The sequence below is a fragment of the Bradyrhizobium campsiandrae genome, assembly GCF_014529705.1.
Lineage (GTDB): Bacteria > Pseudomonadota > Alphaproteobacteria > Rhizobiales > Xanthobacteraceae > Bradyrhizobium > Bradyrhizobium campsiandrae.
In genome coordinates this window covers 1-56,817 of record NZ_JAANIH010000054.1, presented here as the reverse complement: position 1 = coordinate 56,817, position 56,817 = coordinate 1, and the positions used below count along the sequence as shown (strand labels likewise).

The 56,817-nt window shown below is 64.7% G+C and carries 54 protein-coding genes (1 of these 54 only partly in view); 28 read left to right on the top strand and 26 right to left on the bottom strand.

The window, feature by feature from the left end:
• The 8 genes from G8O24_RS31365 to G8O24_RS31330 all read left to right on the top strand — a co-directional run.
• Positions 1–79, top strand: partial view of a flagellar hook assembly protein FlgD gene (locus tag G8O24_RS31365; RefSeq protein WP_188106172.1) — the final stretch only. Its footprint begins 632 nt before the window's first position; 79 of the gene's 711 nt are visible here — the last part of the coding sequence; its start codon lies beyond the left edge, outside the window; its stop codon occupies positions 77–79.
• A gap of 368 nt (positions 80–447) precedes the next feature.
• Positions 448–723, top strand: coding sequence for a CtrA inhibitor SciP (gene sciP / locus G8O24_RS31360; RefSeq protein ID WP_002714638.1), 276 nt, complete (start codon positions 448–450; stop codon positions 721–723).
• 182 nt (positions 724–905) lie between these two features.
• On the top strand, positions 906–2,522 hold the full coding sequence (gene fliF, locus G8O24_RS31355; RefSeq protein ID WP_188106171.1) for a flagellar basal-body MS-ring/collar protein FliF: 1,617 nt from the start codon (positions 906–908) through the stop codon (positions 2,520–2,522).
• A gap of 31 nt (positions 2,523–2,553) precedes the next feature.
• Positions 2,554–3,648: a flagellar motor switch protein FliG gene (fliG, locus tag G8O24_RS31350; protein ID WP_188106170.1), complete on the top strand. Its 1,095-nt coding sequence runs from the start codon at positions 2,554–2,556 to the stop codon at positions 3,646–3,648.
• Complete coding sequence (locus G8O24_RS31345) at positions 3,648–4,268, top strand: FliH/SctL family protein (RefSeq protein ID WP_188106169.1); 621 nt, start codon at positions 3,648–3,650, stop codon at positions 4,266–4,268. Before fliG ends, G8O24_RS31345 begins: the two co-directional genes overlap by 1 nt.
• A 3-nt stretch (positions 4,269–4,271) precedes the next feature.
• Positions 4,272–4,622 (top strand): flagellar motor switch protein FliN, encoded by a 351-nt coding sequence (fliN, locus tag G8O24_RS31340; protein ID WP_188106168.1) that lies wholly within the window; start codon positions 4,272–4,274, stop codon positions 4,620–4,622.
• A gap of 54 nt (positions 4,623–4,676) precedes the next feature.
• A complete protein-coding gene (gene flbD, locus G8O24_RS31335; RefSeq protein WP_188106167.1) occupies positions 4,677–6,062 on the top strand; it encodes a sigma-54-dependent transcriptional regulator FlbD in 1,386 nt (461 codons plus the stop codon).
• Between the two features lie 256 nt (positions 6,063–6,318).
• Positions 6,319–7,467, top strand: coding sequence for a M20 family metallopeptidase (locus G8O24_RS31330; protein WP_188106165.1), 1,149 nt, complete (start codon positions 6,319–6,321; stop codon positions 7,465–7,467).
• Between the two features lie 55 nt (positions 7,468–7,522).
• Here G8O24_RS31330 and G8O24_RS31325 read toward each other — a convergent pair whose 3' ends face one another.
• The 10 genes from G8O24_RS31325 to G8O24_RS31280 form a co-directional block, all read right to left on the bottom strand.
• Positions 7,523–7,678, bottom strand: a complete 156-nt coding sequence (locus G8O24_RS31325) for a hypothetical protein (RefSeq protein WP_164938468.1) — start codon at positions 7,676–7,678, stop codon at positions 7,523–7,525.
• A gap of 103 nt (positions 7,679–7,781) precedes the next feature.
• Positions 7,782–8,363 (bottom strand): flavin reductase family protein, encoded by a 582-nt coding sequence (locus G8O24_RS31320; RefSeq protein WP_188106163.1) that lies wholly within the window; start codon positions 8,361–8,363, stop codon positions 7,782–7,784.
• 31 nt (positions 8,364–8,394) lie between these two features.
• The gene (locus G8O24_RS31315) at positions 8,395–9,231 is read right to left on the bottom strand and encodes an ATP-binding cassette domain-containing protein (protein WP_188106161.1); all 837 of its coding nucleotides are present in this window, start codon (positions 9,229–9,231) and stop codon (positions 8,395–8,397) included.
• A 20-nt stretch (positions 9,232–9,251) separates the two neighbouring features.
• Entirely contained in the window at positions 9,252–10,058 is an 807-nt protein-coding gene (gene ssuC / locus G8O24_RS31310; RefSeq protein WP_188106159.1) for an aliphatic sulfonate ABC transporter permease SsuC, read from the bottom strand.
• Positions 10,055–11,221 (bottom strand): FMNH2-dependent alkanesulfonate monooxygenase, encoded by a 1,167-nt coding sequence (gene ssuD / locus G8O24_RS31305; RefSeq protein WP_188106157.1) that lies wholly within the window; start codon positions 11,219–11,221, stop codon positions 10,055–10,057. The genes ssuC and ssuD overlap by 4 nt, the downstream gene beginning before the upstream one ends.
• Positions 11,218–12,171, bottom strand: coding sequence for a sulfonate ABC transporter substrate-binding protein (locus G8O24_RS31300; protein WP_188106155.1), 954 nt, complete (start codon positions 12,169–12,171; stop codon positions 11,218–11,220). The genes ssuD and G8O24_RS31300 overlap by 4 nt, the downstream gene beginning before the upstream one ends.
• Before the next feature lie 39 nt (positions 12,172–12,210).
• The gene (locus G8O24_RS31295; RefSeq protein ID WP_188106153.1) at positions 12,211–13,161 is read right to left on the bottom strand and encodes an aliphatic sulfonate ABC transporter substrate-binding protein; all 951 of its coding nucleotides are present in this window, start codon (positions 13,159–13,161) and stop codon (positions 12,211–12,213) included.
• Positions 13,162–13,681: 520 nt separating this feature from the next.
• A complete protein-coding gene (locus G8O24_RS31290) occupies positions 13,682–14,506 on the bottom strand; it encodes a fumarylacetoacetate hydrolase family protein (protein WP_188106151.1) in 825 nt (274 codons plus the stop codon).
• Between the two features lie 138 nt (positions 14,507–14,644).
• Positions 14,645–15,538, bottom strand: coding sequence for an AraC family transcriptional regulator (locus tag G8O24_RS31285; RefSeq protein ID WP_188106149.1), 894 nt, complete (start codon positions 15,536–15,538; stop codon positions 14,645–14,647).
• Between the two features lie 105 nt (positions 15,539–15,643).
• A complete protein-coding gene (locus G8O24_RS31280; protein ID WP_188106147.1) occupies positions 15,644–16,816 on the bottom strand; it encodes a cytochrome P450 in 1,173 nt (390 codons plus the stop codon).
• Positions 16,817–17,065: 249 nt separating this feature from the next.
• Between G8O24_RS31280 and G8O24_RS31275 the strand changes: the two genes are divergently transcribed.
• Together G8O24_RS31275 and G8O24_RS31270 are read left to right on the top strand one after the other, a co-directional pair.
• Positions 17,066–18,796, top strand: coding sequence for a serine hydrolase (locus G8O24_RS31275; protein ID WP_188106145.1), 1,731 nt, complete (start codon positions 17,066–17,068; stop codon positions 18,794–18,796).
• Positions 18,793–19,326 (top strand): P-loop nucleotide/nucleoside kinase family protein, encoded by a 534-nt coding sequence (locus G8O24_RS31270; RefSeq protein WP_188106144.1) that lies wholly within the window; start codon positions 18,793–18,795, stop codon positions 19,324–19,326. The genes G8O24_RS31275 and G8O24_RS31270 overlap by 4 nt, the downstream gene beginning before the upstream one ends.
• 82 nt (positions 19,327–19,408) lie before the next feature.
• Here the strand turns inward: G8O24_RS31270 and G8O24_RS31265 are convergent, their stop codons facing one another.
• Positions 19,409–22,288, bottom strand: coding sequence for an ATP-binding protein (locus G8O24_RS31265; RefSeq protein ID WP_188106141.1), 2,880 nt, complete (start codon positions 22,286–22,288; stop codon positions 19,409–19,411).
• Positions 22,289–22,558: 270 nt separating this feature from the next.
• Between G8O24_RS31265 and G8O24_RS31260 the strand changes: the two genes are divergently transcribed.
• Positions 22,559–23,392: a type 1 glutamine amidotransferase domain-containing protein gene (locus G8O24_RS31260; RefSeq protein WP_188106139.1), complete on the top strand. Its 834-nt coding sequence runs from the start codon at positions 22,559–22,561 to the stop codon at positions 23,390–23,392.
• A 105-nt stretch (positions 23,393–23,497) separates the two neighbouring features.
• On the top strand, positions 23,498–24,256 hold the full coding sequence (locus G8O24_RS31255) for an alpha/beta fold hydrolase (RefSeq protein ID WP_188106137.1): 759 nt from the start codon (positions 23,498–23,500) through the stop codon (positions 24,254–24,256).
• Positions 24,257–24,479: 223 nt separating this feature from the next.
• Here G8O24_RS31255 and G8O24_RS31250 read toward each other — a convergent pair whose 3' ends face one another.
• The 4 genes from G8O24_RS31250 to G8O24_RS31235 form a co-directional block, all read right to left on the bottom strand.
• Positions 24,480–25,475, bottom strand: coding sequence for a lysozyme family protein (locus tag G8O24_RS31250; protein ID WP_244646089.1), 996 nt, complete (start codon positions 25,473–25,475; stop codon positions 24,480–24,482).
• A 326-nt stretch (positions 25,476–25,801) separates the two neighbouring features.
• Positions 25,802–27,007, bottom strand: a complete 1,206-nt coding sequence (locus G8O24_RS31245; protein WP_188106133.1) for an LLM class flavin-dependent oxidoreductase — start codon at positions 27,005–27,007, stop codon at positions 25,802–25,804.
• A 58-nt stretch (positions 27,008–27,065) separates the two neighbouring features.
• Positions 27,066–28,301, bottom strand: coding sequence for an acyltransferase family protein (locus G8O24_RS31240; RefSeq protein WP_188106131.1), 1,236 nt, complete (start codon positions 28,299–28,301; stop codon positions 27,066–27,068).
• 86 nt (positions 28,302–28,387) lie between these two features.
• Positions 28,388–29,491, bottom strand: a complete 1,104-nt coding sequence (locus G8O24_RS31235; RefSeq protein WP_311972320.1) for an AraC family transcriptional regulator — start codon at positions 29,489–29,491, stop codon at positions 28,388–28,390.
• Between the two features lie 215 nt (positions 29,492–29,706).
• Here G8O24_RS31235 and napE point away from each other — a divergent pair, with 215 nt between their 5' ends.
• The 6 genes from napE to G8O24_RS31205 all read left to right on the top strand — a co-directional run bounded on the left by napE (position 29,707) and on the right by G8O24_RS31205 (position 35,116).
• A complete protein-coding gene (napE, locus tag G8O24_RS31230; protein WP_188106127.1) occupies positions 29,707–29,892 on the top strand; it encodes a periplasmic nitrate reductase, NapE protein in 186 nt (61 codons plus the stop codon).
• A 26-nt stretch (positions 29,893–29,918) separates the two neighbouring features.
• Positions 29,919–30,263 (top strand): chaperone NapD, encoded by a 345-nt coding sequence (locus G8O24_RS31225; RefSeq protein ID WP_188106125.1) that lies wholly within the window; start codon positions 29,919–29,921, stop codon positions 30,261–30,263.
• 17 nt (positions 30,264–30,280) lie between these two features.
• Positions 30,281–32,794 carry a nitrate reductase catalytic subunit NapA gene (gene napA / locus G8O24_RS31220; protein WP_188106123.1) on the top strand — a complete coding sequence of 838 codons (2,514 nt, stop codon included), beginning with the start codon at positions 30,281–30,283 and terminating at the stop codon, positions 32,792–32,794.
• Positions 32,791–33,261, top strand: a complete 471-nt coding sequence (locus G8O24_RS31215) for a nitrate reductase cytochrome c-type subunit (protein ID WP_188106121.1) — start codon at positions 32,791–32,793, stop codon at positions 33,259–33,261. The genes napA and G8O24_RS31215 overlap by 4 nt, the downstream gene beginning before the upstream one ends.
• On the top strand, positions 33,258–33,911 hold the full coding sequence (locus G8O24_RS31210; RefSeq protein ID WP_244646088.1) for a NapC/NirT family cytochrome c: 654 nt from the start codon (positions 33,258–33,260) through the stop codon (positions 33,909–33,911). The genes G8O24_RS31215 and G8O24_RS31210 overlap by 4 nt, the downstream gene beginning before the upstream one ends.
• A gap of 89 nt (positions 33,912–34,000) precedes the next feature.
• Positions 34,001–35,116, top strand: a complete 1,116-nt coding sequence (locus G8O24_RS31205) for an ATP-dependent DNA helicase (protein ID WP_188106120.1) — start codon at positions 34,001–34,003, stop codon at positions 35,114–35,116.
• A gap of 96 nt (positions 35,117–35,212) precedes the next feature.
• Here the strand turns inward: G8O24_RS31205 and G8O24_RS31200 are convergent, their stop codons facing one another.
• Entirely contained in the window at positions 35,213–36,901 is a 1,689-nt protein-coding gene (locus tag G8O24_RS31200) for a caspase family protein (RefSeq protein ID WP_188106118.1), read from the bottom strand.
• A gap of 248 nt (positions 36,902–37,149) precedes the next feature.
• Between G8O24_RS31200 and msrA the strand changes: the two genes are divergently transcribed.
• From msrA to G8O24_RS31180, 4 genes are all read left to right on the top strand, one after another.
• Positions 37,150–37,851 (top strand): peptide-methionine (S)-S-oxide reductase MsrA, encoded by a 702-nt coding sequence (gene msrA, locus G8O24_RS31195; RefSeq protein WP_188106116.1) that lies wholly within the window; start codon positions 37,150–37,152, stop codon positions 37,849–37,851.
• Positions 37,852–37,882: 31 nt separating this feature from the next.
• A complete protein-coding gene (gene msrB / locus G8O24_RS31190) occupies positions 37,883–38,314 on the top strand; it encodes a peptide-methionine (R)-S-oxide reductase MsrB (RefSeq protein WP_188106113.1) in 432 nt (143 codons plus the stop codon).
• A 119-nt stretch (positions 38,315–38,433) separates the two neighbouring features.
• Positions 38,434–38,598 carry a DUF3309 family protein gene (locus G8O24_RS31185; RefSeq protein WP_188106111.1) on the top strand — a complete coding sequence of 55 codons (165 nt, stop codon included), beginning with the start codon at positions 38,434–38,436 and terminating at the stop codon, positions 38,596–38,598.
• Positions 38,599–38,810: 212 nt separating this feature from the next.
• Positions 38,811–39,104: a hypothetical protein gene (locus tag G8O24_RS31180; RefSeq protein ID WP_027560969.1), complete on the top strand. Its 294-nt coding sequence runs from the start codon at positions 38,811–38,813 to the stop codon at positions 39,102–39,104.
• Between the two features lie 233 nt (positions 39,105–39,337).
• Here the strand turns inward: G8O24_RS31180 and G8O24_RS31175 are convergent, their stop codons facing one another.
• Together G8O24_RS31175 and G8O24_RS31170 are read right to left on the bottom strand one after the other, a co-directional pair.
• Positions 39,338–39,880, bottom strand: a complete 543-nt coding sequence (locus G8O24_RS31175; RefSeq protein WP_188106109.1) for a DUF4112 domain-containing protein — start codon at positions 39,878–39,880, stop codon at positions 39,338–39,340.
• A 60-nt stretch (positions 39,881–39,940) separates the two neighbouring features.
• The gene (locus G8O24_RS31170) at positions 39,941–40,366 is read right to left on the bottom strand and encodes a DUF5413 family protein (RefSeq protein ID WP_188106108.1); all 426 of its coding nucleotides are present in this window, start codon (positions 40,364–40,366) and stop codon (positions 39,941–39,943) included.
• 144 nt (positions 40,367–40,510) lie between these two features.
• On the opposite strand from G8O24_RS31170, the gene G8O24_RS31165 reads away from it, so the two are divergent.
• Positions 40,511–40,756, top strand: coding sequence for a hypothetical protein (locus tag G8O24_RS31165; RefSeq protein ID WP_188106106.1), 246 nt, complete (start codon positions 40,511–40,513; stop codon positions 40,754–40,756).
• Between the two features lie 178 nt (positions 40,757–40,934).
• Entirely contained in the window at positions 40,935–41,288 is a 354-nt protein-coding gene (locus G8O24_RS31160) for a hypothetical protein (protein WP_306666328.1), read from the top strand.
• A gap of 56 nt (positions 41,289–41,344) precedes the next feature.
• On the opposite strand, the gene G8O24_RS31155 is transcribed toward G8O24_RS31160, so the two are convergent.
• From G8O24_RS31155 to G8O24_RS31135, 5 genes are all read right to left on the bottom strand, one after another.
• Complete coding sequence (locus tag G8O24_RS31155) at positions 41,345–42,958, bottom strand: hypothetical protein (RefSeq protein WP_188106104.1); 1,614 nt, start codon at positions 42,956–42,958, stop codon at positions 41,345–41,347.
• Positions 42,959–42,995: 37 nt separating this feature from the next.
• A complete protein-coding gene (locus G8O24_RS31150; protein WP_188106102.1) occupies positions 42,996–44,288 on the bottom strand; it encodes an adenylosuccinate synthase in 1,293 nt (430 codons plus the stop codon).
• 198 nt (positions 44,289–44,486) lie between these two features.
• Complete coding sequence (locus G8O24_RS31145; protein WP_188106100.1) at positions 44,487–45,170, bottom strand: ABC transporter ATP-binding protein; 684 nt, start codon at positions 45,168–45,170, stop codon at positions 44,487–44,489.
• Positions 45,163–46,389, bottom strand: coding sequence for an ABC transporter permease (locus G8O24_RS31140; RefSeq protein WP_188106098.1), 1,227 nt, complete (start codon positions 46,387–46,389; stop codon positions 45,163–45,165). The genes G8O24_RS31145 and G8O24_RS31140 overlap by 8 nt, the downstream gene beginning before the upstream one ends.
• Positions 46,386–47,654, bottom strand: a complete 1,269-nt coding sequence (locus tag G8O24_RS31135) for an efflux RND transporter periplasmic adaptor subunit (RefSeq protein ID WP_188106096.1) — start codon at positions 47,652–47,654, stop codon at positions 46,386–46,388. The genes G8O24_RS31140 and G8O24_RS31135 overlap by 4 nt, the downstream gene beginning before the upstream one ends.
• A 176-nt stretch (positions 47,655–47,830) precedes the next feature.
• Here G8O24_RS31135 and mgtA point away from each other — a divergent pair, with 176 nt between their 5' ends.
• Both mgtA and G8O24_RS31125 read left to right on the top strand, forming a co-directional pair.
• Entirely contained in the window at positions 47,831–50,329 is a 2,499-nt protein-coding gene (mgtA, locus tag G8O24_RS31130; protein ID WP_188106094.1) for a magnesium-translocating P-type ATPase, read from the top strand.
• A 156-nt stretch (positions 50,330–50,485) separates the two neighbouring features.
• Complete coding sequence (locus G8O24_RS31125) at positions 50,486–51,418, top strand: DMT family transporter (protein WP_188106092.1); 933 nt, start codon at positions 50,486–50,488, stop codon at positions 51,416–51,418.
• 165 nt (positions 51,419–51,583) lie between these two features.
• Here the strand turns inward: G8O24_RS31125 and G8O24_RS31120 are convergent, their stop codons facing one another.
• Positions 51,584–51,973 (bottom strand): DUF1330 domain-containing protein, encoded by a 390-nt coding sequence (locus tag G8O24_RS31120; protein WP_188106180.1) that lies wholly within the window; start codon positions 51,971–51,973, stop codon positions 51,584–51,586.
• A 104-nt stretch (positions 51,974–52,077) separates the two neighbouring features.
• Here G8O24_RS31120 and G8O24_RS31115 point away from each other — a divergent pair, with 104 nt between their 5' ends.
• Positions 52,078–53,013 carry a DMT family transporter gene (locus tag G8O24_RS31115; RefSeq protein ID WP_188106090.1) on the top strand — a complete coding sequence of 312 codons (936 nt, stop codon included), beginning with the start codon at positions 52,078–52,080 and terminating at the stop codon, positions 53,011–53,013.
• Between the two features lie 97 nt (positions 53,014–53,110).
• The gene (locus tag G8O24_RS31110) at positions 53,111–54,088 is read left to right on the top strand and encodes a Bug family tripartite tricarboxylate transporter substrate binding protein (protein ID WP_188106088.1); all 978 of its coding nucleotides are present in this window, start codon (positions 53,111–53,113) and stop codon (positions 54,086–54,088) included.
• Between the two features lie 150 nt (positions 54,089–54,238).
• Here G8O24_RS31110 and G8O24_RS31105 read toward each other — a convergent pair whose 3' ends face one another.
• Together G8O24_RS31105 and G8O24_RS31100 are read right to left on the bottom strand one after the other, a co-directional pair.
• Positions 54,239–55,924 (bottom strand): methyl-accepting chemotaxis protein, encoded by a 1,686-nt coding sequence (locus G8O24_RS31105; protein ID WP_188106086.1) that lies wholly within the window; start codon positions 55,922–55,924, stop codon positions 54,239–54,241.
• Positions 55,925–56,005: 81 nt separating this feature from the next.
• On the bottom strand, positions 56,006–56,817 hold an 812-nt coding region (locus tag G8O24_RS31100), incomplete at its 5' end, for a methyl-accepting chemotaxis protein (protein ID WP_244646085.1).

The following is a 56,817-nucleotide window of genomic DNA, read 5'->3' as shown; positions in this document are numbered from 1 at the left end:
GCCGCCGCTGCTCTCGATCGACGGCACCAGCTACACGCTGAGCCAGGTGAAGAGCATCATCGCGACCAGCAGCAATTAAGGGCGCGCGCCCGCCACACAGACAGTGTCATCCCCGCGAAGGCGGGGATCCATAACCACCGAATGTCGGTTGAGGCGAAGACATCACGCCGAGTCGTTCGCCAAACTACTCCCAGGGTGATGGGTCCTGGCTTTCGCCGGGACCACGTTGAAGGGCCCTCGCGCCGCGCGCAGGCCTCGTTCGTTAGTAAAGTATTTACGCAGACCCCCGCTCGGCACGCTGAAATTGCGCTTTCAGCCGGCCGAGCCGACGGCGTTCCAGCCGGATTCAACGAGAATTGTATTGAAGCCTTAGGCTTAGCGGATTTTTAAGCCGCGGCGCGTAGGGTTACGGCGTGAGTTCAGTGGTTGAGAGTTTGTGAGTACGCCATGACAGAACCCCATCGCCCGAGGGTAAAATACGTCATCGGGCCGGACGGCAGTCCGCTGACGATTGCAGACCTGCCCGCACCCGGCACCAAACGCTGGGTCATCCGCCGCAAGGCCGAGGTCGTCGCCGCTGTCCGCGGTGGACTTCTTTCGCTCGAGGAGGCCTGCAGCCGTTATACCCTGACGGTCGACGAATTCCTCTCCTGGCAGTTTTCCATCGACCAGCATGGTCTGGCGGGTCTTCGCACCACCCGCATCCAGCAATATCGCCAGTAAGCAATCCGGAAATCTGCTGCTTTTGACGAAAATCGGCCTCGCTCTGCGAGGCCGATTTTTTTCATGTCGCTACTTTTGTCCAAGCTCTTAACCTTCGTTAACCATATCGAAACCATCACCTAGGCAATAATTGCCCACTCGGCCGCTCTTGGAATGCGGGTCGAATCTGTCGGGGCGGTTGCTTGCAAGGTCTTGCTGACTTCTTAAAGGGTATCGGCGCCGCCCGGTTCGGGGCGATGATCGCGGTCACCGCCGCGCTCATCGGCTTCTTTGCCTTCGTCATCATGCGGGTCACCACGCCGCAGATGACGACGCTGTTCACCGATCTCAGCGTCGAGGATTCCTCCAGTATTATCAAAGACCTGGAACGCCAGGGCATCCAGTTCGAGTTGCGCAATGAAGGCACCATCATCATGGTGCCGAAGGACAAGGTCACGCGCCTGCGGATGAAGCTTGCCGAGGGCGGCCTGCCCAAGGGCGGCGGGGTCGGCTACGAGGTCTTCGACAAGTCGGACGCACTCGGCACCACCTCTTTCGTCCAAAACATCAATCATTTGCGTGCGCTGGAGGGCGAGCTCGCCCGCACCATCCGCGCCATCGACCGAATCCAGGCGGCCCGCGTCCATCTGGTGTTGCCCGAGCGCCCGCTGTTCGCGCGCGAGGCGCCGGAGCCGTCGGCCTCGATCGTGGTGCGCGTCCGCGGCTCGCTCGAGGCCCAGCAGATCCGCGCCATCCGCCACCTCGTCGCCTCCGCGGTCAACGGCCTGAAGCCGCAGCGCGTCTCGATCGTGGACGAGGCCGGCCAGCTGCTCGCCGACGGTGCCCAGACCGATCCGGAGCAGGCCGCAGGCGACGACCGGCGCATCGCCTTCGAAAAGCGGCTGCGCAAGCAGGTCGAGGACATCGTCTCCTCGGTAGTCGGCTCGGGCCGCGCCCGCGTCCAGCTCTCCGCCGATTTCGACTTCAACAAGATCACCCAGACCTCGGACAAGTTCGATCCCGAAGGCCGCGTGCTGCGCTCGACCCAGACAAGGGAAGAGCAGAGCATGACCGCCGACAATAACGGCCAGGTCACGGTCAACAACGAGCTTCCCGGCCAGCAGCAGAACGGGGGCGCCGCGGCGAAGGACCAGAGCAAGAAGACCGAAGAGACCAACAATTACGAGATCTCCCGCACCACCAAGACCGAGGTGACCGAGGCCGGCCGGGTCAACCGTATCTCGGTCGCGGTGCTGGTCGACGGCATCTACACCAAGAACGACAAGGGCGAGCTGGCCTACACCGACCGCACCAAGGAGCAGCTCGACCGCATCGCCACCCTGGTGCGCTCGGCGATCGGCTTCGACCAGAAGCGCGGCGACCAGGTCGAGGTCGTCAATCTGCGCTTCGCCGACGCCCCCCCCACCGCCCCGATCGCCGAGCCCTCCGGCTTCCTTGGCATGCTCCAGTTCACCAAGGACGACATCATGTATTTCGTCGAGCTCGGCGTGATGATGATGCTCGGCCTCGTCGTGATGTTCATGGTGATCCGCCCGCTGGTGAAGCGCATCCTCGCCTCCGACGAGGTCGCCGCCGCCATATCAGGCGTTCTCGCCGGGCCCGCCGCGTCCGAAGAGGCACCTGCCGCCGCCGGCGGTCAGGCCCTCCTGCCGGGCGGCGCCGCCAGCGCGATCGACGTCGCCACCATCCAGGGCCAGGTCCACGCCCAATCAGTTCATCGCGTCGGCGAGCTCGCCGAGCGCAACCCCAACGAAACCGTCGCCATCATCCGTCAATGGCTAACGGAGCCGACGAAGTAACCGAAGCCAGTGAATCAAGAAGTGATCTGACATGGCCGCCTCCTTGCAAAACGCCAACTCGAACGACATCACCAGCGTGATCTCCACGCTCGGCCAGCGCGCCGGCAGCCGGCAGGGCGGCGCCAAGGCCGAGGCGCTGTCGGGCCCGAAGCGCGCCGCGATCCTGATGCTGGCGCTCGGCGAGCAATATGGCGGCAAGATCTGGGGCCTGCTCGACGACGACGAGGTGCGCCAGCTCTCGCTGGAAATGTCGACGCTTGGCACGGTCGAGGTCGATACGGTCGAGGACATGCTGCTCGAATTCGTCTCGCGCATGTCGGCTTCGGGCGCGCTGATGGGCAATTTCGACGCCACCGAACGCCTGCTGCAGCAGTACCTGCCGCCCGAGCGCGTCAACGGCATCATGGACGAGATCCGCGGCCCCGCGGGGCGCAACATGTGGGAGAAGCTCTCCAACGTACAGGAAGAGGTTCTCGCCAACTACCTCAAGAACGAATATCCGCAGACCATCGCGGTGGTGCTGTCGAAACTGAAGCCGGAACATGCCGCGCGGGTGCTCGGCATCTTCCCCGAAGACCTCGCGCTCGACGTCGTCAACCGCATGCTGAAGATGGAAGCGGTGCAGAAGGAGGTGATCGAGAGCGTGGAGAAGACGCTGCGCACCGAATTCATGTCGAACCTGTCGCAGACCCGGCGCCGCGATGCCCACGAGGTGATGGCGGAAATCTTCAACAATTTCGACCGCCAGACCGAAACCCGCTTCATCACCTCGCTGGAAGAGGAGAACCGGGAATCGGCCGAGCGCATCAAGGCGCTGATGTTCACCTTCGACGATCTCGTCAAGCTCGATTCCGGCTCGGCCCAGACGTTGATGCGCAACGTCGACAAGGACAAGCTCGGCGTGGCGCTGAAGAGCGCGAACGAGGACGTCCGCAACTTCTTCTTCGGCAACATGTCCTCGCGCGCCGCCAAGATGCTGCAGGACGACATGGCGGCGATGGGCCCGGTGCGGCTGCGCGACGTCGACGAAGCCCAGGCGCTGCTGGTGAACCTCGCCAAGGACCTCGCCGCCAAGGGCGAGATCATGCTGACCAAGAACCGCGCTGACGACGAGCTGGTGTACTGATGGGCGCCCCCGCCAAATTCCTGTTCGACACCGACTTCGCCGCGCCCGACCGGACGCGCGAGAAGGCGGCGACCGCAGCCGAGATCGCGCAGAAGGTCGCGGAGGCCGAGGCACGTGCCTATCAGGACGGCTTTGCCGCCGGCCAGCGCGAGGCCAAGGCCGAGAGCGACCGCCGCGTCGCGCTCGCCATGGAGGAGATCAACATCGCGATCCGGGGCATCGCGTCAGGCATCGGCAATATCGAGAGCAAGATGGAGACCGAGGCGGTCGACGTTGCGGTGGCGGTCGCGCGCAAGCTGTGCGCCGACCTGATCGCCGCCGAGCCGCTCGGCGAGATCATGGCGCTGGTCAAGGATTGCTTCTCGCACCTGGTCGCGACGCCGCATCTCGTGGTTCGCATCAACGACGCGCTGTACGACAGCGCCCGCGAGAAGATCGAACGGCTCGCCAAGCAGAGCGGCTTCGAAGGTCGGCTGGTGATCCTGGCCGAGCCCGAAATCGCCACCGGCGACTGCCGGATCGAATGGGCCGATGGCGGCGTCGTGCTGGAGCGCAGCGCCATCGCAGCCAAGATCGACGAGATGGTCGGACGCTATATCGCGTCCCGCAAGGGGAACTAAGCCATGAGCGACACCGACGGACAGGTCCCGCTGCCCGATCTCAACGGCCCACTGCCGCCCGGTGGCACCGATGTCGGCTACAACGAGGACGAATATGCGGCGCGTGTCGCCGCCGACCTCGAGGCTGTCTTCGACGTGCCGGTGCAGGTCTCGGCGGTGCTCGGCCGCTCCAAGATGGATGTCGGCGAGCTGCTCAAGCTCGGACCCGGCACCGTGCTCGAGCTCGATCGCCGCGTCGGCGAGGCCATCGACATCTACGTCAACAACAAGCTCGTCGCGCGCGGCGAGGTGGTGTTGGTCGAGGACAAGCTCGGCGTCACCATGACGGAAATCATCAAGACGGAACGCGGCTAAGGCACGCAAGAGGGATGACGCGCGAAAGCGCGAGCAGACGGACAGGAGACTGACATGCGGCTTCTCATCGTTGGCACATTGAAGGGCCAGCTCACCACCGCCACCAAGATCGCGATGGACAACGGCGCCACCGTGACCCACGCCGAGGATCACGAGCAGGCGATGCGCGTGCTGCGCGGCGGCAAGGGCGCCGACCTCCTGCTGGTCGACGTTGCCCTCGACATCCGGGACCTCGTGATGCGGCTGGAGGCCGAGCACATTCACGCCCCGATCGTCGCCTGCGGCATCACCAACGACGCCCGCGCCGCCGTCGCCGCGATCCACGCCGGCGCCAAGGAATACATCCCGCTGCCGCCGGAGCCGGAGCTGATCGCCGCGGTGCTCGCCGCCGTCGCCAATGATTCCCGCGAGCTGGTCTATCGCGACGACGCCATGGCGCGGGTCATCAAGCTCGCCCAGCAGATCGCGGGCTCCGACGCCTCGGTGATGATCACCGGCGAATCCGGCACCGGCAAGGAGGTGCTGGCCCGCTACGTTCACACCCGCTCGGGGCGCGCCAAGCGCCCGTTCATCTCGATAAACTGCGCCGCGATCCCCGAGCATCTGCTGGAGTCCGAGCTGTTCGGCCATGAGAAGGGTGCGTTCACCGGCGCTGTCGCCCGCCGCATCGGCAAGTTCGAGGAGGCAACCGGCGGCACGCTGCTGCTCGACGAAATCTCGGAGATGGACGTCCGCCTGCAATCGAAGCTGCTCCGTGCCATCCAGGAGCGCGTGATCGACCGCGTCGGCGGCACCAAGCCTGTGCCGGTGGACATCCGCATCATCGCAACGTCGAACCGCAACCTGGCCGATGCCGTGCGCGAAGGCACGTTTCGCGAAGACCTTTTGTTCCGCCTCAACGTCGTGAACCTGAAGATTCCGCCGCTGCGCGAGCGTCCTGCCGACATCATGGAGCTCGCCCAGCACTTCGTGAAGAAATACGCCGAGGCCAACGGCGTGCCGATGCGCCCGATCTCGACCGAGGCCAAACGCGTGCTCTCCGCCAACCGCTGGCAAGGCAACGTCCGCGAGCTCGAAAACACCATGCACCGCGCGGTGCTGATGGCGCAGGGCGACGAGATCGGTCCCGAGGCGATCATCACGCCGGACGGCGACCGCCTCGACCTCGCCAAGACGGCGCCGGCCGTAGCGCACGCCACCATGGCCGCCGAGCAGGTGACGCGCGCCCTGGTGGGGCGCACCGTCGCCGATGTCGAGCGCGATTTGATCCTGGAGACGCTCAAGCACTGCCTTGGCAACCGGACCCACGCTGCCAACATCCTCGGCATCTCGATCCGCACGTTGCGCAACAAGCTGAACGAATACGCCGACGGCGGCATTCCGATCACGCCAGCGGGCACGCCGGGCGAGTATCCGCGGATGCCGATGATCGGGGCGTAAGGCCTCAACCGAGATCGAGAGGATGCGATGCCCGGGCCAAATCCCGGGCATTTTTGTTGGAGGCCACGCTGCTAGCGTCGTCATTGCGAGCGCAGCGAAGCAATCCAGAGTCTTTCCGCGGAGGCCGTCTGGATTGCTTCGCTACGCTCGCAATGACGGGCTGGGAGCGTTCCCCGCATAACGGGACCGCATTACGTGACTAGGCCATCACGACTCCAGGCCCTATAACCGCTCGCGAGAACCACGCGAGGAAAACATGTCTGAAGCCCAAATCACCGATTGGCTGGCATCGCAGCGGCAGGCGATGGTCGATCTGCTGCGCGATGTCGTGAACATCGATTCCGGGTCCTATGACAAGGAAGGCGTCGATGCGGTCGGTGCGCGGTTCGAACGGCATTTTGCCGAGCACGGCATTCCCTACAGGCGCGAGGGCAATGCCACTTTCGGCGATGCCATCCACGCCGAGGTGGCAAAGCCCGGCAGCAACGAAAAGCCGGTGCTGTTTATGGGACATCGCGACACGGTGTTCAGCAAGGGCGAGGCCGGGAAGCGTCCGTTCACGATCAAGGGTAACCGTGCCTACGGGCCCGGCGTCGCCGACATGAAGGCCGGGGTCGTGATGAACATCTTCGTCGCCACCGCCTTCCACAAATTCGGCGGCAACCCGCATCCGATCAAGCTGCTGATCACCTCGGACGAGGAGATCGGCTCGCCCTCGTCGCGGCCGATAATCGAGCGCGAGGGGCGCTCTGCGCGCGCCGTGTTCAATTCCGAGCCTGGCCGCCCCACCGGCAACGTCGTCACCAGCCGCAAGGGCGGCATCTTCATGCACATGGCCATATCAGGAAAGGCAGCGCATTCCGGCGCCAATTTCGCCGCGGGCATCAGCGCGATCGGCGAGCTCGCGCACAAGATCACGCAAATCCACGCGCTGACCGATCTCACCAAGGGCATCACGCTCAATGTCGGCCTCATCTCGGGCGGCCAGTCGGTCAACACGACCGCGCCCTATGCCGAGGGCCAGATCGACATGCGCTACGTCGATCCGAAGGATCGCGCCACTGTCATGGCCGAGATCGAGCGGATCATCGCGACGCCTTACGTGCCCGGCACCAGCGCGACGCTGACGATCAAGGGCGAGTTCGTCCCGGTGGTGCAAAGCGAGAGCTCGAAAGCACTGTTCGAAACTTATCAGGCCGCCGCCAGGCAGGCCGGCCTCACCACGCTGCAGGGCGAGTTCTCCGGCGGCTGCGCCGATTCAGGCTTCACCGCCGCGGTGGGAACGCCGACCATCTGCGGCGTCGGTCCGGTCGGCGGGCTCGCGCATTCGCCGGAGGAATATCTCGAGCTCGACAGCATCGTGCCGCGCGCGCAGACGCTGGCGCTGGCGATTTTAAGGGGATGAGTTCGCAGGGTGGATTGCGCGTTCGGCCAATCCACCCTAGGAGACCTCCCAAACCTCATGAATAACTCGGCGCGTCGGGCTTGCGGAATATGTGGATGGGATCGCCGGGCACGAACGGCTGGCCGCGGAACATCGCATACGCATAGAGCGCGAGATAGGCAATCGCCAGCGCGCCGACGGCGTAGAAGGCCCAGGTCCCGACGCGCTTCATAGCTCCGCTCCATGGCCGTCCCGCCACGGGAGGCTCAGGGCGCTTCTAGAGCGATGATTGGAAAAAGGCCAGCCTGGGAAAAAGGCCAGCCCGAGCGCGGCGATCAAACGCCGCGCAGGCCGCGCGCGGGAACGCTGACCTCGGCGAGTCGCGCCGCATCCTCGTCCTGATCAACCGCCAGATACTGCCCATGCCAATAGGCGAGCGCCGCGTTGCGGACCGAATTCCTGATGTCCCTGACACGGCCGATGACGATGCCGTGCGAATGCCGCTCGACGATCTCCTCGACCTCGCAATCGACCGCGGACAAGGCGCCGACCAGCAGCGGCACGCCGGAGACGGACGTGACCCATTGGCTGCCGGCGAAACGATCAGCCCCCTTCAGGCCACCCTTGCCGGCAAAACGCTCGGCGACATCGAGCTGATCGGCCGCCAGGATGTTCACGCCGAAGGCACCGTAGCGCTTGATCAGCGGGAAGGACGAGGCATCGCGGTTGATGCTGACGAGCAGAGTCGGCGGTTCGACCGACAGCGAGGTGACTGAGGTCACCGTCATGCCGGTGATGTCCTTGCCCCGCCCGGCGGTGATGACGCTGACGCCGCCGGTGAGGTGGCGCATGGCGCCGCGGAAATCGGCGGACGAGACGGGGACTTCAGTCATGAGATCGCGGGGCACTACATTCATGGTATGGTCCCCGAAACGGGGTTCCCTCTATTTAGGTACGGTCTTCCGCCGACAAAAGGTGGCGCAGGATCGAGCCTTCGAGACTGGCAAGCTCCGCCGAGCCGCGCTCGCGAGGCCTGGCTGCGTTAACCGTAACATCGTGGGCAATCCGGCCGTCCTCGATCACCAGCACCCGGTCCGCCAGGGCGACCGCCTCGGCGACATCATGGGTCACAAGGATCGCGGTAAAGCCCTGATCGCGCCAGACGCGCTCCAGCAGCCGCTGCATCGAGATGCGGGTCAGCGCGTCCAGCGCACCGAGCGGCTCGTCGAAGGCGAGCACCCGCGGCCGGGAGACCAGCGCGCGGGCGAGCGCAACGCGCTGCTTCTGGCCGCCTGACAGCACCGAGGGCCACTGATCACGCTTGTCGGCGAGGCCAACCTCGTTCAAGGCCTTCTCGGCGCGGGCATCCGCGTCCTTCGAGGCACGGTCACGGCCGAGGCCGACCTCGACATTGGCAAGCACCCGCGCCCAGGGCAGCAGGCGTGGCTCCTGGAACATCACGCGGATGTCTTCCGCCTTCACCTCGTCGGCAAAGCTGATGCTGCCGGCATCGATCTTCTCAAGGCCGGCGATGAGACGCAGCAGCGTGCTCTTGCCGCAACCGCTTTTTCCCACGATCGCCACGAACTGCCCGGCGGGGATGTGCAGATCGATGCCGCGCAGCACCTCGTTGTCGCCGAAGGATTTGCGCAAGCCGCGAATGCTCAGCGGCAGGCCGCTGGCCTGAGCCGGCCGCTCCTCGCGCACGACACGCGTTTGAGGCGCGAAATTGGCGAGGCTGGCGAGCTCGGTTTCGGGAAGGGCCGTACGAAGCGCTGTCTGCATGTGAGTCCCAGTATTTCTGCTCAACGTTTCTGGAAGGCGGGATGCCAGGAGAGCGTCGCCCGCTCCAGCACGCGGGAGGCGCTGTCGGCGAGCTTGCCGAGCAGGGCGTAGATCAGGATGGAGAGCACAACGACGTCGATCAGCATGAACTCGCGCGCCTGCATTGCCATGTAGCCTAGCCCCGAGGACGCCGCGATGGTCTCGGCGACGATCAGCGTCAGCCACATGATGCCGAGCGCGAAGCGGATGCCGACGAAGATCGAGGGCAGCGCGCCCGGGAAGATGACGCGGCGGAACAGCTCGCTATCAGTCATGCCGTAAATCCGGCCCATCTCGATCAGCTGCGGATCGACGGTGCGGATGCCGTGCAGCGTGTTGAGATAGATCGGGAAGAACACGCCGAGCGCGACCAGGAACAGCTTGGCGCTCTCGTCGATGCCGAACCACAGGATGACCAGCGGGATCAGCGCCAGATGCGGCACGTTGCGCACCATCTGCAACGTGGTGTCGGTGAGCTTCGCCGAGAGCTGCGACAGACCGTTGGCGAGCCCGAACGCGAAACCGATGCTGCCGCCGATGAGAAAGCCGATCGAGGCGCGCCAGAACGACACCCAGATGTTGCGGACGAGTTCGCCTGATAGCAGCAGCTTCCATCCGGCGAGCGCGACATCGCTCGGCGCCGGCAGCACCCGGGTCGGCACGAAGCCGGTGACGCAGGCGATCTGCCAGACGACGATGATGCCAAGCGGCACGATCCACTGCACCAGACCGTCGGCTCGCGGCAGGCGGAAGTTACGCGGGAGCGCGATACTGTCGATGAGGCTCATGATTGCGACACCCGATGCTGCGGACGATAATCGCTGCCGACCGTCTCGCCGAAAGGACCGCCGTTGAAGTGCAGCCTGGTCACGTTATCAGGCTGCTCCAGCGAGAGCAGCGGGAAGACCAGCTCGGCGAAGCGATAGGCTTCCTCCAGATGCGGATAGCCCGACATGATGAAGGTATCGATGCCGATGTCCTGATACTCCTTGATACGCGCGGCGACCGTCTGGGGATCACCGACCAGCGCCGTGCCGGCGCCGCCACGCACGAGGCCGACGCCGGCCCAGAGGTTCGGGGCGATCTCGAGCTTGTCGCGCTTGCCGCCGTGGAGCTGCGCCATGCGCTGCTGGCCGACCGAGTCCATGCGCGCGAAGTTCTTCTGCGCGGTCGCGATGGTCTCGTCGCTGACGTACTTGATCAGCTCGTTCGCAGCGCGCCAGGCTTCTTCGTTGGTCTCGCGGACGATCACATGAAGACGGATGCCGAAGGAGAGCTTTCGGCCCCGCGCCTCGGCCGCCGCCCTCACCTTGGCGACCTTCTCGGCGACCTGCGCCGGCGGTTCGCCCCAGGTGAGATATTTGTCGACGGCGTCAACGGCGACGTCGATGCCGGCATCCGACGAACCGCCGAAATAGAGCGGCGGACGCGGCGACTGTACCGGATGGAACAGCAGCTTGCCGTCCTCGATGCGGATGTGCTTGCCCTCGACATTGACGGTCTTGCCCACGAGCAGATCGCTATAGACGCCCAGGAACTCGCGGGTGACCTCGTAGCGCTCGTCGTGCCCAAGGAAGATGCCGTCGCCCTTGTTCTCGACGGGATCGCCACCAGTGACGACGTTGATCAGCAGCCGACCATTGGTGATGCGGTCGAGCGTCGCGGTCATGCGCGCCGCAACGGTCGGCGACTGCAGGCCGGGCCTGACAGCGACGAGATAGCGCAGCCTCTGGGTGAACGGCGCCACCGAGGAGGCGACGATCCAGGAATCCTCGCAGGAGCGGCCGGTCGGCAGCAGCACGCCGAAATAGCCGAGCTGGTCGGCGGCCTGCGCGACCTGACGCAGATAATTGAAGTTGACCTCGCGGCCGCCGATGCCGGTGCCGAGATAGCGGCCATCGCCATGGGTCGGCAGGAACCAGAGGATGTTGGCGTTGGATTGCTTGCTCATGACCCCGGCCTCCGTGCCACGTCGGAAATCTTGATGGATTTGGGAATAAGGTTGAGCGCGAGGAACGCGTCGGCAACCTGCTGCTGGTCGGCGATCACGGCATCCGTCAGCGGCTTGATGCCGTAGGACTGCCGCTTCAAGGCAACCTCGACCACCGGCACCGACAGACCGATCGCCGGCGCGAGCTGCTCGGCGACCGCGTGGATGTCGCGCTTGGCCCAGTCGTCGACCGAACTCAGCTCGGTGAGCACCGCATCGACGATCTTCGGGTTGGCTTCGAGGAATTTCTTCGAGGAGAAGTAGAACTGATAGTTGGCGACGATGCCGGTGCCGTCGGCGAGCGTGCGCGCGCCGGTGGCGGCTTCCGCGGCAGCCTGGAACGGATCCCAGATCACCCAGGCATCGACTGCGCCGCGCTCGAAGGCGGCCCGCGCATCGGCCGGCGCAAGGAACACCGGTTCGATCTCGGAATATCGGACGCCCGCCTTCTCAAGCGCCTTGACCAGGAGATAGTGGACGTTGGAGCCCTTGTTCAGCGCGACCTTCTTGCCCTTGAGGTCGGCGACCGATTTCAGCGGGCTGTCCTTTGGCACCAGGATCGCCTCGCCTTTCGGCGCCGGCGGCTCATAGGCGACATACTGAATCGGCGCGCCGGCGGCCTGCGCGAAGATCGGCGGGGCTTCGCCGGTGTTGCCGAAATCGATCGCACCGACATTGAGCGCTTCGAGCAGCGGCGGACCGGAGGGGAATTCGGTCCACACCACCTTGTAGCCGTCGGCGGCGAGCTTCGGCTCCAGCGTACCCTTGCTCTTGAGCAGCACGAGCTTGCCGTATTTCTGATAGCCGATGCGGACCACCTTGTCCTGACCATAGGAGGTGCCGACCGCGGCGGCGACGATGCCGATCGACAGCGCGATGGCCGCGATCACGCGCCGGATGATACGCCTCATGTTCAAACCCCTGTGGGTGGGAAGAGTGGTCGGCACGGTTCAAGCTGCCGGGTTGCGCCAGACGATGTCGCGGATCTGAATCGACTTCGGGATCAGGCCGAGCTTGGCGAAGCGGTCGGCGACGCCCTGCTGGGTCGTGACGATATCGTCCGTGACGGGGACCACGGCAAATCCCGCGCGCCGCGCGGCAACGGTCTGGATGTCGAGCGGCACACCGGTGATCGCCGCCAGCGATGCGGCGACCTCGTCACGGTGCCGCTCGGCCCATTTTGCTGATGTGGCCGTCACGTCGACGATCTGCTGCAGAATCGCGCCGTGCTTGCCCGCGAAATCGCGGTTGGCGATGAAGAAGGAGTTGGTCTTGGTGACGTCGCGCGCATTGATCAGGATGCGGCCGTTCTGCTTGGTCTCGCCGATCGCGAAATATGGATCCCAGATCGCCCAGGCGTCGATGCTGCCATTGGCGAAGGCGGGGCCCGCATCCGGCGGCGTCAGATAGACCGGCGTGATGTCGGCATAGGTGAGACCGGCCTTCTCCAGCGTCTGCACCACGACGTTGTGGGCGCTGGAGCCTTTGGTGAAGCCGATGCGCTTGCCCTTGAGGTCTGCGATCGCCCGGATCGATGAATCCCTGGGCACCAGAATGCCCTGACCGTTCACGATGGGCTGGGCAGCGGCATAGACGATCGCCGCGCCGGCGGCCTGCGCGAACACTGGCGGGGAATCGCCGACCGCGCCGTAGTCGACGCTGCCGACGTTCATCGCTTCCATCATCGGCGGGCCCGAGGAGAACTCGACCCATTTCACTTCGATGCCTTGCGCGGAGAAATGTTTTTCCAGCGCGGCCTGCTGGCGCGTGATGACCAGCACGCCGTTCTTCTGGTAGCCGATACGAATTTCCTTCAGCGCACCTTGCGCGCCGGCGCGCGAGGCGACGGCCGCCGCGGCGACGGTTCCAACGGACAGTTTCAGGAAATCACGACGTTGCATTCCAGGCTCCCGGCCGCGCACGGCCGTCATTCACTCGCGTTCGCAGAATGATGGTGCGGAGCGGGAAGAGTGTCGAGACAGCGGGGAAAATAGCGATGCAAGCACTGCGCGCGAGGCAAAGCGCATGATTAATCTTTCGAGCGAGGGGGCGAATGAAGATGAAATTTTTCTGCACGCGGATGTGATGACCGCGCGTTCGAGCCGCGGACTGGCGGCCGGAACCCAAACCTCGAAAACAACCCCATGCACAGTAGCCGGGCACCTGAAGCGAGTGACTTACGCTTTATCCGAAATTTGGTTGACGCGTCGGGCAAAACAGGAGCATGATGGCATCATGACTGCTGCGCGCGGGGCCGGGGAAAGATGCGGTTCAATCGCCGGCCGCGCGAGATCCCGAGCGCGATGAGATCGGGATGAATCGTCATCGCGCGTCAGGTTATTGTTCGAGCATGATCTCCGCGCAAACGCGTTCCGCATTTGTCGCGCGAGAGATCCGCTTGGCACGTCTTCGGATCATGCTTCAGGGCACGATCTCGTGACGTTGCTCTCCGAGGTTTGCGATGCCGCATTCGAGCACGTCCCCGACCGACATGTAGCGGTTCTTGCCGAAGCCGACGCCTGGCGGCGTCCCGGTCGCGATGAGGTCACCCGGCAGCAGCAACATGTGCTGGGAGAAATAGGCCACCATCGCATGGAGGTCGAACAGCATATCGCTGGTGTTGCCCTGCTGCTCGAACTTGCCGTTCAGCTTGGTCCACATCTCCAGATTCATCCCATCCACGCCAGTGGCCAGATAGGGGCCGATGGGGCAGTAGGTCGGACGCGATTTGGCGCGCACCAGATGTTGCTGCCCTTCCGCATCCACCTGCGTCGACCGATCGGAGATGTCGTTCAGGCAGAGATAGCCGAAGATATGACCGGCGGCATCGGCGGCCGTGATATCCTTCGTCTCCCGGCCGATGACGATCGCCAGCTCGGTCTCCCAGTCGAGCTTCACCTCCTGATTGGGGCCGCGGGAGATCGGGTCGAACGGTCCGGCCAGCGAGGACGTTGCCTTCAGGAACACCTCTGGCTCGGTGGGCGGCTTCATGTGAAATTCCGCGATGTGCTTCCTGTAGTTGAAGCCGGTCGCTGCAATCTGGCGGATGCCCTGGATGGGCGCGAGATAGGAGAATTTGCCGACGACAGGAGACAGTCGTGCAACGTCGACTTTGGCAAGGGCATCGGCGGCGATGACGTCAGGTGTGATGTCCGATATGACCGGACGCAGATCGAGGTGGTCATTCCCTCTCAGGACGACGGGAATAGCACCCTCGTCCGCCAGTACGCGCGCGAATTGCTGCATGGTTCACTTAGCTCCTTTCCGCTGACGCCCGATCTAGGCCGCACGGAACGGAGAAAGTGAATTCACAACGAATCGACCTCGTCGTTTCGTCGCATATTCAGAACAATCACCGAAGTTTTGGACGAAAACGGCGCGCCTTCACAGCCAGTGCATCCGCCGCCACGCCACCGGGCTCAATCCCGTCTCCTTCTTGAAGGCGACCCCGAATGCACTCTGATTTGCAAAACCCACCAGAGGCGCGATCGATGCCAGACTCATCTCACGATGACGGAGCAGAACCTTGGCCTTGTCGATGCGCTGGCGGCGCAACCACGTATGCGGCGCAACCCCCATCGACTGCTTGAAGGCGATCGAGAAATGCGACGTCGACAGGTTGCACGTGCTCGCGACCTCGGACAGCGACAGGTTGTCGGCCAGGCGGCTGACCATGTATTCGCAGGCGCGGCGCAACGTGTTCGGCGCCAGTCCGCCTCGGCGTGCGAAGGCGACAGCGTCGGGATGATTGGAGAAACTTCGGAAGACATGCAAGGCGAGCAGTGTGACGGCCGTCTCGGCGTAGAACAGGCCTTGCCGCGCCTCGCTCTCGCATTCCTCGGAGATGATCTGCGCAAGCTCCCAGGTCAGAGGGTGGTCATAATCCCACGCTTCCACGAACTCCACGTCGTGGCGGTGCTGGATCTCGACCGTGCGGAGCAAGTATTCCGGCTCGAACTCGATGGCGAGGAAACGGTAATTCGACTTCTCCCTGATCCGAAATTCCACGCCTGTTTCAGGCGGCAGGACCAGAGCATAACGAGGCCTGTTCTTGTAGGCACGAAGCTCCTTGCCCGATTCGGCATCTGCCTCGACGTAGCCGGAATTCCATGAGAACTGCAGCGCAAGCGACCGCGTGCGAATTTCGGCTGCGCCTGAGACCTTGCCTATGCGGTGCGAGGCCGCGATTCCGCCGGCCCATTTGATCTGTCGCGATTGAAGCACGCTTCCCTTGACGTCGGACCACACGGTGTCGCGATGCCCGGGGGCGCTGAACATGGCAACGGGAGGTCCTGCCGGCGGCCGTGGCGCAGCATGCTGTCCTCCGTTTGAATCCGGCATCATGTCCGCCTCCTCGTCCGCACGATCTCGACGATGATCATCTTAGCCCGCATGCTGCCACCTCACCGGCAAATTCTGCAGGCCCCGGAACGCCCAGCCGCCGATCCGCACCGGCTCGTCATCGGCGAGCTCGATCCGTCTGGCACGGGCGAACAGAGTCGGCAGCGCGACGTCCGCGATCATGGCGCGCGATGCGAAGGCGCCGGCGCAGAAATGCGGCCCGGCGCCGAAGGCAACGCTTTTCGAGGTGTCGCGCCGCACGTCGAATTGGTCGGCGCGCTCAAAATGTGTTTCGTCGCGGTTGGCCGAGCCGAACATCAGGAACACGCGCTCATCTCGCTCGAACGAGACATCGCGGATCGACCACGGCTTTGCGATCCGCCGCGGCGACATGCCGATCGGCGAGATCCAGCGGGCATATTCTTCGAAGGCCTGGAGCCAGCTCACCTCACCGCGCAGAACCAGATCGAGCTGCGCGGGATGGGTCAGCAGCGCCCACACTGTGCCTGATATCGCCTTGCGCGGCTCGTTCTGGCCGCCCGATATCGCGAGCTTGACGTTGGCGCGCACGCTCTCCATTGGCATATCAGAGGCGAGGAGGACGCCGAGGATGCTTTGATCCGGATTTTTCCTCATCACCGGCAGGATGTCGTCGATCGCAGCATCGATTCCCGATGTCGCCGCATGGCAGCGCGCCTCGATCGCGGGATCGCCGCCGTAATTGGCGATACCCTCGATCATGCCCTGCGACCACGCGTCCATGTCCTCGAAGCCGATATTGGTGAGACCGGTGATCGACTTCAGGCATTCGCCGGAGAACGGCAGCGCGAAATCGCGCATGAGGTCGATGCGCCCCGGCGCGATGGCATCGAGGATGCGATCCGCATGGGCCTGGAACAGTGCGGTCCAGTGTGCCTTCACCGTCTTCGGCGACACCGTCGGAAACATCGCGCGCCGCTCGAGCTGATGCGCCTCGCCGTCCTTGCGCATCATGTTGTGGCCCATCAGCCGGTTCATCAGGCCGGCCGGCTGATGCGAGGAGAACACGTCGATCTGCTTCTCGGAGATGGAGATGTCGTCGCGGCGCGTCAGCAAGGTCGAGCCGAGCTGCGGCACAAAGGCGATCGGCGCCTCCTTGCGCAGCTCTGCAAGTGTCGGATAGGGGTCGGCCCAGAATGCGGCTGGGTCGATGTCGACGCGCGGCGCGGTGCTCAAGGCGGGCTCCTCCGGATGTCTTTCCGGCCAGACTAGCGAAATCCGGTGCCGTTGTCTGTCGCTAGCGATGGGGACAGAACGCATCGACGCGCTCCGAGCCAGGTCAGCCAAGAACCATAAGAGAACGAATCTGTGATCGCGCCTTATCGTTGTTTTCTCGGCAGTTCCATACATACTCCTCGAACGAGATGCTTCCGCTTGGGCGCTGCGTTCATGCCAAGATTCCGGGCGTCAATCAGGAAAAATGTCATGCTCTTTAGGATTTTTACGGCGGCCTTTGCGGCGTTGTATCTCTCAACGACTGCTCCCGGCGCTCAATCGGCCCCGGCGTCTTCCGCAACATCGAGCAGTGGGCCCATAGAGCGGTCGGTCGATCAGCTGTTCGCTCAATGGGCAGAACCCAGCTCGCCCGGCGCGGTCATCGCCGTCCTTCGAGACGGCAAGATCATTTACAGTCAGGGTTATGGCGCCGCCAATCTGGAGCTTGGCGTGCCCAACACGCCATCAACCGTATTCCACCTGGCATCGGTCTCCAAACAGTTCACGGCCTTCGCGATCCATCTCCTCGCCCAAGAAGGAAAGCTGTCCCTCGACGACGATGTCCGCAAATATGTTCCGAAGCTGCACGAGTTCGGCAAGCCGATAACAATTCGCCACCTGCTGCACCACACCAGCGGAGTTCGCGACCAGTGGAATCTTCTGGCACTCGCGGGATGGCGGCTGGACGACGAGATCACGGACGACGATGTTGCGCGCCTGCTGTTTCAACAAACCGGGTTGAACTTCGCGCCCGGCGATCAGTTCCTCTACAGCAACAGCGGCTACACGTTGCTCGCGATGGTCGTGAAGCAAGTGGCTGGCCAAACGCTGCCGGAGTTCGCCAAGGAGCGCATCTTCGAACCTCTCGGCATGTCTCACACGCGCTTCCAGGACAAATACGGCACGATCGTCAAGGACCGAGCCTATTCCTATGGGCGACAGCCCGACGGCAAATACCAATACGTTGCGCTGACCTATTCGACGGTCGGACCTTCAAGCCTGTTTTCCACGGTCGGCGACCTGGCGCGCTGGGATGAGAACTTCTACACCGGAGACGTCGGCGGCCCGACGCTTCTCGCCGAGATGCAACAGAAGGGCAAGCTCAACAACGGCAGCGAGATCAACTACGCGTCGGGCCTAACAATCGGAAGATATCGCGGGCTCAGGATCGTCGAGCATGCCGGCGGCGATGCTGCCTACCGGACCAATATTCTCAGATTCCCGGATCAGCATTTCTCGGTCGTGATCCTCGCAAACGCGGGAGATCTCAACCCGACGGCACTCTCGTTCCGGATCGCCGACATCTATCTCAAGGAGTTGCTCAAACCTGCGCGTGCCAGGCCGGAACTTGATGACAAGCCGGAAGTCACGGTCGACCCGAAGATCCTCGATGCCTATGTTGGCGACTATGAACTCAGACCGGGGTTCATCATCTCCATCAGCAAAGACAATGACCATCTCGTCGAGCGCGCGACCGGCCAGTCATCGTTTCCGATGTACGCGGTCTCCAACACAGCCTTCCGCCTGAGGGTCGTTCCCGCGGAAATCGTCTTCGACGCAGTCGGACAAGACGGAAAAGCTCAGAATGCAGTCCTGCACCAGAACGGCGCCAATCTACCTCTGAAGCGGATCACGATCGAGAATCCTAGAGCAGACCGACTCAAGGCGTACGAGGGCCACTACTACAGCGCAGAACTCGGCGTCATCTATGACGTGTTCTTCCACGAGGACGTGCTGACGGTGCACTACCCCCGGGGAGACCTGGATCTGCAACCTGTCGGGGTTGACGCGTTCACGACCGATTTTCCGATCGGAAACCTGAAGTTTGCGTGCGCAGACGATGGCAGGTGTAATGCGATGTTGATCGACGACGGCCGGGTCAAGCAGCTGCGATTCGACAAGACCTCGCTCGATCCGATCGGTCCGAGGTCATCGCAATGAGGCTGGTCATCCTGACGGGAGCGTCGGGTTCGGGTAAGACGACGATTGCAGAAAGGATCGAGCGGCAATACCCGCGGCTGGCTCGCGTATTCCGGTTCGACAGCATTGGGGTTCCGTCCCCGCAGGAATGCATTGCGAGATCGGGCGCAGGATCGGGACCTGGAGGTGGATGGCAGCGCGCGATGACGATCGAGTGGTTGGCCCGGATTGCGAGAGAACTTGATGCTCTTCCTGTTCTATTCGAAGGCCAGATGCGGCTGTCGTTCATCACAGAGGGGCTGGCTGCTGCTGGAATTGCAGAGGCACGTATCGTCTTGCTGCATTGTGACGATGAAAGCCGAACGCATCGCCTCGTTAACGAACGCAACCAGCCTGACTTGGCCAATCCCGATATGATGAACTGGGCAAGATTTCTTCGCGGCGAGGCTGAGGCGGGCGGATTCGAATTGCTGGACACGTCGAACATTTCGATCGAAGACAGCGTTGAATACGTTTGCGAGCGCCTCGGGATCGGGCGATCGGGCGGATGATCCGATTCGAGCAATTTCCGCCGGTTTGGTCCTCCGGCAGTTTTGGCGGTGGCCTCGCCGATCATGAACGCGTCGTCGTTCCCTATGCGCAAGCCCGCGCGCTTCGCAGCACGTGCGAAGCAGCCACCAGGTCGTGGGCCCGGAAGCCCTCAGTGAACCCGTCATAGACCGGCGCGAGCAGTCGGATGGCCTTCGGCCCGCGCCCGGCTGCGATCCAATGTGCGGCAAGATCGGTGGCGATGCGCAGCTCGAACGTCTTCGCCCCCATCGCGCGCGCCTCAGTGAGCGCCTGCTGCAACAGGCTTTCGGCAAGCCGCGGCTCACCTTCGTGCAGCAGAACGGACGCCTCGACCCGAAGGAGTTCCGGACGACACCAGCGCTCTCCCTGATCCTCCTGATGGCGAAGGGCTCTTGCGATCGCCTTGCGCGCCTCCTCGATCCGCCCTTGTCGCAGATAGGCGCTGCTGAGGACGGCGAGATAGCTGCCGATCCGCATCAGGAAGCGAGCGTCGATCAGCTCCTCGATCGCAGCGCGGATGTCCTCCACCGCGGCGAGATCGCCGCGCAAATCGCGCAGGCAGGCCGAGAAATAGCGTTCGACCGGGATCCAGCGCGAGATGCGTTCCCGGTCCAGATTGCGGCGCAGCCGCTCGGTGTAACGCGCGAGCGCCGCCAAATTTCCTGACTCGAGCGAAATCGGAAGCGCGGCAAGGCCGAGCGCATTCGACTGCGAGACCCAATGACCGCCGCGATCGGCGGCTTCGACGGCATCGTCAGCCAGCTTCGCCGCATAGTCGGCTTGCCCCTGCATCCAGGCCACGAAAGGCAGGTTGAAGCGGACCGTGATGAATCGATAGACCTCGTTCGCATCCTTGCGCGAGCGGCCTTCGGCCAGTGAATAGGTCGCCGCGAGGCGATCCAGAACCAGACGGCTTTTGCGCAATTCGCCGGCGAAAGCCTGGGCCCAGGCCCAGGCCCGATCGGCTTCGGATGTCGCCGTCAGGTCGCGGTCCCGATTGCCGAGTGCCGTGGCCTCTTCAAGGTGGGTTATCGCACGCGGGATCTGGCCGATCTGCAGCAGGTAAAATGCAAACCCAACCAGTGCACGTTGCTGATATTCGACATCCCCGGCGCGCCTCGAGAAGGCGATGGCATCGAGCCATGCAAGCTCGTTTTCGTTCGAGAGCTTGCGCGCGTAGAACAGGCTCCATCCGAGCGCACAGGCGAGCTTTGCGCGCAGCAGATCGTCACATGCAATGGACTTGGCAAGGCCGAGCGCGGTCTCCAGCCGCGCCTGCGCCTCCGACAGGATCGACGTCTCCGACCACAGGGTGATGCCGGCAACCGTCAGCCGGATGCCGAGCACGAGGTCCCCGTCCGCGCCAAACGCCCATGACAAGGCGGCCCTCAAATCGGCGATGCGGCCAAGATAGCGCTCCGTCCAATCGGAAGGTTCGCGCCAGTGCCACTCCTCCTCGGACTGTTCGAACAGCGCAAGCACGCGCCGGGCATGACGGTCCAGGGCCTGCCGTGAGGCCGGATCGGCCAGACGGCGCTCCGCAGCATAGCGTCTCGTGCTGTCGAGCAGCCGATAGCGAAGTCCGGCGCCCTGCGCCTGTGCGTTCACCAGAGATTTGGTCACCAGGCTGCCGAGACCCGCGACGACGTCGACCGGCGTGAGCCCTGCCGCCTCGGCGACGAAAACCGCATCCTCCGCCTCGAACGCGCCGCTGAACACCGACAAAAGACCGAACAGCCTGGCGTCTCGCTGCGACAGGAGCTTGAAGCTCCAGTCGATCGTCGCCATCAGGGTTTCATGTCGCGGCGTCACGGGGGCGATGGCGGGGGCGCGAAAGCCGAGGTTCTGATCGAGCAGCGCGAGCAGCTCGCGGGGCGTGAACCTGCCGATCTGGGCTGCCGCCAGTTCAATGGCCAGAGGAAGGCCGTCGAGCGCATGACATATCCGGGCAATCGCGTCGCAATCATCGTCGACGAACTGGTAGTCCGCCCATTCGGCGGCGAGGCCGACCAACAATTGCACGCCCGGGAATTTGATGGCCTGGGCGGCCGCCAGCGCGCGGCCCGGCCTCGGCAAGCCAAGCGGGCCAAGCCGCACCAGATGCTCGGCCGGGGTCCCGAGCGGCTCGCGGCTGGTTGCCAGCAGCCTGGAAGATGATGTGTCCGTGACGAACCGGGCGGCAAACATGGTGGCGGCAGGCAAGACATGTTCGCAATTGTCCAGCACCACCAGCACCTGCCGCGACCTCAGATAATCCAGGACCGCAGTCATCCCGTTGTCCGAATTGCCCCTGATGCCCAACGCCGTGACCAGCGCCGCGCCAAACAGCATCGGATCGGCGATCGTCGCGAGATCGACGAAGCACACGCCGTCGCGGCAGCGGGATGCGAAGACCTGTGCGGCGGCGATCGCGACCGTCGTCTTGCCGACCCCGCCTGCGCCGGCCAGGGTGATATGCCTCCGCTCGATCAGGGCCTCGGCAATGCCGGCGATTTCGGCTTCGCGGCCGACGACGCCGCGCACCACGGGCGGCCTGGACAAGCCGACCGGTTCCACATGCACAAGATCATCCGCGATCTCGCCGATGCTGGCTTGCACGTCCGCAATGAACTTGTAGCCCCGCCGCGCCACCGTCGCGATGTAGACGGGCTCACCCTGCGTGTCGCCCAGCGAGCGCCTCAAGCTCCACATATTGACCTTGAGATTGCTGTCGTGGAGGAAGGTGCCGGGCCAGGCAGCCTCCATCAACTCGTCCTTGCTGACGAGTTCGCCGGAGCGCTGCACCAGCGCCTGGAGCAGCTCGAAGGCGCGGCCGCCCATTTTGACGGGCCGGCCATCGAGAAGAAGAAGCTGGCGGCGCGGAACCAACCGAAATGGCCCGAAGGAGAACGTGAGCTCCTCTCGACGCCGGCCTCTTTGCAATGACTCCGTGGGTGCCAGCATTCATCTCGGCCAAAGGATGCGACAGTTCCTAGAGAAGTATCACGCGTCACCCCCTGCTGAACACGGCGATTTTGAAAAGGCACGATTGCGTCGTGCATCTTGTCGCAGGGTCCAAAGCGCTTCTATTGCTCCGGCGCTGCCGCGAAAGCGCATTTACCTGATTTAACCGGCTGCCTCCGCCCACCGGACTATAGTCGTCGCATCGGAGAAGCGAGGCGAGGCAAATCGGCTCGGCGTGAAGTCTCCACACTCAATCGAGGAGCGAGCAGAATGTCCAAAGGAACAGTCCTGGTGGCAGGATCCAATGCCAACAGGATCGAGATCAGAGGCGGCGGCACCGGCCCGACCGGCCAGTATCTCAACGAACTGGTCGTGCCGGTGATGGCGCTGGTCGATGCCGGATACGACATCGTCTTCGCGACGCCAAATGGAAGCAAGCCGCACATCGATCCAGCGTCGGACAAGGCGGTGCATTTCGACGATGAAGCGGCCTATCGGCAGGCGCGCGCGTTCTTCGACACCAGTCCGGTCCTGAACAAGGTCTCGACCCTGCGCGCCCTGATCGAGACCGGGCTCGATCGATATGACGGGTTCTTCACGCCGGGCGGACAGGCTCCGGTCGTCGATCTCATGCAGGACGGCGATCTCGGCGAGATCCTGCGGTTCTTCCACGTGCAGGCCCGGCCGACGGCATTCCTCTGCCATGGCCCGATCGCCTCCGTGGCCGCCCTGCCGCGCGCCAAAGAGTTTCGTGCGGCGCTGATCGCCGGCGAGACTGTGCGAGCGGCCGCGCTCGGCAATGGCTGGCAATACGCCGGCTACAAGATGACGGTCTATTCACGCAGCGAGGAGAAACCGATCGAAGAACAGATCCTGCATGGCAAGCTCTATTTCGACATGCCCTCGGCGCTGACGATCGCGGGCGCGCAGGTCAACACCGGGCCCGACTTCGCGCCCCACGTGGTCGAAGATCGCGAGATGATCACGGGCCAGAATCCGCGCTCCGATCATCCGCTGGCCCGGGCTCTCATTGCTGCGCTGGACCGACGCCGCATCAAACCGAACGCTTCGCACACTGCCTCAGCCGAAAAGGTATCGCCATGAAAACACCCGATCCTGAGAGCGCTCCTCGCCATGTACGTCAGTCTTCCCTCCTCCGCGCAGTGAAGACGACAATACCAGGCCCCCACCAAATGAAGGAATGCAGCAATGAAGTCATATAAGAGTGTTTTGAGCCTGAGCCTCCTGACAGCGATGGTCGCAATTAGCCTACCAGTCTTGGCTGCCGAACCGAAAGCCAAGACCGCAGTCCTTGTGCATGGTGCGTTCGCGGACGGCTCGAGCTGGGAGAAAGTCATTCCTTATCTCGAAAAGGCCGGGCTTAAGGTCATTGCAGTCCAGAACCCGCTCGACTCGCTAGACAACGACGTCGCCGCCACCAAGCGGGCCATCCGAAATGCCGAGGGTCCCGTCGTCCTCGTCGCCCATTCCTGGGGTGGTGCCGTCATCACCGAAGCGGGAAACGACGAAAAGGTCAAATCGCTCGTGTACGTGGCGGCATACGCGCCTGATAAAGGCGAGTCGGTGAAAAGCGCCACCTCCAAATATCCGGATCCCGAGAGCCTCAAGGCCTTCGTCAAGGACCCGGACGGCTATCTCACAATCAGCGAGGAAGGCATCAGAAAGTATTTCGCGGCCGACCTTCCGCCCAAGGAACAGGCCGTCGTAGCGGCGACTCAGGGACCCTTCCACATCAGGACACTTACTGCTCCGGTCAGCCAGGCGGCCTGGCGGGAGAAGCCGACCTTCATGGTCGTCGCGGCGAAGGATGCGATCATTCCTCCGCAAATGGAGCGAGACCAGGTGAAGACGGCCAAGGCCACGGCAGTCGAGGTGCCCTCGAGCCACGTCGCGATGTTGTCGTTCTCGAAGGAGGTCTCCGAGCTGATCACCAAGGCGGCGGAGTAGCGCTGCCGCAAGCAATGGTGCGGCGGCATGCACAACCGCCGCTTCAAGGATGACCTCAAGCGCGATGCGGATTGATCCCAATTCCATCGCGCTTAAGCGCCGGTCGCTGGTGAGAGCGAGCGATGAGGGCACACGAAGGCCGAGCGCGCTGGCGGTACGCCGATCGAGGCCCTCCAGGATGATCGACAGATCCGCGGCGGTGCCCCCGCAGGACGCTGCCGCTTTAGGGGTTTGCCGCCGCAGCGGCGGTCGCCAGATATTTCGTGTAGAACTCGGCGACCCGGCCGCGCCACATGCCGACGAACGCTTCCGACGTCACGTTTTCGACCGATTTCCAGGTGCGCTTGAACGCCGGCAGTGCGTTGCCCCAGATGGCGCGTTTGCACCACCTCTCGCCCTTCTCCTTGCCTTCACCGGTGGCGCACATGGATTTCCAGGCGAGGCGAGCGGGCCGGCTGATGTGCTCGGCGGCGCCTTCCCAGCCCTGCTGATGGATCAGGTAAAGATCGCTCATGTCCGGCGTTCGATGCGTGATCCACCCGAACTGGACGCCTTCGGTGATAATCTTGTAGGCGGCCGCAACCGCGTTGTCCCGCGGATTGAGAATCTGCCCGGAGCCGAACTTGCCGAACTCATATTTGCTCAGCTGAAACAGCCCGATATATGACCCAGTGCGTTGACTCGGGTTGAAGCCGGATTCGATCTTGGCAACCGCCATCATGAAATTGACATCGAGACCGAACGCGTCGGAAACGCGCTTGATCTCCTCGGCCGGCGTTCCGAGGGGGATGTCCTTGAATGCACGCAAGACGGTCTCCGCCGGCTTCTCGGCTGGCGGCACTTCGGACCAGATGTAATAGGTCAGATAACGGAAATCTGGCGTCGACGCCGGTTTGGGAGCACCGTCGGAGGTGTCGAGTGCCGCCGGCAGAGACTGAACGATATCATCTCCCAACGACGCCAGCTTCGGCCCCACGCGAGCATCGACATTTTCGGCTCCGGTGCTCAACGGCACCGAACCTGCTGACGTCACCGAGGCAAGCTCTGCACTTTCCGCCCGAAGCGCTGCCGCAAGTCTGGCGGATGCCTCCGCGTAGAGCTCAGCCGTCACCACGTTGGCAGGAGCCGCAATGTTCGCAGAGGCTGTGTTCGTGGAAGCCGTGTTCGTAGAAGCCGTAATGTCCGCAGAAGCCGTCATGTTCGCCGCCGCTTCCGGCATGACGTCAGGCACCGTCGCGGCCGGCCTGTTTCCGGCAGCAAGATAAAGCCCCGCAAATGCGATCACAGCCGCGATGCAGCTGGTCTGCCAAACCTTCACTGCCCCCAAACCTTCACTGCCCGAAGTCCATTGACGGCTTCTGTACGAACGCTGTTCGCATTCCTGCGGCCTGTGGTGGATTCCCTTCGTAGAATCTTATGGTTTAAATGTGGTGAACGGGACCAGACGCGTCGCCGGCGGTCGGAAACGTCCCAATATGAGCCACAAGCAGGGTCCCGGAGCCGCTGGCAGAGCTATTCGATCACTTCGTCGGCCACCATAAGACCCTACCCCGCCGCAGCCTTCGCCGGCGCGACATTGATGGCGAGTTTGCCGTAGCGGTCGGTGAAGGCTTGCGTGTCGATCTCTTCGAGCTCGATCTCGCCGCTCATCACGCCTTGCTTCCATGCGGCCTGATCAGGATCGTGCTGGAATTCCGGCATCACCTCGCGGCCGAACAGCTCCAGCGATTCGCAGATGTGCTCGTGGCTGTTCTTGCCGGCCTGGTTGAGCAGGATGACCTGGTCGATATGCGAGGACTGGAAGCGCTTCAGCTTCCGCCTGATCGTCTCCGGCGAGCCGATCAGGCCGCCGCGCAGCGCCGCCTCCTGCGCCTCGGGATTGTCGCGCTTCCACTTCATATACTCGTCCCACATGTTGACGGTGTAGGGCGCGGGCCGCTGGCGGTTCTGCGAGGCGCCGTAGAAGCGCAGCGCGAACTGGAAGAAGGTGGCGCCGTCGGCGCGGGCGCGCGCCTCTTCATCCGTCCTGGCGCACATGAAGAACGACACCAGCGCCATGTTCGGGTTGATCTCGTAGTCGGCGAGCTTGGTGAGGCGCTTGGTCATCGCGTTGTAATAGGCATGTACCCAGGCATGGGCGGCATCGGCGCTGACGAACTGGAAGCCGAGCGCGCCGAAGCCATGGCGGCCGGCGCGCTCGATGGTCGGCAGCTGCGAGCAGGCCATCCATAGCGGCGGATGCGGCTTCTGCACCGGTTTCGGCACGACGTTGCGCAAGGGGATGTCGAAGTACTTGCCGTGATGCTCGGACCCTGCGTCCTTGAACATCGGGAAGATCGCCGCGACAGCCTCCTCGAACACCTCCTTCTTGGTCTCCATGTCGCGACCGAACGGCGTCAGCTCGGTGATGGACGCGCTCTCGCCCATGCCGAATTCGCAGCGGCCGTTGGAGAGCAAATCGAGCACCGCGACGCGCTCGGCGACGCGGGCCGGATGGTTGGTGGTGAGCTGGAGGATGCCGTGGCCGAGCCTGATGTTCTTCGTGCGCTGGCTTGCCGCGGCGAGGAAGGATTCCGGCGAAGGCGAGTGCGAATATTCCTCGAGGAAATGATGTTCGACCACCCAGGCATGGTCGTAGCCGAGACGGTCGGCGAGTTCCATCTGCGAGAGCGCGTTCTGGTAGAGGGCGAGCTCGTCGCCGGCCACCCAGGGCCGCGGCAGTTGCAGTTCGTAGAAGATGCCGAACTTCATGACGCCTCTCCCGCATTGTTCTTTGTTGCGGGCATCTTAATGGGTGAGGCGGCGCTGTCTATGCGATCGCAATTCCGCCTTGCGGCAGAACGCGTCGTTCGGCGCGGCGGCCGTTGAGGACCATGCCGATGAAGGTGAAGCGCACCAGCAGATGATAGCTCGCCAGCATCGGCGGAATCGCAACGAGAAGAATGATTGCGAACTTGACGAGGCCGGGCCAGTCGAGCTGCGACAGGGTGACCTGCAAGGCCATCACGATCGGCAGATGGATCAGATAGAGCCAGTAGGAGGCATCGGCGAGGTAGCGCCAGGTCGGGCTGAAGCCGGACATGAAGCGGAGCGCCAGCCCGAGCGCCGCGAAGGTCGTTATCCAGATCGCGGGCGCATAGAGGACGACGGAGACGAGCCTCAGCGTGGCGAAGCTGTAGGGAAGTTTCGGCGCGCCGGGCGCGGAAAACATCACGCCGGACAAAACGAAGCCGATCAGGATCAGCGCGACCGCCAGCAGCAGATGCGCAAGCCAGCGCCGCTCGATCACCCGTAGCAGATCAATCTGCCGATGCAGCAGCCAGCCGGCGCCGAAGGCGGTGCCGAAACCGATCCAGGCCTGCGCATTGGTGATGAGCGATTGATCCGGCGTCCTCACCCCCATCACATTGACCCAGCGCGGGTCGAGCCAGAATGCGACCCCGATCGGGATCGCCAGAATGAGCGGCGCCAGCGGATTGCGGATCAGCCTGGCGAAGAGACGATCAACAACCACCGCTCGCAGCCTGCCCGACGCATCGAGCGAGACGATCGCGCCGCGGAGCAGCAGCGTGGCGACGTAGAGCTCCAGCAGAACGTAGAGAAACCAGAGATGGGTCAGGCGGAAAGCCGGCAAGGGCGGCAGCCACGTCCATTGGGGCGAACCGCCATTCGGAAAGGTCCCGGCCCAGCTGAACACCAGCGCGATCGACGTGAGCACGAGCGGCCAAGCGATCACCAGCGGCAAGGCGATCCGCTGCAAGCGGTCCTTGACGAAACCCCGGGCGCCCCGGCGATGAAAGCTCATGCGGGCAAAGAAGCCGGCCATCAGGAAGAAGGTCGTCATCCGGAAGACATGAATGGCGAAGGACAGCAGGCTCAGGATGACGCTCGGATGCGTGTCCTGGATGATCCAGAACCGGGGCGTGGCCAGCACGAACGACAAGGTCGCGTGCAGGACGATGCCAAGCAGCAGGGCGATGCCCCTGAGCGCATCGAGCGCGTGGAGCCGTTCGGATGCGGGCGTAACGGCGGTCGAATGGAGCACGGACAGGCTCTCGCTGGCTGGACGGGGCTTTCTGCCGCCAGTGTGTCCCATCGGGATGGCTCTCTCTCGCCCGATCCAAAAATCGGCTAGCCGATTTCTCGGCGCGGCGGGCTGATGTCGGGCCGGCTCAGCGCCTCGCGCCGGAATTCGGTCGGGGTCACGCCGGTCTCGGCCTTGAAGGCGCGGTTGAACGGCCCGATCGACTGGAAGCCGGCATCCATGGCGATGGTCAGCACCGGAACCTCCCGCTGCGTTAGATCGGCCAGCGCCAGCTTGGCATCCTCGATGCGATAGCGATTGAGGAACGCGTTGAAGTTGCGGTAGCCCAGCCCTTCGTTGATGGCCTGGCGCAGCCGATGCTCGGGAACCTGCAACCGCGCGGCCAGCGCCCCGATCGCAAGGCCTTCCTGCCGGTAGGTTCGCTCCACGCTCATCAGGTGGTCGAGGCGGCGCAACAGGATCGGGTCAACGACAACGCGGCCGGTGGGAGCACGGCTGGTCCCGCGGGCATCGCCGAAAGCGATGGCCGCGGTGGCGTCGGTGGCGGGGACGGCCGGCGGCGCGGCGAACGTCGCAAGGCCAGCGAGCATGGCCACCACGAACAGACCGAGCGCGACCGGCAGGCTGGCGGGCGCGCCGGGGACCGCGACGGGAATGGCGGCGAAGCCGGCACCGGCAAGGGTCGCGATGAGCCCGACATTGATGGCGAGGATCGCCAGCCGCAGCCGGCGCCGGCGCGCGACCAGATCGGCGCGCCAAGTCTTGACCGTCTGCACCGCGGCGGCGAGCGCCAGCGCCAGATTGACCAGCGCCAGGCCGCGGCCACCGGCCCCCGACCAAGCGGGCCAGTAAGCCCAGCTCAGCGTGAGCCCGAAGCCGAACGCCACGATGCCGAGCCACAGGGCGCCGTGCCAGCGCCTCAGCACGAAATCATCGTCGAACGCGGCGCGGGCCCACAGCCAGAATATGGCCGGCTGGCCCGACAGCATCGGCAACACCCACCACCATGACGATTTGGGAAAGAACGGCGCGGTCGCGATGGCGTAGAACACGCCGCCGGCCGACATCGCCATGCCCAGCACAGCCTGCTGGCTGCTCGCACGACGCAGCAGCGCCACGAGAATGATCAGGAGGAATACGCCGCTGGTTGCGCCGCGCAGTCCGAGATCGATGGCCGTGAGCCCCGTCACACCCTGTCGTCTCCATTTGAGAACGCAAGTCTCGCATCGCCGGGGGGCGTGCACAACCCCAACTTGTGCTTGCGCAGCTCCGACGGAGCCGGTTCGTGACACCTTGAAAGGTTGATCCAAATCAACGCGTCGGCCGGCTCGGTGCATCTAAATTGGGCGCGAGGCAACGGCCCGGATGCCGTCCCGATTCCCCATCACATTCAAAGAGACCGAACATGTCGGCCCCTGACGACGCGAAGTCGCGCGTGCGCCGTAAGCGCATGGAGATTTTCGCTTTCCTGTTCCTGACCGCGGTCGTGATGCCAGCCCTCGCGGTCGGAACGGTTGGCTCGTACGGCCTCGGCGTCTGGATCTACCAGATCTTCGCCGGCCCCCCGGGGCCGCCGCCCTCCCCGCATTGATCACCGAGACGCGAAAGACAGGCATCATGGCCCAAGGCTCATCCAACCAAGGCCCCCTCGACAAAGCCACCCTGAACCGCCGCGCATTGATCACCGGCCGGGTGCTCAGCGCCGAACGCATCGTGCCGCCGCCGGGCTGCGAGATCGCCAGCATTCTGGTGCAGGCGCGCCCCGAACGGCTCGCCGAGGTCGAAGCCGAGATCACCGGGCTGTCCGGCTGCGAGATTCACGGACGCGACGCACGCGGCAAGCTCGTCGTCGTGACCGAGGCGCCCGACGCCGGCAGTCTCGGCACCATGCTCAACACCATCCAGTCGCTGCAGCACGTCTATTCCGCGACGCTGGTCTTTCACGCCATCGAATCCGCCTAAGCGCCGGGAGAGCCATCATGACATCACCGAAGCTCGACCGCCGCCAGATGCTGAAGCTGGAGGCTGCCGCGATCGCGGCGGCCGCCGCCGGCATGCCGGCGCCTTCGCTTGCCGCCAACCTCGTCGCCGAACGCGAGGTCTCGGAACTGAAATGGGACAAGGCGGCCTGCCGCTTCTGCGGCACCGGCTGCTCGGTGATGGTCGCGACCAAGGAGAACCGCGTCGTCGCCACCCATGGCGACATCAAGGCCGAGGTCAATCGCGGCCTCAACTGCGTCAAGGGCTATTTCCTCTCCAAGATCATGTACGGCCACGACCGGCTGACGCAGCCGATGCTGCGCAAGAGAGACGGCAAATACGACAAGAACGGCGACTTCACGCCGGTCACCTGGACCGAAGCCTTCGACATCATGGAGGTGAAGTGGAAGGAGGCGATGAAGAAGCGCGGGCCGAACGGCGTCGCCATGTTCGGCTCCGGCCAGTGGACGATCTGGGAGGGCTATGCCGCCTCGAAACTGTTCAAGGCCGGCTTCCGCACCAACAACATCGACCCCAATGCGCGGCACTGCATGGCCTCGGCCGTCGCCGGCATGATGCGCACCTTCGGCATCGACGAGCCGGCCGGCTGCTACGACGACATCGAGGCGACCGATGCCTTCGTGCTGTGGGGCTCCAACATGGCGGAGATGCATCCCATCCTGTGGACGCGCCTGACCGACCGGCGGCTGTCGGCGCCGCATGTCCGCGTCGCCGTGCTCTCGACCTTCGAGCACCGCTCGTTCGACCTCGCCGACATCGGCATGGTGTTCAAGCCGCAGACCGACCTCTACATCCTCAACGCCATCGCCAACCACATCATCAAGACCGGCCGCGTCAACAAGGATTTCGTCGCCGCGCATACGACGTTCAGGAGGGGCCAGACCGACATCGGCTACGGCCTGCGGCCCGAGCATCCGCTGCAGAAGAAGGCGACGGGCGCGGCCAAGGCCAACGACTCCACCGACATGAGCTATGACGAGTTCGTCAAGTTCGTGTCGGATTACACGCTGGAGAAGGCGGCCGAGATGTCCGGCGTGCCGCTGAACCGGCTGGAGGCGCTTGCCGAGCTCTATGCCGACCCGAAGACCAAGGTGGTCTCGTTCTGGACCATGGGCTTCAACCAGCACACCCGCGGCGTCTGGTGCAACAACCTCGTCTACAACATCCATCTCCTGACCGGGAAGATCTCCTCGCCCGGCAACAGCCCGTTCTCGCTGACCGGCCAGCCCTCCGCCTGCGGCACCGCACGCGAGGTCGGCACCTTCTCGCACCGCCTGCCCGCCGACATGGTGGTGACCAACAAGGAGCACCGCGCCAAGGCCGAACACATCTGGCAGTTGCCCGAGGGCACCATTCCGGACAAGCCCGGCGCGCACGCCGTGCTGCAGAGCCGGATGCTGAAGGACGGCCTGATCAACGCCTATTGGGTGCAGGTCAACAACAATCTGCAGGCCGGCCCGAACGCCAACGAGGAAACCTATCCGGGCTTCCGCAACCCCGACAATTTCATCGTGGTCTCGGACGCCTACCCCTCGGTCACCGCGCTCGCAGCCGATCTGATCCTGCCGACCGCGATGTGGGTGGAGAAGGAAGGCGCCTATGGCAACGCCGAGCGGCGCACGCAGTTCTGGCACCAGCTCGTCCAGGCGCCGGGGGAAGCCAAGTCCGACCTCTGGCAGCTCATGGAGTTTTCAAAACGCTTCAAGACCGAGGAGGTCTGGCCCGAGGAGCTGATCGCCAAGAAACCCGAGGTCCGCGGCAAGTCGCTGTTCGACGTGCTCTACAGGAACGGCCAGGTCGACAAATTCCCGGTGAGCGACATCGAGGCGGGCTATCTCAACGACGAATCCAAGGCCTTCGGCTTCTACGCGCAGAAGGGCCTGTTCGAGGAATATGCCAGCTTCGGCCGCGGCCACGGTCATGACCTCGCGCCGTTCGACGCCTATCACCGCGAGCGTGGACTGCGCTGGCCCGTCGTCAACGGTCAGGAAACCAAATGGCGTTTCCGCGAGGGCAGCGACCCCTACGTCAAGCAGGGCGCGGACGTGCAGTTCTACGGCTATCCTGACGGCAAGGCGCGCATCTTCGCGCTGCCCTACGAGCCGCCGGCGGAATCGCCCGACAACGAGTATCCGTTCTGGCTTTCGACCGGCCGCGTGCTGGAGCACTGGCATTCCGGCACCATGACGCGGCGCGTGCCCGAACTCTACAAGGCGTTCCCGGAAGCCGTCTGCTTCATGCACCCTGATGATGCGCAGGAGATGAAGCTGCGACGGGGCGACGAGGTGAAGGTGGTTTCGCGCCGCGGCTTCATCCGCGCCCGTGTCGAGACGCGCGGCCGCGACCGGCCGCCGCGCGGCCTCGTCTTCGTGCCGTGGTTCGACGAATCCAAGCTGATCAACAAGGTCACGCTCGACGCCACCGATCCGATCTCGCTGCAAACAGACTTCAAGAAATGCGCCGTGCGCATCGAGCGGGTGAACGTGTCATGATGAAACGATCCGTAATCGCCCTGCTCGCCGTCGCGATCGCCGCGGGCGCGAGCTCGTTGACCGCGCAGACGATAAGCTCCGGCCTGCGCGGCCCGACCCCGCTCAATGACGAGGGGCCGGCGCCGCCAATGCTGCCGAACCGCAACACCTCCGAACGGGAGTCGCGGAACTATCCGGAGCAACCGCCCGTCATCCCGCACAATATCGACGGCTACCAGATCGACCTCAACGGCAATAAGTGCCTGTCCTGCCACGCCCGCGCGCGCACCGCGGAATCGCAGGCGCCGATGGTCTCGATCACCCACTTCATGGACCGCGACGGCCAGTTCCTGGCCTCGATGTCGCCGCGCCGCTTCTTCTGCACGGAATGCCACGTGCCGCAGAACACCGCCAACCCGCCCGTCAGCAACGACTTCACCGACATCGACACGCTGCTCTCGCGCGCAAGCCCGGGTGGCCGGCGATGACGACGACCGCTGACGAGCCCGATGCGGAGCTGAAAGCCAAGCGTGGCTTCATCGCGCGCGTGTGGGATTTCGCGCTCGAGCTGTGGGGCGTGCTGTCGCGGCCGAGCACCGTGTTCGCGCTCGGCACGCTGGTGCTCGCAGGCTTTGCCGCCGGCGTGATCTTCTGGGGCGGTTTCAACACCGCGCTGGAGCTGACCAACACCGAGAAATTCTGCACCGGCTGCCACGAGATGAAGGACAACGTCTTCGCCGAGCTGAAATCGACCATCCACTTCTCCAACAGATCAGGCGTGCGTGCGACCTGCCCCGACTGCCACGTGCCGCACAACTGGACCGACAAGATCGCGCGCAAGATGCAGGCCTCCAAGGAGGTCTGGGGCAAGATCTTCGGCACGATCGACACCCGCGAGAAGTTTTTGGATCACCGGCTCGAGCTGGCGGCCCATGAATGGGCGCGCTTCAAGGCCAATGATTCCCTGGAATGCCGCAACTGCCACAGCGCCGATTCCATGGACATCACCAAGCAGTCGCCGCGGGCCTCGGTGGCGCACCAGCGCTTCCTGTTTTCCGGCGAGAAGACCTGCATCGACTGCCACAAGGGCATCGCCCACCACCTGCCCGACATGCGCGGCGTGCCGGGGTGGCAATAGGGCCGATCCGGGCCGCTTGAACGGGCGGGGCGAATGGTTAGTTTTGAGGTCCGGCGAATCGCTTCGTTTCGCCCTTCCTCAAGACAGTCATGGCCACTTTCACCCCGCATCAGGATGCCGCGCTCAAAGCCGTCGGCGACTGGCTCAAGGCAAAACCCGGACGTAACGGCACCCCGCCGGTGTTCCGTCTGTTCGGCTTTGCCGGCACCGGCAAGACCACGCTGGCGCGGCACATCGCCGAGGGCGTCGACGGCGAGGTGAAGTTTGCCGCCTTCACCGGCAAGGCGGCGCTCGTCATGCGCAACAAGGGTTGCGACGAGGCCTCCACCATCCATTCGCTGATCTACCGCGCCCGGGAATCCGGCGAGGAGCAGCCGAGCTTCGAGCTCTGGGACGACGCGCCGGCATCAAAAGCAAAGCTGATCGTGATCGACGAATGCTCGATGGTCGATGCCGAGCTCGGCCGCGACCTGATGTCGTTCGAATGTCCGCTGCTGGTGCTGGGCGATCCGGCCCAGCTGCCGCCGATCCAGGGCGGCGGCTTCTTCACCAATTCCGAGCCGGACGCGATGCTGACCGAGGTGCACCGCCAGGCCCAGGACGATCCGATCGTGCGGATGTCGATGGACGTGCGCGAGGGACGCGAGCTCGACATCGGCCGCTACGGCGAGAGCGAGGTGGTGTCGCGCAAGGAGCTCGATCCCGATCGCGTCATGGGCGCCGACCAGGTGCTGGTCGGCCGCAACAACACCCGCCGCGCCTACAACATGCGGGTGCGTCAGCGCCAGAACATCGAGGACGTCTTTCCGGTCGCCGGCGACAAGCTGGTGTGCCTGCGCAACAACCGCAAGAAGGGCCTGTTCAACGGGGGTCTGTGGCGCGTCAAGTCGCGCAACACCTCGCGCTCCAAGTCGCGCATCCTGTCGATGCGGCTGTCGCCGGACGAGGATTTCGGCCACAAGGTGACGAAGGTGTCGGTGCGCGCCGATTGTTTCGAGGGCGGCGTCGAGCAGATCGCCTGGGAGCAGCGCAAGCCCTACGACGAGTTCGACTACGGCTACGTCCTCACCGTGCACAAATCGCAGGGCTCGCAATGGGACGACGTCGTGCTGTTCGACGAGAGCTTTGCGTTTCAGGATAGCAGGGCGCGGTGGCTGTACACGGGCATTACGCGGGCGGCGAAACGGCTCAGCATCGTGGTTTGAAGATCGTAGGGCGGGTTAGCGCAGCGTAACCCACCACTGTTGTTCTCGGCGGAGAAAGAAGAGGTGGGTTACGCTGCGCTAACCCACCCTACAAACTCACTTCCCCGCCACGAAATAGAAATCCTCCCGTCCCGGCGGCGAGCCGTACGTGAACGGCTGCTGCTCGTGCCTGGTCGCGCTCCAGACGTCGTCGCGGACGATGTCGAACAATTTCCGGATCTCGATCTTCGGCACCTTGATCTCACGGGCGAGCGCGGTGGAGAACGGGCTGTCGGCGCCATTGTCGCCGTCGATCGCGGTCTCGCCGTGCTTGGCGGCGTAGACCACCATGAAGCCGGCACCGGGCTCGATGTTGGAAAAGCCCTTGTCGACCAGCTTCAGCGACAGCGTGTGCTGCATGGTCGGCGCGAACGGATTGTCGCGGCAGGCATCCAGGATCACGAGGCGCACTTTTCTTGCGGCGCCGACCGCGGCGATCACCTGCTCCAGCGCGACGGCTTGCGTCTCGGCGTCCCGGTCGACGGCGAGCTTGGCATCGACGGGCACGAGGTAGTTCACCCCGCCGATCTCGAAACCGTGGCCGGCATAATAGACCACGGCCCAATCGGCCTTCTCCGCCTCGTCGGCGAAAGCCTTCAGCGCATCGAAGAACTTGTCGCGGGTGAGATCGCTGACCGAGATCACGGTCTGGAAGCCGACATCCTTCAACACGCCCGCGATCAGCTTCGAATCGCGCGGCGGATTGGGCAGGGCATGGACGTTCTTGTAGGCCCCATTGCCGATCACCAGCGCGACGCGGCGCCCGGTGGGCGCAGCCCCCGGCGTTTGCGGCGTCAGCGCCGCGAGCCGCTCCTGCGCGATGGCGCGGGCGCGCGCGACGTCGAGCTCGTCGAATTTCGTCAGCGAATAGGCCGCGGAGCGATAGTCAGCGCGGGCCTGGGCGAGATCCTTCCTGCGCTCGTAGATCTGGCCGCGGCCGGAAAGCGCGCGGACACTGTTCGGATTGAGCTGAAGCGCCGCGTTGTAATCCTTCAGCGCGGCGTCGAGATCGCCCTTCATGAAATAGACTTCAGCGCGATTGTTGATGGCATAGACATTCTTCGGCTGCCGCTCGATCAGGGCGTTGCAGTCGGCAAAGGCCTGGTCATACTTGCCCATCAGGCCGTAGGTGGTGCAGCGGTTGCCGGCGATCTGCTGCGCGGTCGGATCGATCTTCTCGGCCTCGGCAAAATCGGCGATGGCGCCGTCATAGTCCTTCATGAGCGTGCGCACGCGGGCCCGATTGGTCCAGGCGAGCAGGAATTTGGGCGTGTATTTGATCGACAGGCTGAAATCGTCGAGCGCGCTTTGCAGCGCGCCCCTGCGCAGCTGGATGGTGCCGCGATTGTTGTAGGGAACGCCGTAAGTCGGGCGCTTCTGAAGCGCCAGATTGTAGTCGGCCATCGCGAGGTCGTCCTGGCCGGTTCGCTCATAGGCGATGCCCCGCGAGTTGAGCGTGACGACGTTGTCGGGATCGAGCCCAACGGCAATGGACAAGGTCTCGATCGCGTGGACGTAGTCGCGCTTGTTGACCATCGCATTGCCGCGCACGGTGAGCGCAACGGCCTTGTCCTTGCCGGTGAGCCGGTCGGCGCTGAGCAGGTTTTCGCAAGCCGTCACACGCGCCTGAAAATCCGCCTGGCGGTCGCGGCAGGTGGCGAGGTCGTCGCCGAGTTGGGGGTCAGCCGTGGCGATCGCGACGCCGCAGAGGAGTACGACTGATGTCAGAGGGATGACGCGCAGCATGTTGTCAGATCAGCTCCAGCCACCACCATTTTAAGTCGATCAGCGATCACGCCGGTTCATCTAGCCTGGGGTTCCCCCACCCGCCAAGCCGGGCCGCAAGGTGGGGCCCCTTTTCACGGACTCGTGTCGCGCCGGCTGTAACAATCGCCCGGCACGTCCGTATCTGGAGTGTCCGAAATTGCCGGGCAGGCTGTTCGCCCGCCCTCAACCGCCCTAGACTGTCAGGCCTTCTGATAAGAGGATCCGCCATGCGCCGCTCCGTCCTGTCCCTGCTCGCCGCCACCGCCGTCCTGTCGCTGGGCTTTGCCCTACCGACCCGGGCCGCGGAAGACGCCGTCGTGATTCCCGCCCCCGCGATGGACGCAAGCCCCGCGACCGGCATCCAGACCGCGGTCATCGCTGGGGGATGCTTCTGGGGCGTGCAGGGCGTATTCCAGCACACCGCCGGCGTCGTCAACGCGGTCTCCGGTTATGCCGGCGGCACCAAGGCGACGGCGGATTACGAGACCGTCTCGACCGGCCGCACCGGTCACGCCGAGTCGGTCGAGATCAAGTTCGACCCGAAGAAGATCTCCTACGGCAAGATCCTGCAGATCTACTTCTCGGTGGCGCACGACCCGACCCAACTCAACCGCCAGGGCCCGGACACCGGCACGCAATATCGCTCGGCGATCTTCACCACCTCCGACGAGCAGAAGAAGGTCGCGGAGGCCTATATCGCCCAGCTCAACTCCGCCAAGGTGTTCAGCAAGCCGATCGTGACCAAGATCAGTGCGCTGGAAGCGTTCTACCCGGCCGAGGCCTACCACCAGGACTATCTGACGCTGCACCCGAACCAGCCCTACATCGCCTATAACGACATCCCGAAGGTCGAGAACCTGAAAAAGCTGTTCGCGGATAACTACATTGAGAAGCCGACGCTGGTGAGTGCCAGCAAGGCCACCAACTGATCGCAAGGTCATCAGACACAACGGGAGACCCATGCCCGACACCAAGACAAAAACCACAGAGACCAAAACCACCGACAAGGTCATCAAGAGCGAAGAGCAGTGGCGGCGCGAATTGACGCCGATGCAATATGCGGTGCTGCGCGAGAAGGCGACCGAGCGTCCCTTCACGGGCGAGTATGAACACGACCATCGTGCCGGCACCTATGTCTGCGCCGGCTGCGGCAACGAACTGTTCGAATCCGACGCCAAGTTCGATTCCGGCTGCGGCTGGCCGAGCTTCACCGCCCCTGCCGTCGAGAGCCATATCGACGAGGAGCGGGATACGACCCACGGCATGATCCGCACCGAGGTGCTCTGCTCCAAATGCAGCGGCCATCTCGGCCATGTCTTCCCTGATGGTCCCGGGCCGACCGGCCTGCGTTATTGCATCAACTCGGCAGCGCTGAAGCTCGAGCCGAAATAAGACGACGTGCCGCCGGGTTCCGCCATGGAACCCGGCGGCACGATGTGCTTTTCTTCTGTGGCGGCGCGGCCGTTGCGCCTGATCCGGCGGCCGCCAGGGAGGCGGCCAAGGAGAGCGCCATGTCACTCGGGACCATCCTGATCATCCTGGTGATCATCTATCTCTTGGGCGGCCTGTCCGGCCGGATCGGCGGCTATGGCTACGGCATGGGCCATTCCGGCATGGGCATCGGCGGCGTCGTACTCGTGGTGCTGATCGTCCTGTTGCTTGCCGGCAAATTATAAACCACTTAAGCGATTGATATCACTTATATTATCCCCTCTGCGGGGCTGCCATGCGTGGATTCATCATCTCCCATCGCAGGGGTCGCATTTCTGTCAAAACAGCCTATATTAGGGGGCGAAAATGACATGCGGCGGGCCCGCGCCATTGCGGCCCCTGCCCTCCCCAACCCCACGCGCTTAAAGCCCCAGAGAAGATCACGAGGTCTTTGACCATGCGTCCACTGCGTCCGTTCAACTTCAACACTTCCGCCGAACTCTTCCCCGCTGCGATCCGCAAGAAGAAGCGCGCCGGCTTCACCTATCGCCGGTTCGGCACCGCGGCTGAGGCCGTGCAGTTCGCGATGGAGCAGTTGCCGACGGATTCGCTGAATGGCGCGTATCTCCAGGTCGAGGAAGCCCGTTTCGACCAGAACGGCATCCGCTCCCTCTATGAGAGCGAAGCCTTCCCGCTGCCGCGCCGTCCCAAGCCGGCGCCGGCCGCCGAGACCGACGCCGACGCGGCGTAAGTCTTCTAAAAGCCTCCGATGTGTGCAGAAAGCGCGATGGCCGAAAGGCTGTCGCGCTTTTTGCGTTGTGGGGCTTTCTTTCCGCTCTCCGTCATTGCGAGCGCAGCGAAGCAATCCAGACTGCCGCCGCGGAAAGATTCTGGATTGCTTCGCTGCGATCGCAATGACGACGCAGAGAGATCCGGCGCATTGTCGACCGGTTGAGTTCGCGGCACGCGCCCCAAGCTCTCGCGCTACATCCGCGGCTGCTTGTCGAGCCAGCGGCGCAGGAGGCGGACGTTGCGCATGTTGGCGCGGAACATGACGTCGAAGGCATCGCCCGCGAACGGCACCATGCCGACCACGCCGTCGACCGCGACATTGCCCAGCATCCGCGCGGTAATGTACCAGGGCGCGCCCAGCGCGCGGGCCTCGCGCACCAGCCACAGCGAGATCGCGGTGGTGATGATGTCGCCGATCACGGGGATCAGGCCGATCAACCCGTCAATGCCGTAGCGGATATTGGTGCCCGGCAGGATGAAGGCGACGTCGAGCAATCTTGCGATCGCCTCGAGCCGCGCGATCCGCTGCTCGCGCGTCAGATTGCCGAAGGGATTGCCTTGTCCGAATTCGAAGCGGAATTCCTGGAACCCCTGCTCCAGGGTTTCGGGCGGGATCTCACGGCCGTCCTGGTCGATGATCGGTCCGCGCGCGTCGCGTCCCGAAGAGCCGGCGCGCGACTCCATCCCGGAACGAGACCTGCGTGGCGAGAGGATGTCATCGTCGGTCATGGTCATGCCATCAGCAAACGCACGGACGGGGCAGAAGTTGCTGCGTCGCGTCCAAAGGTCGCGCGCTCAGCTCGCCGCTGCCGCCGGTTGCGGCTCCTCGACATAGTGATGCACGACCCAGGACGAGAGCACCGACGGCACGAAGCCGACCAGGCCATACAGGACGAACTGCACCGCGCCCGAATCCGACCCGCGCGAGCTGTAGGTGAACGCGGCGAGGATGAAGGCGAACAGGCCGACCAGCAGCATGCGCAGGCCCGGTCGGATACGCCTCACATGCATCAGAATGTCGTCGACCGCACCGATCATCAGCGACGGCAGGAAGCCGAACAGATAGCTGTATTGCAGCGTCTTGAAGAACACGGCGAACAGCTTGCCGACCTCGCTGAGACTGGTCTGCTCCCAATAGCCGGACTGGTAGGTCGTGGTCAGCAGCAGCAGAAAGCCGCCCACGAACGGGCCAATGAGGCCAAACACCAGATAGCGCTTCATCGAGGACTCCTCATGCTCGGCGGCTTTTATAGCAGCGCGGCCGGAACCTTGGATAGCGGTTACGGGCGGCTTTGGTGGGAACAAGTGGCAAGGCGACGAGTTCAGACAGGACCTGAAATTCACCCGTCAGATCCGGAGCCGCCGATGTCTCGTAAACTATTGTTGCTGGCGACGATCACGCTCACGGCCCTCGGCGACCTGTCGACCGCGCCCGCCTTCGCGCAGGGCCACATGGGCACGCCGCAGGAGCAGAACGCCTGCTCGCGCGACGCCTCGCGGCTGTGCCGCAAGGATCTCGGCAATGACGGAGCGGTGCAAGGCTGCCTGCAGGCCAACCGCGCCAAGCTGTCGAAGTCATGCAGCAAGGTGTTCGCGAGCCACGGCATGTAGGCGCGCGCCACCATTCGCGTGACGATCGCGCAACAACTGCGAATTCCTTCGCATCTCCCATTGAAGCTTCGCGACTTTCGCGCATACTCGAATCGGGCGGCGCAGCACTTTTCGATTCGAACATCAGGAAATCGAGCGACCACACACGGGATTGAGCTCCCGGCGTGAAGGCTGTGACATGCGGCAGATCAAGCCGCGTGCGGCGCCCCAAAACAAAGTGGTTCAACCCACGGAACTCGGGGACGCATTCTTCATGACACGCAGCAGCCAGACACTCGCTTCGCTATTTGCCTTCGCCGCCACAGCCCTCGCGCTCCAGACATCGCCAAGCCTTGCCTTCTCGTCCGAAGCGCAGCAGATGTGCTCGGGCGATGCGATGCGGCTGTGCTCCAGTGAAATCCCTGATATCCCGCGCATCACCGCCTGCATGGTGCGGAACAAGTCGCAAGTGAGCCCGGGCTGCCGCGCTGTGATGGACCGCGAGCACGCCGCCGCCACGGCGGCGCGCAAGCGCGAAGCGGCGGCGCAGTAGGAGAACTGCCAGTTTGGAAGGTGCTCAGCGCTCCCCGCTGGGGAGAGGTGAAGAGCCTAGTCGCCCCACTGCCCGAAGGCGTCGTTGAAGGCGCGCTCGCCGGGGGCGCCCTTCTCGATGGCGATGATAGCGCGGCGCTGGTTGGCGTAGACCAGCGGCACGTCGAACCACGAGCGCTCCTTCAGGAGCTGGACGTTGCGGCTGCGGTCGGCATCAACATTGGAGAGCCCGACCAGGAAGAAGCCGTCGGTGACCTTGACGGCGAGCCCTGCCAGCGGCGTGCCGCGCGCCTGCTCGTTCGACTTCATCAGGATGCCGGGCACGTTGGAGACGCTGCCGCCCGGAAAGTCCGGCGGCAGGATGAAGGTCAGCTCGGCCGTATGGCTTGCCGGCAGCGACGAGTCGGTGTTGCGGCGGAACGACATCGTCATCTTGAACTTGCGGTCGGGGATCTCGATGTCGGCGCGTACGGCGAGGTCGGCCTTCTGGTTGCCCGACGCCTTGATCGGCTCGAGCCGCCACACCACCGAGCCGACATATTGCTTGCCCTTCGGATCGGACGGATCCTCGTCATAGAGCACGACCTTCTGCGCCACCGGCGCGGCCGGCTGGTCGCTCGCCGAGGGCTGGCCGACGCGATCCGGAATCTTCGGCTTGCTCTGCGGCTGCGAGGTGTCCTTCGGCGCCTCCACCACCAGGGTGGGCGAGGACTTGAACAGATTGGTCGCGATCTGGATCAGCGGTTTGCCCCAGAGGATGCCGGCGCCGACCAGGATCAGCACGATGCCGATGGCGATCGCACTCTTGAACGGGAAGACCGAGGCCCGGCCGGTCCGCTTCTTGGCGTTGCGATCGAGCACGGGGATGTGTGGACGCGCCGACGGGGGCTGCGGCGTGTAGCGCTCGGCCTCCTCCATCGACTCGTCATAGGAATAGGACGCATCGCCCTCGGCGGCGCGATTTTCCAGGCTCGGCTCAAGCCGGTCGAATTCCGGCGAGGGCGAGGGCACGTTGGCATAGGTGCGGCGCGCAGCCCGGTTGGCCTGCGCCGCGGCGCCGCCGAGATCGTTGGCGTCGGCGGTGATGTCGCGGAAGCCGCGCACACCCGGCGACGGCGGCAAGGGCGGCGGCGGTGCGCCATCCGACGGGCGGCGGGGCGGCGAGCGGTCGCGCCCGGCCGGCGGCTCCGGGGGAGCCGGCTGGCGCGGCGCATCGAAACGCGGGGCGCGCGGCGGACGTGGGGCCTCGCTTTGGTCGTCACCACCTGCGGGCGGACGATCGTTGCGCGGCGGCGGCGCGGCGGGACGGGCCCGGGGTGGCGCAGCCGGCTGAGCGGGTGCGGGCGGATTGTTGTCGGCCGCTCGCGCGCTGGCCCGGCGGAACGCATCGCCGCTGCCGCCTCCGCTAGCGCCTCCACTCCTGGCCCCGCCACCGGGACGCGAGGCCTCGCGGGCCCGCTGGGCGGCCTCCGATTCGACCTTGCGGACGGCCTCTTCCAGCGACAGCCGCTCGCGCGTGATCTCGGATTCGGAGAGCGGCGGCTGCACGCTGCGCAGCTGCGCGATCAGGGCCGTGCGCGCCCGTTCATAGAGCGCGCGCCGGCTCTCGCCGGGAGCGTTCGGGTCCAGGGCGGCAATCGCGCGGGCAATCAGCGGATAGTAATCAGCCATTTCTACTCAACTATACCCGCGTCCTGGTAAGAGATCGTTAAGCCTCAAACGGGTTTTGCACCAGGATAGTATCCTCGCGTTCGGGGCTGGTGGAAAGCAGCGCCACCGGGCACCCCACCAATTCCTCGATCCGGCGGACATATTTGATGGCCTGGGCCGGCAGCTGGGCCCAGGACCGGGCATTGGCGGTCGGCTCCTTCCAGCCCTCGATGGTCTCGTAGATCGGCTCGACCCGGGCCTGGGCGCCCTCGCCCGCCGGGAAATAATCGATCTCCTTGCCATCGAGCTTGTAGCCGACACAGACCTCGATCGTGTCGAAGCCGTCGAGAATGTCGAGCTTGGTCAGGGCCAGGCCGGTGATGCCGCAGGTCCGCACAGTCTGGCGGACCAGCACGGCATCAAACCAGCCGCACCTGCGCTTGCGCCCGGTGTTGACCCCGAACTCGCGGCCTCTGCGGCCGATCTCCTCGCCAATCTCGTTCAGGAGCTCGGTCGGAAACGGCCCCTGGCCGACCCGGGTCGTATAGGCCTTGCAGATGCCGAGCACGTAGCCGACCGCGTTCGGGCCGAGGCCTGTTCCGGTCGCAGCCTGCGCCGCCACGGTGTTGGACGAGGTGACGTAAGGGTAGGTGCCATGGTCGACGTCGAGCAGCGCGCCCTGCGCGCCTTCGAACAGGATGCGCTTGCCGGCACGCCGCTCGGTATCGAGCAGACGCCAGACGGTCTCCGCATAAGGCAGCAGCTGCGGCGCCAGCGCGCTCAGTTCCTTCAGGATCTCCTTGCCGTCGAATTCCGGCAGGTTGAGGCCGCGACGGAGCGCGTTGTGGTGCGCCAGGAGACGATCGATCTTGTGCGGCAGCGTGTCGAGATCGGCGAGGTCCATCAGGCGGATCGCGCGCCGGCCGACCTTGTCCTCATAGGCAGGGCCGATGCCGCGCCGTGTGGTGCCGATCGCGGTCGCCGAATTGGAGGATTCGCGCAGCGCGTCGAGCTCGCGGTGCAGCGGCAGGATCAGGGTCACGTTCTCAGCAACGCGCAGATTCTCCGGGCCGACCGCGACGCCCTGGCCCCGCAGCTTGGTGACCTCGTCGAGGAAAGCCTGCGCGTCGAACACCACGCCGTTGCCGATCACCGCCAGCTTCGACGGGCGCAGCACGCCCGAGGGCAACAGCGCGAGCTTGTAAGTCTCGCCGTTGATGACCAGCGTGTGGCCGGCGTTATGGCCGCCCTGGAAGCGCGCGACGATGTCGGCCTGCTCCGACAACCAGTCGACGATCTTGCCCTTTCCTTCGTCGCCCCATTGGGCGCCGACGACGACAACATTGGCCATTCGCGGGGATTCCCTTCGAAGATTTTAGATGCGCCCAGCCAATCCACGGCCGGGGCCGCTCGCACGCGAGGCAGCCAACCGGATAAAGGATGCAGCCCCTCTAGGCAAGCAAGAACGGGGCTTTTTTCGGGCCCAATACGCGATCCAAGCCTTTGATATCCCCTTAAAATCCGTCCTGCCGGGCCGGCGTCTACGACGTTAGGCGCGGATGCGGCCGTCGACGACTTCGATGATGCGGTCGCAGCGCTGCGCGAGGTCCATATTGTGGGTGACGAGCAGGAAGCTCGTTCCGCTGTCGCGGTTGACCTGCCGCATCAGCTCGAACACGGCATCCGCCGATTTGGTGTCGAGATTGCCGGTCGGCTCGTCGGCCAGCACGAGGTCCGGCTCCATGGCGAGCGCGCGCGCCACCGCGACCCGCTGCTGCTGGCCGCCCGACATGTTGTTGGCGAGGTTGCCGGCGAACTTCGCCAAACCCACCTGCGCCAGCAGCCGGTCCGCCCGCGCCTCGATATCGGCGGCCGGAAAGCCGCGATCGACCAGCATCGGCATCATGACGTTCTCCCGCGCCGTGAAGGCCGAGATCAAGAGATGATACTGGAAGATGAACCCGATGGTATGGCCGCGCAGGCGGGTGATCTCGGCATCGCCGAGCGCGGCGGTGTCGTGCCCCTTGATCGAGAGCCGGCCCGAGGTCGGGCGATCGAGCAGGCCCACGATGTTGAGCAGCGTGCTCTTGCCGGAGCCCGACGGGCCGATCAGTGCGAGAAACTCGCCATGGTCGAGCTCGAGGTCGATGTCGTGCAGCACCTCGGTCTCGGTCGGCAGCCCGACATTGTAGGCCTTGCACACCCGCTCGAGCTTGAGGATCGCATCAGCCACGGATCGCCACCACCGGATCGAGTTTTGCCGCGCGAACCGCCGGCGCCATCGCGGCCAGGATGCCGGTGACGGTGGCAAGCAGGGCCGTATAGACGAACAGGGATCGCTCCAGGATCAGCGGAAACAATTCGGTGCCGTCGGCCTGACGGGCCACCGAATGCCAATAGACCAGCGCGAACGCGCCCATCGCCGCGCCGAACAGCGAGCCGACGAAGCCGAGCAGGCCGCCCTGAACCAGGAAGACGCGCAGGACCTGCGCCCGCGAGGTCCCCATCGCACGCAGGATGCCGATGTCCTTGGAACGCTGGATCACCGAGACGATGAGCACCGCCGCGATGCCGAACGCCACGGAGAGGCCGACGAAGAGGCGGATCAGGGTGTTGGTGTTCTGCTGGGCCTGCACCGCGGTGAAGAACTGCGCGTTTGTCTTGATCCAGCTGTCGGCCTCGACAACGTTGGCGGCCTGGATGCGCTGGGCGATGTCCTCGGCCGCATAGATGTCGGTAACGGTGATGTCGATCGTGGTGATGCCGCCGATCATGCCGAGCAGCGATTGCGCGGTGCGGAGCGCGGCGTAGCAGACGCGCTGGTTGACGCTCTTGTTGCCGAGGTCGACGATGCCCGAGATCGTGAGCACGCGCGTTGCGCCGGACGCGGCGCGAATGTTGAGCTTGTCGCCGACGGTCGCTCCGAGATCCTTCGCAAGCTCGGTGCCGATGATGATGTCTTCGCTGGTGAGGCGAGGTTCGCCGGCGACGATATAGTCCGGCACCTTCACGATCTTGAAGTAGGAGTCCGGCTCGACGCCCGACAGGTTCACCGAACGGCTGGCATCGCCGCGCACCGCGAGCACCGAGCCGAGGATCGTCGGCGACACCGTGACGACCTCGGGCATCGCCTGCATCTGCGCCCTGATCTTCGGCCATTGGTCGATCGAGATCACCCGCTGGCTCGGACGCTGCACCACCGCGTCCTCGATCTCGCCTCCGGCATTGCGCAGCGGGCGCGCGATCTGATCCGGCGAGAGCAACTGGATCTGCGGCTGCGAGGTCAGGACGCGCTTGATGAAATTGGCCTGGAGCCCCGCGAGCATCGCCGACATGAAGACGATGACGCCGACGCCGATCGAGATGCCGCCGATGATGAAGATGGTCTGCAGCCGGCCTTCGCGCAGGAAGCGCACGGCCATGGTCCATTCGATCGGCAGCCAGTGGTTCATGGCAGCACGGGCCGCACGCGCTGGCCGGTCAGAACGCCGGAACTCTGCGGGATCGCAACGTCGCCTGTCGCAAGACCGTCGATGATCTCGACATGGCTGTTGCCGTGCAGGCCGATCTTCACCGCCCGCTGACTGGCGCGCCCGTCCCTGATGCCGAGCACCCAGGGGTTATTCGACAGGACGTCATGCACCGAGCGCAGCGGCAGGATCCGCGCATCGTCGCGCGCGGCGACCTCGACATCGACCGACACGGTCATGTCCTGGCGCAGATAGTCCGGCGGATCGGAGACCGTCAGCTTGACCTCGACGGAGGCGCGGGAAATGTCGATGCCGGGATTGATATAGGTGATGGTGGCGGGGAAGCGGCGGTCAGGATAGGCGTCGGCCGACGCAACCGCCTTCTGCCCGAGCGAGATCTTGCCGAGATTGCGTTCGTCGATCTGCAAGACGAGCTGCACGTCGCCCGCCGGCGCAAGCACGAGCAGGGCCTTGCCGGGCTGCACGACGGTTCCCCGCTCGACACTGCGCGAGATCAGGACACCGTCGCGGGGCGCCGTGATCGTCGCATAGCCGAGCCGGGATTCCGCGGTGTCGAGATTGGCCCGCGCCTGGTTGGCCTGGGTCTGCGCCATCACGTAATCACTGCCGCCGGGGCTCGCCGTATAGACCTGAAATTGCGCCGAGCGCATCGCCGCGCGCGCGACGTCGAGAGTCTTCTGGGCATCATCGAGCGCGGCCCGTGTCGCATAGCCGTTGTGTTCGAGCTGGGCCGTGCGGTCATAGGTCTGCTGGGCGTTGAGCAGCGTCGCCTGCGCCTGGGTCAGCGCCTCCCTGGCCGATGGCAGCGTCAGCTCCTCGAGCTGCTTGATGCGTGCCTCCGCCTGCGCCACCGCGCCCTGCGCCTGCACCATGGTCGCCCTCAATTCACGGGATTCCAGCGCGATCAGCGGCTGGCCCTTGGCGACCTTTTCACCCTCCTGAACCAGCACGTCCTGCACCGTGCCGGTGATCTGGCTGCCGATCTCGACGCGATACGGCGTTTCGACATGGCCGCTCGCGACAACCGTCTCGACGAGACGGCCGAGCTTGACCTGGTCCACGACGACCGCCGGGCCGAACAGCACCCGCGCGCCCTGCCAGATGCCGAGCCCGAGCAGGACCATCACCGCGAGAATGAACCATTTGTGACTGAGAAATCCCGACCACAGCCCAGTGACGGAAAACCATCGCCTGTGCCGGGTCAGGACGATAGTTTGCTCGACCATGACATCGTCCCGCAACGCGCCGCACCGGCGGACGAATCCCGCGGATCCGCTATCGCCCGGCTCGTTCATCACGACGCTATCCTGCGGACGAAAATCGAGATTGTTCTAGGTCAAGAGGTTACGGCGAATTTAGAGGCATCTGCCGACGCGAGAGGTCCAGTCACCGGGAGCTTCGCTTGCTGGAAAGTCCAACTCACGCCGACACCAAGTTCTGGCGCCTGTCACCGCTCGACCTCTGCAGCAGGCTCGGCTGTGGCCAGACCGGCCTGACCGCAGCCGAGGCCGCCGAGCGCCTCGACCGTTTCGGACCGAACAGCGATGCACCAGCGCGCATCGAGGGCACGATGCGCGCGATCCTGCGCCGCCTGCTCGAGCCGCTGTCGCTGATCCTGCTGGTGGCGGGTATCGTCTCGATGCTGACCGGAGACGGCATCGGCGGCCTGATCATCGTGCTGATCCTCGCGCTCTCGATCGGGCTCGACACCGTCCAGGAAGGCCAGGCGGTCCGCGCCGCCGAGATTCTCCGCCGTTCGGTCGCCCTGAAGGCCGAGGTCCGGCGCGACGGCGCCTTTGTCGAGATCGACGTCGACCGGGTGGTGCCCGGCGATCTGCTGCGCGTCCGCGCCGGCGACATCATCCCGGCCGATGCGCTGGTTCTGGAGAGCACGGCATTCACGGCCGGAGAGGCCGCGCTCACCGGCGAGCCTTACCCGGTGCCGAAGCGCGCCGGCAGCGGCGCCGACCTCAACGACACCTCGAACGCGCTGTTCCGCGGCGCGGTGGCGCAGACCGGGGAGGCGATCGCGCTCGTCGTCAGGACCGGGCGCGACACTGTGTTCGGAGCGGCAGCCTCCGCTCTTGCGGAGACTCAGGCGCCCTCCCCCTTCGAGCGCGATTTGCGCGAGTTCGGGCTCGTCATCGCGCGCGCCACGCTGGCGCTGGTGCTGATCGTGCTCACCGTCCGCGTCGTGTTCGGCCGGCCGGTGCTCGATTCTCTGCTCTTTGCCGTCGCGCTCGCGGTCGGGCTGACGCCGGAACTGCTGCCGATGATCACCACGGTGACGCTGTCGCGCGGTGCGCTGCGCATGGCCGGGCGCAAGGTGATCGTGAAACGTCTTGCCGCGATCCACGACCTCGGCGCCATGACCGTGCTGTGCACGGACAAGACGGGCACGCTGACCTCGGCCGAGATCACGCTTGCGAGAAGCCTCGATGCTGCAGGCAAGGACGACACCCGCGCCGCGCATCTCGGCGCCATCGCGGCATCGCTCGGCGGCGACCGCGGCGCGCTCGATGCTGCGCTCGTCGCCGGCCGGCCGGACGCCGCCCAAGGCTGGACGCTCGCCGGACGGCAGGCGTTCGACTTCTCACGCCGGCTCGGATCGGTGCTCGCGACCGGCCCCGAGGGCGCGCTGCTGATCGTCAAGGGCGCGCCGGAAGCGGTGCTCGCATTGTGCGCAATGGACGAGGCTGCGCGTGAAGCGGCGATGGGCCGCGTGCACGAGCTTGCGACCGGAGGCCTCCGCACCGTGGCCATCGCCTCGCGGGCCTGGAGCGGAGCCCTGCGCGAGGTGGAGACGGACGACGAGACCGACCTCGTGTTCGAAGGATTCTGCGCCTTCGCCGATCCGCCGAAGCCGACGGCCGCGGCCGCGATCGCCCGGCTGGCGGCGAGCGGCATCAGGCTGAAGATCCTCTCGGGCGACGATCCCGTGGTGGTGCAGCGGCTCGCGGGCCTGGTTGGCCTCAATCCTGCGCGTGTCCTGTCGGGCGCCGAAATCGCCGAGCTCAGCGACGAGGCGCTCGCCGTGCAGGTGCGCTCGGTCGACGCGTTCGGCCGGCTTGCGCCGGACCAGAAATCGCGGATCGTGAAGGCCCTTCAGGTGGGCGGCGAGGTGGTTGGCTTTCTCGGCGACGGCATCAACGATGCGCCGGCCCTGAAGGTCGCCGATGTCGGGCTGTCGGTCGACGGCGCCACCGGCGTGGCGCAGGCCGCCGCCGACATGATCCTGCTTGCCTCCGATCTCGAGGTCGTCGCGGACGGGGTCGAGGAAGGCCGGCGCACCTTCGCCAACATCCTCAAATATGTCCGCATGGGCGCAAGCTCGAATTTCGGCAACATGCTGTCGATGGCGGCGGCCTCGATCGCGCTGCCGTTCCTGCCGATGCTGCCGACCCAGATCCTGCTCAACAATCTGCTCTACGACCTGTCGGAGCTCGGCATCCCGTTCGATCGCGTCTCGGCCCGGGCGACGGCGCAGCCGCAGGTGTGGAGCATGTCGCGCCTGGTGCGCTTCGCCGCGATCATGGGGCCGCTGTCGTCGATATACGACTTCCTCACCTTCGGCGCCCTGCTGTACCTGTTCAAGGCTTCGCCGGAGGAGTTTCGCACCGCCTGGTTCGTCGAATCCATGGCGACGCAGATCCTGGTCATCTTCGTCATCCGCACCAACGGGCGACCGTGGCGCAACTGGCCGGATCCCGTGCTCGCCGCCTCCTCGCTGGTCGCACTGCTCGTCGCGATGGTCCTGCCGTTCACGCCGCTCGGAGCCTGGTTCGGCTTCGTCGCGCCGCCGCCGATCATGATGGCCGGCATCGCGCTGCTCGTCGTCGCCTATCTCGCCTGCGCCGAGCTGTTGAAGCCGTTCGCGATCCGCACCGGGCGCAGGGGCTGAAGTTCCTCCGCTTCGCACCGCGCATGATGGCGATGCGTCTCGCGGCATTGATATCGCGCGCGTTTCGGTGTTTCTGAATGGGCCGGGTTTCGACCGGCCCGGACCCAGCCGGGCCGGCGGCCTTGCTGTACTCCACGCGGGGCCATAACAATCACAATGTCCGCCACCGGCCACACCACAGGCGCCGAAGCGTCCGACCAGCACTGGATTTCCAACCAGCCCTATCTCCTGCTCAGCATCACCGCGCTGTGCTGGGCCGGCAATGCCATCGTGGGACGCCTTGCCGCGGGCCATATCCCGCCGGTGACGCTGTCGTTCCTGCGCTGGAGCTTCGCCTTCCTCATCGTGCTGCCGTTCGCCTGGAAACATCTCGTGCAGGACTGGCCCGAGATCCGCCGCAAGCTTGGCCTGATGATCACGCTCTCGATCACCGGCATCGGCGCCTTCAACACCCTGCAATATTGGGCGCTGGAGCATACCCAGGCGCTCAACACGCTCTTGCTGCAATCGGCCGCGCCGCTGATCGTGGCCCTATGGTCGCTGGTCATCCTCGGGGTCCGCCTCACCGCGGCGCAGGCTTTCGGCGTGTTGCTCTCGATGTGCGGCGTGCTGATCATCCTGCTGCACGGCGATTTCACCACGCTGTCAAACATCGCATTCAACAAGGGCGACCTGATCTTCATCGTCGCGCTGATCATCTTCGCGCTCTATTCGGTGCTGACCTTGAAGCGACCGCCGATCCACGGCCTGTCATTTCTCGCCTTCACCTTCGGCGCCGGCGCCGCCTGCCTGATTCCGCTGGAGATCTGGGAACTGTCGGCGCGTCCGGTGATGAAGCTCGACGGACCGAACCTGCTCACCTTGTTCTACGTCGCGGTGTTCCCCTCGACGCTCGCCTATCTCTGCTTCAACCGCGGCGTCCGGCTGATCGGCGCCAACCGTGCCGCGCCGTTCTTCCACGTCGTGCCCGTGTTCGGCTCGATCATGGCGATGGCCTTCCTGGGTGAACGCCCGCAGGCCTTCCACTTCATCGGCTTCGCGCTGGTGCTGTCCGGCGTGTTCGCGGCGTCGCGGAAGCAGGCGGCGTAGCTTCTTCCTTCTCCCCTTGCGGGAGTTCGTAGGGCGGGCAAAGCGAAGCGTGCCCACCACCTCCATCCTATGAAGACGAAACGCGGGCACGGCGCAAGTGCGCCTTTGCCCACCCTACGATTCCGGGATTTGCGGAGAGACCCGACGCGCCGCGTGACAGATATGCTACTTCGTCTTGAACTTGCTGTAGGCCTCGCTGGTCGCGATGATGACGTGCTCGGCGCAGCCGTTGCGGCGATGCGGATCGGCCTGCGTCTCGTAGGCTTCCGACGTCATCATGTCGAGAAACGCCGCGACAGTCGGATAATACACCAGCGCGACGAAATCCCATTCGTTGCCATCGCGCGGGCCGAGCGCGACCGCCTTGGCCTCGCCGGTCCACAGCAGCGTGCCGCCGCGCGCCCTGATCATCGGCACCGTGATCGCGCTGTAGCGCAGATAGGCGTCCCAGCCCGAACCATCGCCGTCGCGCGAGCGCGCGTGAAAGCGCATCAGGTTCAGCATCACCACCGGCGCATGCCGGTCGAGCCCTTCCAGGCCCTCGATGTTCAACATATTGACCGCCAATGGCACCTCCTCAGGATTTGCCTGCATTGTAGCATTGCGGCGGCGTGACTTGTGTCACGACGGCGATCCGGCGCAAAGTCCTGTCTGACCCCATGACGATCGCTTCGCCCGCGCCACCAGCCTCGAACCCGGCCAGCTGGCTCAACAACCAGCCTTATCTGCTGCTCAGCCTGAGCTCGCTGTTCTGGGCCGGCAACATCGTGCTCGCGCGCCATGTCGGCGCGCATGTGCCACCGTTGACGGTGACCACGATCCGCTGGTTCGGCGTGTTCCTGATCCTGCTGCCGTTTTCATGGCCGCACCTGAAGCGCGACTGGCCGGCCTTGCGCAAGAGCCTGCCCTTGATGCTGTTCCTGTCGCTGGTCGGCTTTGCCTTCAACAACGCCATCTCGTACTGGGCGCTGCAATATACCGAAGCGCTGAACGCGCTCCTGATCCAGTCGGCGGGGCCGCTGTTCGTGGCGTTGTGGTCGCTGGTGCTGTTCGGCGTGCGGCTGACCGGCGGCCAGCTTGCGGGCATCGCGATCTCGCTGATCGGCGTGCTGATCATCATCCTGCGCGGCGATCTCGCGGCGCTGGCCAGCATCTCCTTCAACCGAGGCGACATCATGTTCGCCTCCTCGCTGGTGGCGTTCGGGCTCTACTCCGCCTTCATTCCGCGCCGGCCGAAGGTTCACCAGCTGTCCTTTCTGTCCTTCACCACCTGCTGCGGTGCCTTGATGCTGCTGCCGACGGCAATCTGGGAGGCGTGGCGCGGCAATGTCATTCAATTCGACGCGGTGACGCTGGCAACCCTCGGCTACATCCTGATCTTCCCCTCCACGCTCGCCTATCTCTTCTTCAATCGTGGCGTCGCGCTGATCGGGCCGAACCGCGCCGCGCCGTTCTTCCATCTGGTGCCGGTGTTCGGCTCGGCGATGGCGATCCTGCTGCTCGGCGAGAAGCTGCGGCCGTTCCACCTGATCGGCTACGCGCTGGTGCTCGCCGGCGTCGTGATCGCCTCGCGCCAGGGTTCGGCCGCGACGTAATTCCGCGCCGCGGGCGGAGTGCGCTGCCCTGCCGTCTTCCGGTTTTGATGTGGACCGGCTAGGTTCCCTGCCAACGAAAAAGAGGGAACGTCCGAACATGCTGCCATCGCTCATGCGCGCCCTGCGCACCGCCGGCGCCGCCGTGTTGTGTCTTGCCGCCGCATCCGCCGCCGAAGCCGAACCCTGGCCGAGCCGCAACATCACGCTGGTGCTGCCGTTTGCGGCCGGCAGCGGCACCGACACCACGACGCGGCTGATCTCGCAGCATCTGTCGCAGGCGCTCGGCGTCGGCATCGTGATCGAGAACAAGGCCGGCGCCAACGGCATGATCGCGGCGACCTATGTCGCGCGCTCCGCGCCCGACGGCTACACGCTGCTGGTCACCACCAACACCACGCATTCGGCCAATCCCTTTCTGCTCAAGAACCTGACCTACGATCCGGTGAAGGATTTCACCCCGATCGCGCGCACCGGCGACCTGCCCTTCATGCTGGTGGTCCATCCGGACGTGCCGGCCAAAACGGTCGCCGAGCTCGTCGCCTACGGCAAGGCCAATCCGGGCAAGCTGAGCTACGCCTCGGGCTCCTCCTCGGCGATCGTGTCGGGCGCGACCTTCGCACACAATGCCGGGCTCGACCTGTTGCACGTGCCCTACAAGAGCTCGCCGCCGGCGCTCAACGACGTCATGGGCGGACGCGTCTCGATGATGTTCGTGGACATCCTGACCGGCCTGCCGCACGTCCAGGGCAACGCGCTGCGCGCACTCGCCGTCACCACCAAGGACCGCACCCCGCTGATCCCCAGCCTCCCCTCGATGCAGGAGGCCGGCGTGCCCGATTTCGACATCTCGTCATGGCAGGGCTATTTCGGTCCCGCAGGCATGCCCAAGGAGATCGTTGTCAGGCTCAACGCCGAGATCCGCAAGATCGTCGAGAAGCCTGAAATCAAGGCCCAGCTCGCAACGCTCGGCATGGACGCGTTTTCGGGCACACCGGAAGAGCTCGGCACGTTCGTGAACGAGCAGCTGGTGCTGTGGGAGAAGCTGATCAAGGATGCGGGGATCGAGAAGCAGTAAACAGGTCTCGTAGGGTGGGCAAAGCGAAAGCGTGCCCACGGCGACTTCATCGCGCACTCAAAATGAAAAGGTGGGCACGACGCATCGCGTCTTTGCCCACCTTACGAATTCAATACAAGATCTTTACATCCACGCAACTCAACGCGAACTTTACGCCGCGCGGACCTTGGCGAGGAAGCCGTCGACTGCGCTGCGCAGCGCGCCGGACTGGCTGTCCAGTTCGCGGGCGTTGGTCAGGACGTCGGCGGCCGCGGTGCCGGTCGCTTCGGCAGCCGAGGTGACGCTGCCGATATTGGCGTTGATCTCGCTCGAACCGGCCGCCACCGACTGGATGTTGCGGGCGATCTCGCGCGTTGCCTCGCCCTGCTGCTCGATCGAGGCCGAGATGCCGGCGGTGATCTCGCTCATCTCGGCAATGGTCTGGGTGATGCCGCCGATGGCGGCGACCGCATCGCTGGTCGAGGTCTGCATCGCCGCCACTTGCGCGGAGATTTCCTCGGTCGCCTTGGCGGTCTGGTTGGCCAGTGCCTTCACCTCGGAGGCGACGACGGCAAAGCCGCGGCCGGACTCACCGGCACGCGCGGCCTCGATGGTGGCGTTGAGCGCGAGCAGATTGGTCTGCGCCGCGATCGAATGAATGAGCTTGACCACCTCGCCGATCTTCTCGGCGCCGGTCGAGAGCTCCTGTACCGTGGCGTTGGTGCGTTCGGCGTCGGTCACGGCCTTGCTGGCAACTTCCGTCGAGCGCGTCACCTGGCGGGAGATTTCCGCAACCGAGCTCGACAGCTCTTCGGCGGCCGCGGCGACGGTGCCGACATTGCCGGAGGCCTTCTGCGAGGCCGCGCCGACCGTTGCGGCGCGCGAGGAGGCATCGCTGGCGGTCGCAGTCATCGACTGCGCCGTCGACTGCATGCCGGCCGCGGCCGAGGAGACCGAGCGCACGATGCCGTTGACGCTGCGTTCGAAGTCGTTGGCGATGTCTTCCATCGCGCGGCGGCGTTCCGCCGCCGCACGCTCCTTGGCAGCCGCTTCGGTCTGCTCGAGGTCGCGGATGCGGACCGCGTTGTCCTTGAAGATCTGGACCGTGGAGGACATCGCGCCGACCTCGTCACCGCGGCCGACGCCGGGGATGTCACCCTCGAGCTTGCCGTCGGCGAGATCCTTCATGCGGGCGCCGAGCAGCGCCAGCGGACGGCTGATGCTGCGGCCGAGCATCCAGGCCACGCTGCCAGCGATGACGACGATGCCGAGCATGGCAAGGCCGAGCGACCAGTAGATCGGAACCATCTTGGCGTCGATGTCTTCAAGATAGCCGCCGGTGCCGAGATACATGTCGAAGCCGGGAACGGCCGCCGAATAGCCCACCTTGCGGATCGGCTTGTCCTGGCCGGGCTTCATGTACTCGTAGAACAAAAGCACCGACCCGTTGGCCTTGACGCCGTCCATCCACTCCCTGGAGAGATTACGGCCGTTGGTCAGAATGTCCATGCGGTTCTGGCCGACCTGCTTCGGATCGGGCGCAAGCTGGGTGATGCCGTCATAGGACGTGCCGAACAGGTAGCCCGAGCCGTTGTCGTAGGTCATCGCATTGCCGTAGCGGCGAAGCTCGGCCATGGCCGCATCCTTCGTCATCTCGCCGGCGTCGACGCGCTTTTTTAGATTGCCGGCGAAGCTGAGGGCCACGTCCACGATGGACTTCGTCTGATCAATGCGCGCATTCACCATCTCACGCTTCATGAGATATCCAGCCAGAATCCCGGAGATGCACAGACCGATCAGGGTGACGCCAACCAGGATGCCGAGTTTGGAGGCGATCTTCAGACTGCTCAACTTCACGACGGACTCCTCAAATAAATGAATGGAAAAGGCGGGCGGCGCTCACACACCCTTGCCGCCCTATGCAACACAATACGAAACCTACGCCGCGCGGACCTTGGCGAGGAAGCCGTCCACCGCGCTGCGCAGCGCGCCGGACTGGTGGTCCAGTTCGCGGGCGTTGGTCAGGACGTCGCCGGCCGCGGTGCCGGTCGCTTCGGCGGCCGAGGTGACGCTGCCGATATGGGCGTTGATCTCGCTCGAACCGGCCGCCACCGACTGGATGTTGCGGGCGATCTCGCGCGTCGCCTCGCCCTGCTGCTCGATCGAGGCCGAGATGCCGGCGGTGATCTCGCTCATCTCGGCGATGGTCTGGGTGATGCCGCCGATGGCGGCGACCGCATCGCTGGTCGAGGTCTGCATCGCCGCCACTTGCGCGGAGATTTCCTCGGTCGCCTTGGCGGTCTGGTTGGCCAGTGCCTTCACCTCGGAGGCGACGACGGCAAAGCCGCGGCCGGACTCACCGGCACGCGCGGCCTCGATAGTGGCGTTGAGCGCGAGCAGATTGGTCTGCGCCGCGATCGAATGAATGAGCTTGACCACCTCGCCGATCTTCTCGGCGCCGGTCGAGAGCTCCTGCACCGTGGCGTTGGTGCGTTCGGCGTCGGTCACGGCCTTGCTCGCAACTTCCGTCGAGCGCGTCACCTGGCGGGAGATTTCCGCGACCGAGCTCGACAGCTCTTCGGCGGCGGCTGCCACCGTGCCGACATTGCCGGAGGCCTTCTGTGAGGCCGCGCCGACCGTTGCGGCGCGCGAGGAGGCATCGCTGGCGGTCGCAGTCATCGACTGCGCCGTCGACTGCATGCCGGCCGCGGCCGAGGAGACCGAGCGCACGATGCCGTTGACGCTGCGTT

Excerpts from the sequence above, each read along its gene's own strand:
- G8O24_RS31290 (WP_188106151.1), bottom strand. The coding sequence starts at position 14,506 with ATGCAGCAATTCGCGCGCGTACTGGCGGACGAGGGTGCTATTCCCGTC.
- G8O24_RS31330 (WP_188106165.1), top strand. The coding sequence starts at position 6,319 with ATGTCTGAAGCCCAAATCACCGATTGGCTGGCATCGCAGCGGCAGGCG.
- napE (WP_188106127.1), top strand. The coding sequence starts at position 29,707 with ATGTCGGCCCCTGACGACGCGAAGTCGCGCGTGCGCCGTAAGCGCATG.
- ssuD (WP_188106157.1), bottom strand. The coding sequence starts at position 11,221 with ATGAGCAAGCAATCCAACGCCAACATCCTCTGGTTCCTGCCGACCCAT.
- G8O24_RS31295 (WP_188106153.1), bottom strand. The coding sequence starts at position 13,161 with ATGCAACGTCGTGATTTCCTGAAACTGTCCGTTGGAACCGTCGCCGCG.
- G8O24_RS31300 (WP_188106155.1), bottom strand. The coding sequence starts at position 12,171 with ATGAGGCGTATCATCCGGCGCGTGATCGCGGCCATCGCGCTGTCGATC.
- G8O24_RS31325 (WP_164938468.1), bottom strand. The coding sequence starts at position 7,678 with ATGAAGCGCGTCGGGACCTGGGCCTTCTACGCCGTCGGCGCGCTGGCG.
- G8O24_RS31185 (WP_188106111.1), top strand. The coding sequence starts at position 38,434 with ATGTCACTCGGGACCATCCTGATCATCCTGGTGATCATCTATCTCTTG.
- G8O24_RS31285 (WP_188106149.1), bottom strand. The coding sequence starts at position 15,538 with ATGTTCAGCGCCCCCGGGCATCGCGACACCGTGTGGTCCGACGTCAAG.
- G8O24_RS31150 (WP_188106102.1), bottom strand. The coding sequence starts at position 44,288 with ATGGCCAATGTTGTCGTCGTCGGCGCCCAATGGGGCGACGAAGGAAAG.
- G8O24_RS31110 (WP_188106088.1), top strand. The coding sequence starts at position 53,111 with ATGCTGCCATCGCTCATGCGCGCCCTGCGCACCGCCGGCGCCGCCGTG.
- G8O24_RS31155 (WP_188106104.1), bottom strand. The coding sequence starts at position 42,958 with ATGGCTGATTACTATCCGCTGATTGCCCGCGCGATTGCCGCCCTGGAC.
- G8O24_RS31135 (WP_188106096.1), bottom strand. The coding sequence starts at position 47,654 with ATGGTCGAGCAAACTATCGTCCTGACCCGGCACAGGCGATGGTTTTCC.
- flbD (WP_188106167.1), top strand. The coding sequence starts at position 4,677 with ATGCGGCTTCTCATCGTTGGCACATTGAAGGGCCAGCTCACCACCGCC.
- G8O24_RS31315 (WP_188106161.1), bottom strand. The coding sequence starts at position 9,231 with ATGCAGACAGCGCTTCGTACGGCCCTTCCCGAAACCGAGCTCGCCAGC.
- msrB (WP_188106113.1), top strand. The coding sequence starts at position 37,883 with ATGCCCGACACCAAGACAAAAACCACAGAGACCAAAACCACCGACAAG.
- fliG (WP_188106170.1), top strand. The coding sequence starts at position 2,554 with ATGGCCGCCTCCTTGCAAAACGCCAACTCGAACGACATCACCAGCGTG.
- G8O24_RS31275 (WP_188106145.1), top strand. The coding sequence starts at position 17,066 with ATGCTCTTTAGGATTTTTACGGCGGCCTTTGCGGCGTTGTATCTCTCA.
- G8O24_RS31120 (WP_188106180.1), bottom strand. The coding sequence starts at position 51,973 with ATGTTGAACATCGAGGGCCTGGAAGGGCTCGACCGGCATGCGCCGGTG.
- G8O24_RS31215 (WP_188106121.1), top strand. The coding sequence starts at position 32,791 with ATGATGAAACGATCCGTAATCGCCCTGCTCGCCGTCGCGATCGCCGCG.
- G8O24_RS31170 (WP_188106108.1), bottom strand. The coding sequence starts at position 40,366 with ATGAAGCGCTATCTGGTGTTTGGCCTCATTGGCCCGTTCGTGGGCGGC.
- G8O24_RS31115 (WP_188106090.1), top strand. The coding sequence starts at position 52,078 with ATGACGATCGCTTCGCCCGCGCCACCAGCCTCGAACCCGGCCAGCTGG.
- G8O24_RS31225 (WP_188106125.1), top strand. The coding sequence starts at position 29,919 with ATGGCCCAAGGCTCATCCAACCAAGGCCCCCTCGACAAAGCCACCCTG.
- G8O24_RS31270 (WP_188106144.1), top strand. The coding sequence starts at position 18,793 with ATGAGGCTGGTCATCCTGACGGGAGCGTCGGGTTCGGGTAAGACGACG.
- fliN (WP_188106168.1), top strand. The coding sequence starts at position 4,272 with ATGAGCGACACCGACGGACAGGTCCCGCTGCCCGATCTCAACGGCCCA.
- G8O24_RS31250 (WP_244646089.1), bottom strand. The coding sequence starts at position 25,475 with ATGCCGGAAGCGGCGGCGAACATGACGGCTTCTGCGGACATTACGGCT.
- G8O24_RS31180 (WP_027560969.1), top strand. The coding sequence starts at position 38,811 with ATGCGTCCACTGCGTCCGTTCAACTTCAACACTTCCGCCGAACTCTTC.
- ssuC (WP_188106159.1), bottom strand. The coding sequence starts at position 10,058 with ATGAGCCTCATCGACAGTATCGCGCTCCCGCGTAACTTCCGCCTGCCG.
- G8O24_RS31260 (WP_188106139.1), top strand. The coding sequence starts at position 22,559 with ATGTCCAAAGGAACAGTCCTGGTGGCAGGATCCAATGCCAACAGGATC.
- G8O24_RS31200 (WP_188106118.1), bottom strand. The coding sequence starts at position 36,901 with ATGCTGCGCGTCATCCCTCTGACATCAGTCGTACTCCTCTGCGGCGTC.
- G8O24_RS31165 (WP_188106106.1), top strand. The coding sequence starts at position 40,511 with ATGTCTCGTAAACTATTGTTGCTGGCGACGATCACGCTCACGGCCCTC.
- G8O24_RS31205 (WP_188106120.1), top strand. The coding sequence starts at position 34,001 with ATGGCCACTTTCACCCCGCATCAGGATGCCGCGCTCAAAGCCGTCGGC.
- G8O24_RS31345 (WP_188106169.1), top strand. The coding sequence starts at position 3,648 with ATGGGCGCCCCCGCCAAATTCCTGTTCGACACCGACTTCGCCGCGCCC.
- G8O24_RS31265 (WP_188106141.1), bottom strand. The coding sequence starts at position 22,288 with ATGCTGGCACCCACGGAGTCATTGCAAAGAGGCCGGCGTCGAGAGGAG.
- G8O24_RS31245 (WP_188106133.1), bottom strand. The coding sequence starts at position 27,007 with ATGAAGTTCGGCATCTTCTACGAACTGCAACTGCCGCGGCCCTGGGTG.
- G8O24_RS31255 (WP_188106137.1), top strand. The coding sequence starts at position 23,498 with ATGAAGTCATATAAGAGTGTTTTGAGCCTGAGCCTCCTGACAGCGATG.
- G8O24_RS31320 (WP_188106163.1), bottom strand. The coding sequence starts at position 8,363 with ATGAATGTAGTGCCCCGCGATCTCATGACTGAAGTCCCCGTCTCGTCC.
- G8O24_RS31160 (WP_306666328.1), top strand. The coding sequence starts at position 40,935 with ATGCGGCAGATCAAGCCGCGTGCGGCGCCCCAAAACAAAGTGGTTCAA.
- sciP (WP_002714638.1), top strand. The coding sequence starts at position 448 with ATGACAGAACCCCATCGCCCGAGGGTAAAATACGTCATCGGGCCGGAC.
- G8O24_RS31140 (WP_188106098.1), bottom strand. The coding sequence starts at position 46,389 with ATGAACCACTGGCTGCCGATCGAATGGACCATGGCCGTGCGCTTCCTG.
- G8O24_RS31210 (WP_244646088.1), top strand. The coding sequence starts at position 33,258 with ATGACGACGACCGCTGACGAGCCCGATGCGGAGCTGAAAGCCAAGCGT.
- G8O24_RS31125 (WP_188106092.1), top strand. The coding sequence starts at position 50,486 with ATGTCCGCCACCGGCCACACCACAGGCGCCGAAGCGTCCGACCAGCAC.
- msrA (WP_188106116.1), top strand. The coding sequence starts at position 37,150 with ATGCGCCGCTCCGTCCTGTCCCTGCTCGCCGCCACCGCCGTCCTGTCG.
- napA (WP_188106123.1), top strand. The coding sequence starts at position 30,281 with ATGACATCACCGAAGCTCGACCGCCGCCAGATGCTGAAGCTGGAGGCT.
- G8O24_RS31175 (WP_188106109.1), bottom strand. The coding sequence starts at position 39,880 with ATGACCATGACCGACGATGACATCCTCTCGCCACGCAGGTCTCGTTCC.